The following is a 55,614-nucleotide window of genomic DNA, read 5'->3' as shown; positions in this document are numbered from 1 at the left end:
GGGACCGGGCCGTCGACTCCGTCGGTCGATGGCGGCCCCTTCGTGAGGCCCGTCGCCGTCGGGCGGCGGGCCTCAGTGTTCCGGAGCGGGAGCCGCGGGAGCACTAGGACGGGTCCTGGTCCTCCGCCGCCCGCTCCTTCGCCCAGGCCAGGTCCTCCTCGGTCGGGGCATCGTCCTGGGTGAGGCGCTCCCGCCAGTAGCCGCTGAACTCCACGGCCCCCTTGGGCAGTCCGCGCTCCTCGACCAGGTGACGGCGCAGGGCCCGTACCGCGCCGGCCTCACCGGCCAGCCATGCCGCACCGGATCCGGCGGGCAGCACGGCGCCCCTCACCGCGTCCACCAGGTGCTCGCCGCGGTCCCGGTGCACCCAGTGGACGGTCACCTCGCCGGGCGATGCGAGCACCTGCTCCTCCGCCGCGTCGGCGACCTCGACGTACGCCACCGCCCGTGCCCCGGCCGGGAGGAATTCCAGGAGTGTCCCGATCGCCGGGAGCGCCGTCTCGTCCCCGGCCAGCAGCAGCCAGTCGGCGGCGGGCAGCGACCGGGCGTACGCCGACGACGGACCGACCATGCCGAGGACGTCCCCCGGGCGCGCGTCCCGGCCCCAGCGGGCGGCGGGTCCGTCGTCCCCGTGGAGCACGAAGTCGACGCTCATCAGGCCGCTCCGGCGGTCGTACGCGCGGACGGTGAAGCTCCGCATCAGTGGACGCTCCGGTTCGGGGATCGCGAGGTACGCCTCGTACCACCGCATGCCGTAGATGTCGTCGGCGTCCGGCTCCGGAAGACGGGGCGCCCCCTGCCCCGCCCTCGGGAAACAGAGCTTCATCTGCTGGTCGGGCCGGTCCTCCAGGAGTTCCGCCAGCGCGTCCCCGGTGAAGGCGACGCGCGCCGTCCGCGGGGTGATCCGCTCCACCCCCACGACCCGTACGTACGACACGGGCAAGGCCTGACCCATCGCGGCACCCACTCTCTGCGACTGATACTTTACGGCATAAGGAATTGGCTTGGTGAAGTTACTTTATGGCGTAAGGAGTCGCAAGTGGTGGTCTTTGCCGGACAGGGCGATGCCCGCCGTTCGATGTTCCTGCTGTGGCGCGCCGAACAGCCTGCGCGACCACGCCGCGGTCCCGCGCCCGGTCCCAGACCCGGGCTCAGCGTCGACGCGATCGTGACCGCCGCGATCGCCGTCGCCGACGAGGACGGCATGGCCGCGCTCTCGATGCGCGCGGTGGGCGAGCGGCTGGGGCGAACCGCGATGGCGCTCTACACGTACGTCCCCGGCAAGAGCGAGCTGCTGGACCTGATGTACGACGCGGTCCACGCCGAACTGCCCACGGAGTATGCCGATGCCGCCGACTGGCGTGCGGCGCTGACCGATTGGGCGCACGACACGCTCGCGTTCCACCTCCGCCACCCCTGGGTCCTCCAGGTCTCCCAGGCCCGCCCGGTCCTCGGTCCGCACGAGTACACCGCCCTGGACACTCTCGTACGCCTCCTGAACCGCACCGGGCTCGACGCCGCCCTGCTGCGGCGGCTGATCGGCACGCTGACCCACTTCCTCCGCGGCTGCGCCGGGACGGTCGCCGAGGCACGGCAGGCAGCGGCGGAGACGGGCGAGTCGGACGAGGAGTGGTGGTACGCCCGCTCGGCGCTGCTGGGCGAGGTGGCACCCGACTTCGCGGACCGCTATCCGGGCCTGAGCGCCATGGAGAGGGCCTCCGCCCCGCAGCCGCCCCCAGCCGCTCCCGGCGACGAGGCGATGCCGTACCTGGAACGCGAGGCGCGGGAGACGTTCACCGTCGGACTCGGCGTGCTGCTCGACGGGATCGATGCGGCGATCCGGGCGCGACCCGTCAGCCGCACCCGCGGGCGTTGAGCCGGGCGGCCTGGCGCGTCAGGTGGTCGCGCTCGGCGAGGTTGGGTGCCTTCCGGGCCGCCTCGGCGTACAGCCGTGCCGCCGTCGTCAGGTCGCCGTCGCGCTCGTGGAGGTACGCCGCCACCGCGGTGTGGCGGGGCAGTGAGTCGTTCAGCGCCGCGAGCGCCGCCAGGCCGGCGCGCGGTCCGTCGGCCTCGCCGACGGCAACCGCGCGGTTGAGCCGGACGACCGGGCTGTCGGTGAGGCGCGCGAGCTCGTCGTACCACTCGACGATCTGCACCCAGTCGGTCTCCTCGGCGGTGGGCGCGTCGGCGTGGAGTGCCGCGATGGCGGCCTGGGCCTGGAACTCGCCCAGCCGGTCGCGGGCGAGGGCCGCCTGCAGGATCTCGACGCCCTCGGCGATCGACCCGGTGTCCCACCGTCCGCGGTCCTGCTCGGCGAGCGGCACCAGGCTGCCGTCGGGCGCGGTCCGGGCGGCGCGCCGGGCGTGGTGCAGCAGCATGAGGGCGAGCAGACCCGCCACCTCGGGGTGGTCGATCGCGGCCGCGAGCTGCCGGGTGAGCCGGATGGCCTCGGCGGCGAGGTCGATGTCGCCGGAGTAGCCCTCGTTGAAGACCAGGTAGAGGACGCGCAGCACGGTGGCGACGTCGCCGGGCCGGTCGAGCGGCACGCCGGAGACGGTGCGCTTGGCCCGGCTGATGCGCTGCGCCATGGTCGCCTCCGGCACCAGGTAGGCCCGTGCGATCTGGCGGGTGGTCAGTCCGCCGACGGCGCGCAGCGTGAGCGCGACCGCGGACGACGGGGTCAGCGACGGGTGGGCGCACAGGAAGTAGAGCTGGAGCGTGTCGTCCACCGCGGGCGCGGGCCCGGGCGCCGGCTCCTCGTCGACGAGGTCCTCACGCCGGCGGCGGGCGGCCTCCGAGCGGGTCGCGTCGAGGAACCGGCGCCAGGCCACGGTGACCAGCCAGCCCTTCGGGTCCCGCGGGGGGTCGGCCGGCCAGACGCGGACCGCCTCGACCAGCGCGTCCTGCACGGCGTCCTCGGCCGCCACGAAGTCGGCTCCGCGGCGGACGAGGATCCCGAGCACGCTCGGCGTGAGGCTCCGGAGCAGGGCCTCGTTCATCTGGGAGGTCACTCCGTGATGGTGGGCGGCGCGGCCATGAAGGGGCGCACCTCGAGCCACTCGTGGATCGGCTTCCCGCCCGCCCCGGGGGCGGCCGACAGCTCTCCGGCCAGTTCGAGGGCGCGCTCGTAGCTGTCGACGTCGATCACCATCCAGCCGGCGATGAGGTCCTTGGTCTCGGCGAACGGACCGTCGGTGACCGGCGGGCGCCCCTCACCGTCGTACCGGACCCACGTCCCCTCGGGAGCGAGCCCCTGTGCGTCGACGAACTCGCCGGTCTCCTCCAGCCGGGCCGCGAAGTCGTGCATGTACTGCACGTGCGCCGAGATCTCCTTCGGCGTCCACTGGTCCATGCACACGTCGTTGGCCGGAGCCGGTGCGCCGCGGTAGTGCTTGAGCAGCAGGTACTTGGCCATCGTGTTTCTCCTCGGTGCTGGTGCGACCCGTCTTGGCCGCGTTCACTGCTGGGACGGAGCCGGGCACGGGTTCTCGACATCGCCGTCCGAAGTTTTTTTCTGACTCTCGTGGACGAGCCCGGGTGAGCCGTCTCGCGGTCCGGGTCCACGGAGCCGGACGGCACTCGTCACTCGGCACTCCCGGCACATACGCACCCGCCATTTTCTCCACACCGTCCGAATCCGGCCACATGACCCTCATCGGAATCCGCTGTCCGATCACACGAACAAGTTTGGATCCGGTCATTCCGGACAGTAGCCTTGATTTCGCCCTTCTCCCGACGGGACGGATGGGAAGTGATCGCTGTGGCCGCGAAACACAAAAAGGCCGGCGCAAAGGCCGACCAGGTCAGGGGCAAGGTCAAGGAGACCCTCGGACGCGCGGTGGGCAATGAGAGCCTGACCGCTGAGGGACGCGCGAAGAAGGCCAAGGGCGACGTGCGCCAGGCCAAGGAGAAGGCGAAGGACGCCTTCAAGCGCTGATCCCGGCCCGCGGGGTCGTCGGCGCGGACGACGGGCCGGGGGCCGGCCCGGGAAACCGGGATCCCGACCACAACGACGCGCGAAATCCGTTTTTGCTCCGCTTTCTCGGCGACCGAAGAAAATCAGGTGTCGCTTCGGCGCCGCGGAGAGGCCACGGAAGAGCCCGCCGGGCTCCGGCGGGCTTTTCCGTGCGCGGTGCGTCGATCCGATTCTCCGTCGTACGGGCGAGCCACCGCCGTCGATGCCCGAACGGCGGCGACGGCGGCGACGACGACTACAACTACAACTACAACTACAACTACGGGATCACACACTCACGGCTTGGGCAGAGCACACCCCGGACGGCTGAGGTCGAACTTGTTGCCGGTGCCGATGCACGGCACGATGCCGTAGGTCTCCTGGGCGTAGTTGATGCCCTGGCGCACCGTCACATTGCCGCTCTCGTCGACCTCGCACGGATTGTTGTCCGTGCACCGCTGGCCGTCCTCGTTGCCGGTGTTGTTGACGGCGACGACCTTGCCGGTGGCGTTGTCGATCACCGGGGAGCCGGACGTACCGCCGATGGTCTGGCAGGCGGAGGTGTAGCGGACCGAGTCCTTCCAGGTCCACGAACCTTCCTTGAGACGGTAGACGAATCCGTCCACGTTGCAGGCGTACGTGCGCTTCCAGTAGCCGGAGACGACGGTGATCGCGGTGCCCTGGACGGGGTGCGCGGTGTTCAGCTCCAGCGCCTTGATGCCGTAGCTGCTCTCGATCTGCGCGTAGGTGCGGGTGAGTTGATACACCGATATGTCGGTGTCGGTCATCGTCCCGTACGCGATCTTGCTCGCCCGCAGGGTGCCGACACCGCTGCCGGCGGCGTTCAGCAGGGTGAAGCTACGGGTGGACGGCTGGTCGAACACCACCTCGCCCGGCCCCGGGAAACCCGACTCCATGCAGTGCCCGTTGGAGAGCACGAGCGCGGGGTCGTTGGGCTGGGAGTCGGGCGTACGGACGACCGAGCCGGAACAGTTGCTGAGCGCGACGGTCCCGGCGAAGTTGACCGCCTTCGGCTTGATCTGTTCCTTGGGCTGGATCCGTGCCTTGACCGTGCCGGTCGCTGCCGCGTCGTGGCTGGTGGCCGCGGTCGCGGGTGCGATTCCCGTCCCGAGGAGCAGAACGGTGAAAAGCGCGCCGACGAGAGGCTTCTTCATGTGGGGGTCCCCTCTAGTGACCTGTGCAGGGCCCGAACGGCCCCTGCGACCGAAGTTCCTTCGGTTTGACATGCGCATGTTGGCGTACGCGAGGGGCCCCCACAAGGGGCGGTTTCCAGCCGCCCGGCTCCGGACCGCCCGATACCGGGCCGTCCGGATTCGGGCCGTCCGTTCTCAGGCCTTGGTGCGCTCCACCGGGATCCAGAGTTCCGCTTCGGCCTCTCCGCCGTCCTGCGACAGCCTGGCGCGCAGGATCTCGGGACCGGGCCTGCTCCGGTACGGATTGGAGGGGAACCACTGGGTGAACACGTCCCGCCACAAGTACTGGAGCGCCTGGGGGAACGGTCCGGAGTTCCCGAAGACGGCCCAGGTGCCCGCCGGGACCACCAGTGCGTCCAGGCCCTCGGGCACGGCCACACCGGTCACCACGGCGTGGTAGTAGTCGAGTTCGGTCCCCTCCGCACGACTTTCGTCGAGGTTGTCGCTCACCGCGACGATTCCCTCCGGTTCCTGGTCCGACAGGCTCGCGACGCGTCGCATCGTCTCCTGGTCGATGCCCCGGACGAACTCGGCGATGGCCGGGTTCACCCCCTCGTGCACACGCCGCCTGCGCCGGATGTACTCCGACAGCGGCATCCCGGCCAACGCCGAGAACATGCGCCGGAAGTGGTACTCCGACGTCATGGCGATCCGGGCCGCCAGCTCGGCCGCCTCGATCCTCTGATCGAGACAGCCCTCGATGTGCTCCATGGCCTCGTTCAGCCGCTCCAGCACCCCGGACTCCTTCCCTTACGAGCACTCACGTTAGGAAGCGCGTGCCCTGTCGGACCCGACCATCCGTGCCCGCATCGGTCGGATCGGCCGGCGGCGCAGTGTGCCGGAGCGCGGTCCACCGCCGCACTCGGATTGCGATCGGCCGCTGGCGACGGGAGCACGGTCCGGCCCGCCCGGCGCCGGATATCGCCCGGACGGTCACCGTCGGCGATGGCAGAATGCCCGCCATGACTGATGCCGTGAAGGGCCCCGCGAGCTATTTCCCGTCGATCGAGAAGAAGTACGGCCGCCCGATCGCGGAGTGGAAGGACCTGATCCGTTCCTCCCCGCTGAGCAAGCACATGGAGATCGTCAACTGGCTCAAGTCCGAACACGGTTTGGGGCACGGACACGCCAACGCCCTGGTCGCGCACACGCTCGCCGAGGACAAGGGCGCGTAACCGCGGGCGCCCGTCAGGGCTGTGGCCGCTCGGCGTCCACGAGGATGTTCTCTCTTCCCCAGGCGCCGAGCGGCGCCAGTGCCTCGTTGAGCCCGGAGCCCAGCGGGGTCAGTGAGTACTCGACGCGCGGCGGCACCTCCGCATGCACCTCCCGGTGCACGATGCCGTCCTCCTCAAGCTCCCGCAGATGCGACGTGAGCACCTTCTCCGTCACCCCCGGCACCATCCTGCGCAGCTCGCCGAAGCGGCACACCCGCTCGTTGAGCGCCCAGAGGATCAGCACCTTCCACTTGCCGCCGATCACGTCCATCGCGGCGTCGATCCCGCAGACGTACGCCCCCGGCCTCCGTACGGCCCCCATGGCCCAGCCCTCCCACCTGCTCGCTCACCCGGCGGTAACCACCCACTTCGAAGTGCGTACTTGATCACTTCCGGGCCTGCGACAAGCCTAATCGGCATGACCGACAACGCATTCGAGAAGTCGCCGCTCACTCTCCTCGGGCTCGGTGCCATGGGCACCGCGCTCGCCCGCTCCTGGCTCGCCGCCGGGCATCCGCTCACCGTCTGGAACCGCGGGCCGGGCCGGGCCGAACCGCTCGCCGCAGAAGGGGCCCTCGTCGCCCCGACCGCCGCCGAGGCGGTGGCGGCGAGCGGGCTGGTCGTCGTGTGCCTGCTCGACGACGCCTCGGTCGACGCGACCCTGACCGGCGTCGACCTGGCCGGAAAGGATCTGGTCGACCTCACCACATCCACCCCCGCCCAGGCCCGCGCCCGCGCCGCCTGGGCCCGCGAGCGCGGGGCCCGCTTCCTGGACGGCGGGATCATGGCCGTCCCGCCGATGATCGGCGCCCCGGGCTCCGGCGCGTACGTCTTCTACAGTGGCTCCCGCGCCCTCTTCGACGCCCACCACGACGTCCTGGCCGTACCGGCCGGCACCTCCTACGTCGGCGAGGACGCCGGTTTCGCCGCTCTGCACGACGTGGCGCTGCTGAGTGCGATGTACGGGATGTTCGCCGGGATCTCCCACGCGTTCGCCCTGGTCCGCAAGGAGAACATCGATCCGACGACTCTCGCCCCGCTGCTCGCCGACTGGCTCGTCGCCATGACGCCCTCCGTGCACGCGTCCGCCGCCCAGCTGGCCGACGGCGACTACGCACGGGGGGTCGTGTCCAACCTCGCCATGCAGGTCGCGGGCAGTGCCACGCTGCTGCGCACGGCGGAGGAACAGGGGGTCAGCAGCGAGCTGCTGACCCCGTATCTGGCCCTGATGGAACGCCTGCTCGCGGACGGGCGGGGTAACGAGAGCACGACGGGTGTGGTGGACCTGCTGGTCCGCTGACGCACCCGTTTGCGTACGGTCGGCGCATGACATCCGACCACGCGGCCGATCACGGCCGCCGCCCCGGCCCCGGCCTCGATCTCGACGCCTATCTCGCCCGCATCGGCTGGACCGGGGAACGCCGGCCGACCGCGGAGGTCCTGCGCTCCGTGCACCGTGCCCACGCGCTGGGCATCCCGTTCGAGAACCTGGACCCGGTCCTGGGCAAGGCGCCCTCGCTCGCGCTCGCGGATCTGGAGGCGAAGCTCGTACGGGGCGGGCGCGGCGGGTACTGCTACGAGCAGAACACCCTGCTGGCCGCCGCGCTGACCGCGCTCGGGTTCGAGATCACCCTGCTCTGCGCACGAGTGGTGCTGGGTGCCGGGCCCGGGGACGTACGGCCGCGGACCCACATGCTGATGCTGGCACGGGTGCCGGGCGGGCCGACCCCATATCTGGCCGATGTCGGCTTCGGCGCCACCGGCTCGCTGCTGGAGCCGATCCCCCTGGTCGCGGACGCGGAGCTGCACGACGCCCCGCGCCGCCACCGGCTCGTGAACACCCCGCACGACGGGCCGCTGGAGCAGTGGGAGCTCCAGGCGCACACCGCGGACGGGGGGTGGCAGGGCCAGTACGCCTTCACCCTGGAGCCCTTCGAGGCACCGGACTACGAGGTCATCAACTGGCACATCGCGACCAACCCGCGCTCCCCGTTCCGGCATCAGGTGTACGTCCAGCGCACCACCCCGGACGCCCATCTGTCGCTGACCGGCCGCACGCTCACGGTCACAGCGCACGACGGCACCCGCGAGGAACGGCAGTCGGCGGACGGCGACGAGGTGCTCCACGTGCTGGCGGCCGACTTCGGCATCCAGCTGCCCCGGGGCACACGACTGCCGGAGTGACGCCACGGTGCGCACGACTGCCCGAGTGACGCGAAGATCCGGGGGTGTACCCCTTCGGGGCGCGGGGCGCGCCACCCTCACGGGCGGGGGCGCACAGGCAGGGGCGCACGGGCCGGGGCGCGCCCTCAGCCCGGTGTTCACCCCTCGAACACTTCCGCTCACGTGGCGCATCTCACCCGTCCGTCTCCGTCACGTCCCCGTTCCTGCCCTTTCCAAGCCCCGCCCCGCCCCCCACCGGCGTTCTCACGGTCCGGGGACGGCGGACGCATGGCTATGGAAGTCGGGCGGCGGCGCGTCACGCACCCGGGTGGGGCAACCGGGGGCGGAAGGCCGGGCGGCGCGCGAAACACGGTCGTAAGCTCCCAGACATGCAGGTCATCCAGTCCACGAAGCTCGCCAATGTCTGTTACGAAATCCGGGGCCCCGTGCTGGAGGAGGCGATGCGGCTGGAAGCCGCCGGTCACCGCATCCTCAAGCTGAACACCGGCAACCCTGCCGCGTTCGGGTTCGAGTGCCCGCCCGAGATCCTCGAAGACATACTGCGCAACCTCGCCGGGGCGCACGGTTACGGCGACGCGAAGGGGCTGCTGTCCGCGCGGCGGGCGGTGATGCAGCACTACCAGACCAAGGGGATCGACCTCGACGTCGAGGACATCTATCTGGGCAACGGCGTCTCCGAGCTGATCCAGATGTCGATGCAGGCGCTGCTCGACGACGGCGACGAGGTCCTCGTACCGGCTCCGGACTATCCGCTGTGGACCGCGTCGGTGTCGCTGGCCGGCGGTACGGCCGTGCACTACCGGTGCGACGAGCAGGCCGACTGGATGCCGGACCTCGCCGACATCGAGCGGAGGATCACCGACCGCACCAAGGCGATCGTGATCATCAATCCGAACAATCCGACGGGTGCGGTCTACGACGACGAGATGCTGCGCGGGCTGACGGAGATCGCCCGGCGCCACAACCTGGTCGTCTGCTCCGACGAGATCTACGACCGGATCCTGTACGACGGAGCGACCCACACCCCGACCGCGACGATCGCCCCCGATCTGATGGTGCTCACCTTCAACGGGCTCTCCAAGAACTACCGGGTTGCCGGGTACCGGTCCGGCTGGCTGGCGGTCTGCGGCCCCAAGGCGCACGCCTCCTCGTACATCGAGGGGCTGACGATCCTCGCCAACATGCGGCTCTGCGCCAATATGCCGTCGCAGCACGCCGTGGCCACCGCCCTCGGCGGCCGGCAGTCGATCGACGAGCTGGTGCTGCCGGGGGGCCGCATCCTGGAGCAGCGCGATGCCGCGTACGACCTGCTGACCTCCATTCCGGGTGTGACCTGTGTGAAGCCGAAAGGGGCGCTGTATCTCTTCCCGCGCCTCGACCCCAAGGTCTACAAGATCAAGGACGACCGGCAGATGGTCCTCGACCTGCTGCGGGCCGAGAAGATCATGGTCGTGCACGGCACCGGGTTCAACTGGCCGGAGCCCGATCACTTCCGCGTCGTGACGCTGCCCTCGACCGAGGAGCTGACGGACGCGGTGACCCGGATCGCGCACTTCCTGGACGGGTACGGGCAGCCGTGACGGGTGGCCGGCCGTTCCCTGAGCCATCTCGGAATCGATTACGGACAACTTTAGACTGAATCCAAGCTAGGATGGCTCCACAGCAACACCAGGAGGCCATCCATGTACGAACCGATCCGCACCAAATCGGTCCACACACCGGCCGACCACGCCGACGACTTCCCGCACCGTTCCCGCGAGGAAGAGCTGGACATCCAGCTCGCCGGACACCTGGCCGCACTTCTCGCGGTCACCGACGAGCTGGACCTCGGCGTGGCGGGCGACCGCATCGCCGAGCAGGTCGCCAGGCTGCGCGGCGCGCCGCCCGCCCGGCACGCCGGTCGAACCGATGCACCCGCGCTCACGCTCCACCGCCGTGCGCACGCCCTCGCGGGCCGGGCACTGGTGGTGGCCGCGTCCCGCGCCGACACGGCCGTCGCGATCCTCGCGGCGGAACGCATGGACGCGCACACGGCGGCGGTCGACGCCGCCACCGCCGCCCCGTCGCGACTGGTCGGCGCCCTCTGACGGCCCCGGTCCACGGGCCGTCGAGGCGCGTGGACCGGGTGCCACCCATCCGTACCCCGGAGGCAGGACACCGGAGCGACCCGCTCGCGTCCCGCCTCCGTTGCGTACTGGGATGCTTACTTCACCTCCTGTCCACCCAACTCCGCCTGGAATGTGGGTTTCCGCGAGCAGGCTTCGCGTGTGAGACGCATCGTGGGAATCGTCCTGGCGGTGCTGCTGATCGGCGGAGTGGCAGTAGCCGTCGCAGTGGGCCGCGACACCGGGGACACGAGCACGGCAACGAAGACCGTGCGTGGAGTGATCGGATCGGAGAAGGCCGAGTTCTTCGCCGATCCCGACGTGGTGAAGGCCCTCGCCGCCAAGGGGTTCACCGTCAAGGCGGAGACATCCGGCTCCTGGGCCATGGACCAACTCCCCCTCAAGGGGTATGACTTCGCCTTCCCCGGCTCGCAGGCCCCGGCCGACGAGCTGCGGCGCAGGTTCTTTGTCAAGGGCGGACCGCTCAGGCCGTTCTACTCGCCGTTGGTCGTCGTCGCGCACCGCGGCGCCGCTCAGGTGCTGGCGGACAACGGACTCGCGACGCTGAACGGAAAGGCCGGCGGGAAGCTGCTCATGGGCCCGTACCTCAAGGCCGCGCGGGCGGACCGTTCCTGGCAGCAGCTCAAGGGTTCTGGAAAACATGCCGAGTTGACCGGTACGGTCTTCATCACCAGCACCGATCCCGTCTCGTCCAACTCCGGCGCGCTCTACCTCGCCGCGGCCTCGTACGTCGCCGACGGCGGCCGGGTCGCCGCGGACGAGGCCGCGATCGACCGCACCGCGCCGCTGCTGAAGAAGCTGATCCGGGTGCAGGGCGCGCAGCAGACCAGCAGCGACGCCCCGTTCAGGGACTTCATCAGCGGCGTCGGCAATCCACTGGTCCTGGTGTACGAGTCGCAGGTCGCCTCGCTGCTGATGCAGCAGCAGGACGCCGGGGACCTGGTTCTCCTCTACCCCGACACGACCGTCTCCAGCGACCACACCCTCGTCCCGCTGACCGGCACCGGCCGGCGGCTGGGCGAGCTGCTCTCCACCGACCCGGAGCTGCGCAGGCTCGCCGTGCGGCACGGGTTCCGGCCCCAGGGTGCCGCGGCCGAGTTCACCGCCGCCACCAAGGGCCACACCGACTACATCGACCAACAGCTGACCGGGGTCCGTCAGGCGCCCGTGCCCACCGCCACGGTGCTGCGCGCGATGGCCCGGCGGACCCGCGGCTGATGATCCACGCCTCCCGGGAGATCCCACCCATGACCCAAGAGCCCCAGCCGCCCGCCCTCACCCCGCCCGACGGGGCCGCCCCGCCGCTCGTCCTCACCCCGCCGGAGCCGGTCGCCCCGGTCCGCGCCGAGCAGGCCGCCGGTCTCGTACCGGTCGACGATTCGGTACGGGCGGAGATGACCCGCCGCGCCACCGAGTACATCGGCGGCCTCGCCGGGCTCGACGCCCGGTCGCCCGAGTTCTCCACCCGGATCGGAGAGATCACCTCCCTCGGGCAGGCCGACATCCGCGGTGCCGCCCAGCAGTCCAACCGGATGCTGGACCGCACCGTCCGCTCGCTGTCCGGTTCCGGAGAGGGGGACGCGCAGACCCGGGTCGGCGCCTCCCTCGTCGAGCTGCGCCGCACGGTCGAGGACCTCGACCCGCGCGACACTCCGGGCCGCGGCGCCCGTCGGCTCCTGGCCAGGCTCCCGGGCGGCAACAAGCTCCGCGACCACGTCGCCAAGTACGCGTCCGCCCAGTCCACCCTGAACAGGATCGTGGGCTCGCTGCGCGGTGGGCAGGACGAGCTGCGCCGCGACAACGCCGCCCTGCACACCGAGCGCACCCGGCTCTGGGAGACCATGGGCAAGCTCCAGGAGTACGTGGTGCTCACCGAGACACTGGACGGCGCCGTCGAGCAGCGCATCGCGGCGACCGCCGCCACCGACCCGGTGCAGGCGGACGCGCTGCGGGCCGATGTGCTCTTCCCGGTGCGGCAGAAGCACCAGGATCTGCTGACCCAGCTCGCGGTCTGCGCGCAGGGGTACCTCGCGATGGATGTCGTGCGCCGGAACAACGACGAACTCATCAGGGGCGTCGACCGGGCCGCGACCACCACCGTCTCCGCCCTGCGGATCGCCGTGATGCTGGCGTCGGCACTGGAGAACCAGCGCAAGGTGACCGAACAGGTGCAGGTGCTGCGCTCCACGACCGAGGACCTGATCCGCGGGAACGCGGAGATGCTCGCCGGCCAGAGCGGCGAGATCCAGCGCATCGCCGCCGATCCGGCGGTGGGCGCGGAGACGCTGCGTACGGCGTTCCAGCAGATCTACCGGACGCTCGACGCCATCGACACGTACAAGGTGCAGGCGACCGAGTCGATGGCGGCGACCGTGGAGTCGTTGACCTCGGAACTCCAGCAGGCCGGCGCCCACTTGGAGCGCCGCCGGTCCGCGGGTGCCCTTGAGGGCGGGGGGCTCGGATGACAGGCCGTCCCCGACGGCGGCTGAGACGGCTGCGGCGCCGGGTCACGCGCTCGCTCGCCTCGCTGCTGGCCGTCGCCGCGCTCGGCCCGCTCGCCGCCTGCTCCGCGTCGGACGGCGGACCGTCCGGCGGCCCGGCGAAGGACGACGGCGCCGCGCGTCCCGGTACGCTGCGCGTCCTCGCCTCCAGTGAACTCAGCGACATGACACCGCTGTTGGATCAGGCCCGGAAGGCGACCGGGATCACCGTGCGGCCCACCTGGACCGGCACGCTCGACGCCGTCGAACTGCTCGGGTCCGGCAAGGCCGACGGCGCCTACGACGCGGTGTGGCTGTCGTCGAACGACTATCTGCGACTGCACCCGGACGCGGCCCGGCGCATCACGTCGGAGACCCCGCTGATGGCTTCGCCGGTCGCCCTCGGGGTTCGCCCGGCCGCCGTGAAACGGCTGGGCTGGAAGCCTTCGGACGTCACCTGGTCGCAGGTGCACCGGGCGGTCGCCGAGGGCCGGCTGACCTATGGAATGACCGACCCTGCCCGTTCCAACTCCGGCTTCTCCGCGCTGGTTTCGGTCGCCTCCGGGCTCTCGGGCGCACAGTCCGCCCTGACCGACGCCGATGTGCGCGGGGCGAGCGGGAAGCTGAAGGAGTTCTTCGCGGGGCAGCGGCTGACCTCCGGCTCCTCGGGCTGGCTGGCCACCGCGTACGCCCGGCGCGGCACGGTCGACGCACTGATCAACTACGAGTCGGTGCTGCTCTCGCTCAACCGCGACCGTCGCACCGGGCTGACCGTGATCCGTCCCCGCGACGGGGTGGTGACCGCCGACTACCCGCTCAGCGCGCTGTCCACCGCCGCACCGGAGGCGAAGGACTCGGTGCGCGCGCTGACGGCCTACTTCCGCACCCCGGCCGTTCAGCGGCAGTTGACCCGGCAGACGTTCCGCCGCCCGGTCGTGCCCTCGGTACGGCCCGCCGCACCGCTCGCCGCCGAGACACGGCGTGAACTCCCGTTCCCCGGCTCGCGGTCGGTCGCCGACGGGCTGCTCCACTCGTACGAGAACAAGCTCCGCCGGCCCTCGCGCACCGTGTACGTCCTGGACACCTCCGGCTCGATGGAGGGGGAGCGGCTGCGCCAGCTGAAGGCGGCGCTGACCGGGCTGACCGGGGACTTCCGGGAGCGGGAGGAGGTCACGCTGCTGCCGTTCGGCTCGTCCGTGAAGCAGGTCCGTACGCATACGGTCGACCCGGCCGATCCGCAGCGGGGCCTGGCGGCGATCAAGGCGGACACCGCCGCGCTGACGGCGAGCGGGGAGACGGCGATCTATTCGAGTCTGCAGTCCGCCTACGAGCATCTCGGCGACGGCACGAAGTCCGCGTTCACCTCGGTGGTGCTGATGACGGACGGCGAGAACACGGCGGGCGCCACGGCCGACGGCTTCGCCTCCTACTACCGGTCGCTGCCCGCGGCGCGGCAGGCCACTCCGGTCTTCCCGGTCGTCTTCGGCGACTCGGACCGCGGCGAGCTGGACCGGATCGCCACGCTGACCGGCGGCCGGCTCTTCGACGCGACCAAGGACCAGGGGCCGGGCTCCCTGGACGGGGCGTTCGAGGAGATCCGTGGCTACCAGTAGGCCGGACGGCGAGGCGCGGGGCAGATCCGCGAACAGGGTCCTGGCCTACGTCGAATCACGGAAGAACCTGACCGGGAGCGCCTGCGGGATCGTCGGACTCGCCCTGACCTTCACCGGGCTCGCGGGGGCGTACTGGCCGGTGGTGGTGGTCGGGCTGTACGGCGCGGGCGCGCTGATCGCACCCCCCGAGCGCCCGCCCGCCCCGGACTTCCCCGATCCTTCGTCCCAGCTGGACGCGTTGCGGGACGACTTCGGGACCCTGCGGGCGTATCTGGACGAGGTGGAGCTGCCGCCCGCCGCGGCCGGCCGGCTGACCGAACTGACGGAGCTGCTGGCGGGGTTGCTCGCCCCCGGCTGGGTGTCCCAGGCGCTGGCCACCGATCCGGAGGGCGTCCACGCCCTGTCGCGTGCCGTGCACCAGGACATCCCGGAGTCGGTCGACACGTTCGTACGGACCCGCTGGTGGACGCGGATCGCGCCCGGCACGGAACCGCCGGAGCGTCATCTGGAGCGGCAGCTGGCGCTGTTGCACCGGGAGGCGGAGGCCTTGGCGACGGCGCTGCGGGAGGCGGAGACGCGACGGCAGCAGACCCACACCCGGTATCTGGAGGACCGGGGCCACAACGGGTAGGTCGTTGATCGCGACCGGAGGCGATGTGAGGAGACATCGAAGCGTTGTGGAGACATTGGGCGCAAGGATACGGCGATGCCTGGACGTTCTTTATAAAAGGGGCGGGAAAAGGCGGCCCCCGGAACCGTGAGGGGATTCCGGGGGCCTACCGCGGCGGGTCGTCGACCCCACAGGTCAGGGCGGATGTCCAAAGACCCGGCCGCGGGGTGCGTGGGGGCGCACCCGCGCGGGGTGCGCCCGGGGGCGTCAGCCCAGGCGCCGGACCAGCGCGCGGTACTCGTCCCACAACTCCTTCGGCGCGTGGTCACCGAAGGTGTTGAGGTGCTCGGGGATCAGCGCCGCCTCCTCGCGCCAGACCTCCTTGTCGACGTTGAGCAGGAAGTCCAGGTCCGCATCGGAGAGGTCCAGGCCCTTGGTGTCCAGGGCTCCCTTGGCGGGCAGGACACCGATCGGGGTCTCGACGCCCTCGGCCCTGCCGTTCAGGCGCTCGACGATCCACTTCAGGACGCGGCTGTTCTCGCCGAAGCCGGGCCACACGAACTTGCCCGCCTCGTTCTTGCGGAACCAGTTCACGTAGTAGATCTTCGGGAGCTTCGACTGGTCCGCCTTGTCCGCGCCGACCTTGATCCAGTGGGCCATGTAGTCGCCCATGTTGTAGCCGCAGAACGGCAGCATGGCGAACGGGTCGCGGCGCAGCTCGCCGACCTTGCCCTCGGCGGCGGCGGTCTTCTCGGAGGCCACGTTGGCGCCGAGGAAGACGCCGTGCTGCCAGTTGAAGGACTCGGTGACCAGCGGTACGGCCGAGGCGCGGCGACCGCCGAAGAGGATGGCCGAGATCGGCACGCCCTTCGGGTCCTCCCACTCGGGCGCGATGATCGGGCACTGGCCGGCCGGGACGGTGAAGCGGGCGTTGGGGTGGGCGGCCGGGGTCTCGGACGCCGGCGTCCAGTCGTTGCCCTTCCAGTCGGTGAGGTGGGCCGGAGCGGTCTCCGTCATGCCCTCCCACCAGACGTCGCCGTCGTCGGTGAGTGCGACGTTGGTGAAGACGGAGTTGCCCCACATGGTCTTCATGGCGTTGGCGTTGGTGTGCTCGCCGGTGCCGGGCGCGACGCCGAAGAATCCGGCCTCGGGGTTGATCGCGTAGAGGCGGCCGTCCTCGCCGAACCGCATCCAGGCGATGTCGTCACCGATGGTCTCGACGGTCCAGCCGGGGATCGTGGGCTCCAGCATGGCGAGGTTGGTCTTGCCGCAGGCGCTCGGGAACGCGGCGGCGATGTACGTCGGGGCGGCGGCCTCGTCCTTCGGCGGCGTGAGCTTGAGAATCAGCATGTGCTCGGCGAGCCAGCCCTCGTCGCGCGCCATGACGGAGGCGATGCGCAGCGCGTAGCACTTCTTGCCGAGCAGGGCGTTGCCGCCGTAGCCGGAGCCGTACGACCAGATCTCGCGGTCCTCGGGGAAGTGCGAGATGTACTTGGTGCTGTTGCACGGCCACGGAACGTCTTCCTGGCCCTCTTCCAGGGGTGCGCCCAGCGTGTGCACGGCCTTGACGAAGAAACCGTCGGTGCCCAGCTCGTCGAGGACGGCCTGTCCCATGCGCGTCATGGTGCGCATCGAGACGGCGACGTAGGCGGAGTCGGTGATCTCGACGCCGATCGCGGAGAGCGGGGAGCCGACGGGGCCCATGCAGAACGGCACGACGTACATCGTGCGACCGCGCATGGAGCCGCGGAAGACGCCCTGCTCACCCGTGAAGCTGTTTCCTTCTTCCCCGGTGAAGATGGCCCGCATCTCGGCGGGGGCCTTCCAGTGGTTCGTCGGACCCGCGTCCTCCTCCTTCTCGGAGCAGATGAACGTGCGGTCCTCGACGCGGGCGACATCGCTCGGGTCGGACGCGGCGTAGTACGAGTTCGGGCGCTTCGTCCCGTCCAGTTTCGTGAACGTGCCCTTGGCCACGAGCTCCCCGCACAGGCGCTCGTACTCGGCCTCGGAGCCGTCGCACCAGACCACCCGGTCCGGCTGGGTGATGGCTGCGATCTCGTTCACCCAGGAAACGAGTTCCTGGTGGTTGGTGGGGGCAGTGAGGGGAGCCGCGATGTCGCGCGCCACGATCGCTCCTTGGTGAGGGTGTCTGTTGGGTAGTTGCCCCGTGGGGGCTGCGACCCGGATGCTTCGACCCCTTCGAATCCCGCTGGCGCTCATCCGGTGCCGACCGCACTCATTTGATCATCCGACCGTTTCGCCCATATGTCCAGGGGGCCGCCCACGTGAGCATCACCACTCGGGACCGTTACCTACGGTCCCGTAGGTACGATGCGGGAATGACTGCCGCCGCCGCCGCGCCCGAGCCAGCCGGGATGGAATCAGCCGAGTCCGACACCGCCCCGCCGAAACCACGGATGCGTGGCTGGCTGCACGCCGGGATGTTCCCCGCCGTGATCGTCGCCGGGATCGCGCTGATCGCGCTGACGGACAGCGTCCGCGGCCGGATCGCCTGCGGCATCTACGTCCTGACCGCATGCCTGCTGTTCGGCGTGAGCGCCCTCTACCACCGCGGCACCTGGGGCCCGCGCGGCGAGGCGGTGCTCCGCCGGCTCGACCACGCCAACATCTTCCTGATCATCGCGGGCACCTATACCCCACTGACCCTTCTCCTGCTCCCCGAGGCGACCGGGACGCCGCTCCTGTGGGCGGTCTGGGCGGCGGCGGCCGCGGGCATCGCCTTCCGGGTGTTCTGGGTCGGCGCTCCGCGCTGGCTCTACACGCCCTGCTACATAGCGATGGGCTGGGCCGCGGTCTTCTTCCTGCCGGACTTCATGCGGACCGGCGGGATCACGGTGCTGGTGCTGGTCGTCGTCGGCGGACTGCTCTACAGCGCGGGCGGCGTCATCTACGGCATCAAGCGGCCCAATCCGTCACCGCGATGGTTCGGCTTCCACGAGGTCTTCCACTCCCTGACCCTGGCGGCCTTCGTCGTGCACTACGTCGGCATCTCACTGGTGGCCTACAACCACAGCTGAGCACCCCCTTCCCCCTCCCCCTGCAATGGCCGTGGCTCGGCAGCCGCGGCCATTCGCCATGTCAGGACCCCGACGCGGGCGGCACATGGACACCAACAATCTTTTGAGAGTCACTTTCACTTGACGCTGACTCTCGAAGGAGCATTCCCCTGAACCGACGCCGTGGCAGCGCGCTCGGGATCGCGTTGCTCGGCAGCCTGCTCGCCGGTGCCTACAGCGGCCGGCTCGACACCACCGGCGTGCCCGCCACCGCGGCGGACACGGCCGGGGACTCGGTGGTCGCCGCCCATGCCGTCGCGGCGAAGCTCGGCGCGCGGCGGCCGGCCGACTCCGCGGACGCGGCGTATCTGCACGGCACGAGCGTGGTGCACCTCGTCGTCGCTGTCACGTCCCTGGTGTCGTCGCTGCCGGTCGGGGCGTTCCTGACGAACCTTCCCACCGAGTCCCGGGAGAGCACGGACGTGGCCCCCGCGCCCGTCGATGCCTGACAATGGCGACCATGGCCGCCACCTCTCGTACCTCTTCCGTTTCCGCCCCCGGGACGCCTCCCGCGATGGGGCTGCGCGAGCGGAAGAAGCTCAGGACCAGGATCGCGATCCGCCGGGCGACGTACCGGCTGATCTCCGAGCAGGGGTACGACGCGACGACGATCGAGCAGATCGCCGAGGCGGCCGAGGTGTCGCCGAGCACCGTCTTCCGGTACTTCGCGACCAAGGAGGACATCGTCCTCACCGACGAGTACGACCCGATCATGGAGGCCGAGCTGCGCAACCGGCCTGCCGACGAACCCCCGCTGGAGTCGCTGCGGTTCATCACGGCCGAGGCGCTGACGGCGTTCCTCGGGAGCGAGGAGGAGGAACTGCGGCAGCGCACCCGGCTGATGGTGGAGGTCCCCGCCATCCGGGCGCGGATGACGGAGACCATGTCGGACACGGCGAAGGTGCTGGCCCGGGCGCTCGCCGACCGCAGCGGCCGCGACCCCGACGACCTGGAGGTCAGGGTGTTCATCGCGGCGGTGCTGGGGGCGCTGCGCGAGGCGACGCTGTACTGGGGCGAACACGGTCAGGAGGGCGACCTGAGCGCGCTGATCAACCAGGCACTGGACGCGCTCGAAGGCGGGCTGACGCTGTAGCCGGGGCTTCGCCCCCAGTCTCCGGTCGGCCCCGCTCCTCATTCCTCCGCCGGGCTCGCTCCGAGGCTCCGCGCCAGCTCTCGCGGGTCCGTCGTCGGGGCGTCGCAGACGAAGTGCCTGCACACATACGCCGTCGGCGCCCCGCCCACCAGCGGCCGGTCCGCCAGCAGCGGGAACTCCGCCCCTGCCGTCTCCCCCGCCGCCACCACCGCGCCGGGCGCCCGCCCCAGCAGTGCCGTACGGTGCAGTTCGCCGCCGACCGGCCCGGCGACCGCGACCTCGCGCGGCCCGTCGAGCAGCGCCTCGGCGACCGCGAGCCCCCAGCCGATGAAACGGGGAACGCGCGGACCGAGCGCCTTCACCACGCCCAACGCCCCTTCCGCGGCGGTGCGGTGGGCCTGAGAGCCGGTGTGCGCGGCGTACGAGAGCAGCGCACCGGCCGCCGCCGTCCAGCCCGCCGGGGTCGCGCTGTCGGTGGGGTCCTGCGGGCGGCGGATCAACTGCTCGGCGTCGTCCGCCGTGTCGTAGAGCTGCCCGCCCTCGCCGGTGAAGTGCTGGAGCACGATGTCCAGCAGGAACCCGGCGAACTCCAGCCAGACGCCCTCGCCGGTGACCGCGGCCAGGGCGAGAAAGCCCTCCGCGACATCGCCGTAGTCCTCCAGGACCCCGGCGTGCCCGCCGGACCGCCCGTCCCTCGATGTGCGGGACAGCCGGGCGACGTCGCCCATGTGGACCCGGACCAGCAGATCCGCCGCCTCGGTGGCGCGTTCGATCAGATCGGGGCGGTCGAAGTACGCCCCCGTCTCGGCGAGCGCGGCGATCGCCAGACCGTTCCAGGCTGCGACCACCTTGTCGTCCCGCCCGGGGCGAGGACGCAGTTCACGGGCAGCGAGCAGCTTGGCCCGTACATCCGCGGCCCGGTCCGCGTCGACCGCGGCGCCGGTCCGTGCGAGCCGGAGGACCGAGGCGCCCTCCTCGAACGTGCCCTCCTGCGTGACACCGAAGTACTCGGCGGCGAAGGCCGCGTCCTGTTCGCCCAGGACCTCCCTCAACTGCTCGGGCGTCCACACGTAGTACGCGCCCTCGACGTGCCGGCCGGCTCCGTCCTCGCTGTCGGCGTCGAGCGCGGAGGCGAAACCGCCCTCCGCCGTGCGCAGTTCGCGCACCATGAAGTCGGCGGTCTCCAGGGCGATCCGGCGGGCGAGTTCCGAGCCCGTCGACCGCCACAGGTGTGCGTAGACGCGGCAGAGCAGAGCATTGTCGTAGAGCATCTTCTCGAAGTGCGGAACGACCCATTCCCGGTCCACCGAGTAGCGGGCGAAGCCGCCGCCGAGCTGGTCGTACATCCCTCCCATGGCCATCGCCGCGCAGGTGTCGGCGGCCATGTCGAGGGCGCCCGCCGCCCCGGTGCGGGCATGGTGGCGCAGCAGGAACTCGATGATCATGGACGGCGGGAACTTGGGCGCACCGCCGAACCCGCCGTGCTTCTCGTCGTACTCCCGGGTGAGCCCGAGGAGCGCCTGCGCCAGCTCCGGTTCGCCCGGCAGCCCTTCGCCACCATGAACGAGGGAACGCTGGGTCAGGTCGTGGACGATGCGTCCGGCGACCTCGGCCACCTCGTCGGGGCGCTCGGTCCAGGCCGTGGCGACGCCTTCGAGCACCTGGTGGAAGGAGGGCAGGCCGTGGCGCGGCTCGGGCGGGAAGTACGTACCGAAGTAGAAGGGTTCCGCGTCGGCGGTCAGGAAGACGGTCATCGGCCAGCCGCCCTGCCCGGTCGCCGCCTGCACGGCCTCCATGTACACCGCGTCGACGTCGGGCCGCTCCTCGCGGTCGACCTTCACCGGCACGAAGTGTTCATTCAGATAGGCCGCGACCCGGTCGTCCTCGAACGATTCGTGCGCCATCACATGACACCAATGACACGCCGCATAACCGACCGATAGCAGAACGGGTACATTGCGCCGTCGCGCTTCCTCGAAAGCCTCAGGCGTCCAAGGCCACCAGTCGACCGGATTGTCAGCGTGCTGAAGCAGATAAGGCGAGGTCACACCAGCCAGCCGGTTCATGCGCCCAGCCTCTCACAATGCCCCGACCCCGGCCGTGGAACCCGCGCGCCTCCGTCCGCTCGGCCGATTGACCCTCATGCGCCATCACGTGGTGGACGAAGATCGTCCACCCGATCGTCGTCGAGCGGGAGATCACCGCCCAGGCCGGTAGGCGCGGCGTACCGGCCGGCGCGGGTGGGTGCGGATCGCGTGATCCGCACCCACCCGCGGGCCTCAGGTCGACACCGTGAAGTAGTCGGCCGCGTTGAGGGCGTTGAGCGCGATCCACCGCTGCGAGGCCGTCACCGCGGTGGGCGCCCTGGCAGTGTCCGAGGAGGCGCGGAAGAAGCCCTGGACATCGAGGGCGACCCGAGGGTCGTCATCGATGTACCGGGCCATCTCGTAGTGGACGGCCAGCACATGGACGCAGCGCGGGGTGTCCGCCGAGCAGGAGCAGTCGACGCCGACGAGTTTCGGTGCGGGCCTGTGGCCCGCCTCGACGATCGCGCGGTACAGCTCCTCGGTGAGGGCGGGCTGAGCCCCGGACAGCCGCTGGGAGATCCCGGCCACCGTCTCCTGGGACATCGGCGCGACCTCCAGGTTGGCCACCGAGGTGGTGCGGCCGTGTTGGATGACGGCGTGCACGGTCCGGCCGTCCAGCGTGACCTGCACCCGCCCGTCACGGGCGAGCCTGCGGGCGCGGGGCAGCTGCGGATCGGGGCGGGTCTGACTCAACGGCTCGGCGAGCCTGACCCAGTCCTTCCCCCACACCGTGCAGCCGAAGTCGTTGTCGGGCATGGATCAGCTGTCTCGCTTCCGGCGCAGGATCGCAATGAGGCTGTCGTCGTCCAGGCGGGTCAGTTCGGCGACACCGGACACGTTGGCGATGTCGGAGAGCGCGGATTTGCGCGAGTGCATGGCCGCGATGTGCTCCTCGACGGTGGTCCCCGTGGTCAGCGTGGTGACGGTGACCGTGCGGGTCTGACCGATCCGGTGAACCCGGTCGGAGGCCTGCGCCTCGACCGCCGGGTTCCACCACCGGTCGAAGTGGATGACGTCGGCCGCGCGGGTGAGGGTGAGCCCGGTGCCGCCGGCCTTCAGGCTGAGCACCAGCACCTGCGGGCCGTCGTCGGCCTGGAACCGGCTGACGATCTCGCCCCGCTGCTTCTGGTTCAGGCCGCCGTGGAAGAACGGTGCGCTGATGCCGAACTGCTCGTCGAAGTGGCGCACCAGCAGCTCTGCGGTCCGCCGGTACTGGGTGAAGATCAGCGTCGGAGAGCCGGCTTCGAGGTTGTTGGCCACGATGTCGGTGCAGAGGTCGAGCTTTCCCGACCTGCCGGACAGCTCATCGAGGTCATCGGTGATCAGACCCGGGTGGTTGCAGACCTGCTTGAGCCCGGTCAGGGCCGCCAGCACCCTGGCCTGGCGCTGCGCGCCGCTGCCGAAGCCGTCGTCGATCGCCCGCTCCAGCAGCCGGTCGTACACCTTCTGCTGCTCCTCGGTGAGGTCGCAGATCAGATCAGCGTGGATCTTGGGCGGGAGCGAGCTCGCGACCTGGGACTTCTTACGCATCAGCACCACCGGCTCGATCGCGCCGCGCAGGCGGGCGGCGGCCGCCACCGAGCCGTCCGCGATCGGCCGGGCGAAGCGGCGGCGGAACTGCGCCTTGTGCCCGAACAGGTGCGGCGTGACCAGGTTGAGCACCGCCCAGAGTTCCTCCAGGCGGTTCTCGACGGGCGTGCCGGTCAGCGCGATCCGCACGTCGGCCGCGATGGTCCGCGCGGCCTTCGAGATCTGGGTGCGGGGGTTCTTGAGCACCTGCGCCTCGTCGAAGACCACGGTGCTCCAGTGATGCTCCGTCAGGACCGGGCTGTGCAGGCGCAACGTCGGGTAGCCGGTGATCACCACCGTCCCGCTCTCCGGCTTCGGCAGCGGACCGCCGCGCCAGCCGACCGTCCGCAGGCCGGGTGCGAAGCGGGCGATCTCATGCGCCCAGTTTCCGACCAGCGAGGTGGGGCAGACCACCAGCTGCGGGCCCTCCTCGGCCCGCCCGGCGAAGTAGCCGATGGCCTGCAGGGTCTTGCCGAGCCCCATCTCGTCGGCGAGCACCGCGCCGCCGTGCGCGCCGACGGTCTCCCGCAGCCAGCCGACGCCGCGGACCTGGTACGGCCGCAGCTCGGCGGTCAGCGCCGTGCGCAGTTCGGTCGCCACGGTCTCGGTATGACGGAAGACGGCCGTGGCGTGCTCCGACGAGGTCACGGCGACACCGGTCGAGTCGGGCACGGCATGCGCCGCGATCGGCAGGGCCGACCCGCCTCCGGCGATCCACTCCCGCCAGACGTCCACCGACCGGCCGGGCGAGTCGAGGGACGCGCCGACGAGCCCGTCCGGTTCGATCAGCGCGCACTCGACGTCGGACACCTCGAAGCCTCCGAGGTCCGTGGTGGGGACGACCAGGGCGACGGTCTCGACGGCACCGACCTGCGGAGCGGCCCCCACGGCCCGGCCGGACCAGGTCCACAGGGCGAACATGTGACGGTCGGGCAGGTAGGTGGCCTGATTCTCGAGCACGGGACCAGGGAATTCCTGTTCGATTGTCATCGTGTTGTTCAGTGGCCGCGGGGGGTCCCGGTCACCGGTTCGCTCCCTTCCGGATCGTGCTCAGGCCCCGGCTCCGGCGCCGCGGACTTCGCGGGCTCCTCGGCGGGACGCAGGGAGAGCGCCAGCACGGCTGCGCCGAGGAGTCCGATGACCATGATCCAGACCGCGCCGACGTGCATCGCGTGGATGAACGCGTCGTTGGCGGCGTGCACGAGAGCGGGCTGGTGGGTCGCAGCGGCGAGATGCCGGGCCTGCTCGGCGGAGACCCGCGCCTGGTCCTTCGCCGGACCGTGCAGATCGCGCAGGGAGGGTTCGATCGCGCCTCGGTACACGATCGACATGATCGTGCCGCCGACCGCGATCCCGAGCACGCTGCCCGTCTGCCGCACGGTGTTGGTGACGGCCGAGCCTGCACCGGCCCGGTCCAGCGGCAGGGAGCTGATCAGCGCTGCCGTCACCGGACCGATCACCATGCCGATGGTGAGGCCCTGCACCAGCAGCAGGAGCTCGATCCGGACGAGAGGGGTCCGCAGCCCGAAGAACCCGTACGCACCCATGGTCAGCGCTGCCACGGCGAGGGCCGGTACGGTGACCGGGCGCAGCGGCCAGCGGCGGACCAGGCGTGCGCCGAGCGGTGCCCCCAGGATCGCGCCGACCGCGGTCGGGAGGCCGGCCAGGCCCGCCTGGATCGGTGTGTAGCCGCGGGAGCCCTGCAGGTAGAACGCGTTGTAGAAGGTGATGGCGGCCACCGTGAAGAGAAGCAGACCGAGCGCCGCGTTGCCGCCACCGAACACGCGCTGCGCGAGCAGGCGGGGATCGAAGCTGGGGACCCTGGTCCGCAGTTCGACGAGCACGAAGGCGGCCAGCAGCGCGACCCCGAGGACCATCGGCGCCCAGGCGTCCGTACGACCCCAGGAGGCCACCTGCCCCGCACGGATCAGGCCGTAGGCCAGGGCGGCGAGCCCGCTGATCGACAGCAGCATTCCGGCCGGGTCCAGCGGCCGCCGGACGGGGCTGCGGAAATTCGGGACCAGCATGATGATCCCGGCCAGCGCCAGCACCACGAGCGGGACGTTGACCAGGAAGACCGAGCCCCACCAGAAATGCTCGAGGAGCAGCCCCGCCATCACCGGGCCGACGGCCATTCCGACGCCGGCGGACGTCGAGGAAACGGCGATCGCGGTGGTCCGTGCCGGACCGGTGAAGGTCCACATCAGGATGGCCAGGTTGGCGGGCATGATCAGCGCGCTGCCGACGCCCATCGCGGCGCGGGCGGCGATCAGCTGGTTCGCATCTCCCGCGTACGCCGCCCACACCGAGGACCCGGCGAAGACCACCAGTCCGATCACGAGCACGGTCCGGTGACCGAAGCGGTCACCCAGCGCGCCCGCGGTGAACATCAGGGTGGCGAAGGCCAGGGTGTACGAGCCGGTGGCCCACTGGAGCTGGGACGGGCCGGCGTTCAGTCCGCGGACCGGGTCCGCGAGGGTCTCCAGGGTGGTGCTCAGGACGGTGTTGTCCAGCCAGATCAGCAGCAAGCACACCATGAGAACGGCGAGGATCAACTGCTGCCGGGATTTGGGCAGCGTTGGGAATGTCGTCATGAATACCCTCGGGAGAAATCGGCAGAGACCTGACGAGGGGACCGTAGAGAATGGTCACGATATTTTCAATCCCCATTCGATGAATGGTGTGGGGCATGCCGTCCGAGTATTGTCAATTTCGCTCGCGGGCATATCGAAATGGCCGTGTCAACTGCGCCCGGAGTCATGCTGCCACCCATTTGTCAATTTCCGTCCGGGGCATATTTCCGCGAGCCCTGTCAATTGAATGGCCGTGAAAAGGAGGTGGTCTCGGTGAATTGCCAGGGCCCGGCAGGAGGGGGACGCGGGTCGGGCACCGTGCCGGTGCGCAGGGGCTGACTTCGTGCACCAGGAACCCGTCACCCATCCCCGGCACTCGGCGTCGACCCGGCTGCGCTTCGTCCAGGGGGCGGCGGAGCGGCTGCCGTTCGCGCGCGCTCTTCTCGGGTGCCCCGGCATCACGGGACAGTACGCTGAGCCCACCAGCGCTGGAACTGTCAAGGCTCCTCGAAGGAGGTACACCATGACCGCCGAGATGGTGGCGCCCGCGTGGATGCATACGCAGATCAGCGCGGAGCAGTACGACTCCTGGTCCGAGGAACAGTGTGCAGGCATTGAGATCGTGGACGGGATGGTCGTCGTGAGCCCCAGCGCCTGCGAACGGCACAACCGGCCGGCCCGGATCCTGGCCAATGCCCTGGACGCCGCCGCAGGCCCGGACTGGAACGCCGACACGGACTTCGACGTCCGCCTGCAGGACGTTCCGCTCACCAACCGCGTCCCGGACGTCATCGTCTACCGGGCGGAGACCATCGACCTCACGCCCACCCGCCCCGAACACGTACTCCTGGTCGTCGAGGTCGTATCGCCCGGCTCGGAGACCACCGACCGAATCGTGAAGGTGGACCAGTACGCCAAGGCCGGCATCCCCTTCTACTGGCGCATCGAACAGGCCGCAACCGGTGTCCCCATCATCTACACCTACGTTCTCGACCCCGCCACCAAGGCCTACAGGGACGGCGAGATGTTCACCGGCGTGATCAAGGCTGCCGTGCCCTTCTCCGTCACCGTGGACCTGGGAGCCACCTGACGACCGACATTCGCTCGGGCAGCGTCATCAACGGCCGGCACAGGCCGACGGAGACCGGTCACTCACTCGGGCGACCAGGGCCACCGGTCGACGGGATGATCGGCATGCTGAAGGAGGTACGGGGAAGTCTCACGATCCAGGCGATCCGGCATACCCACATCCACTCTCAGGCCCGATGGATCGCCTCGCTCTCTCGCGCTGACGCGCCGTACGCAGGAGACTGGGCGGCGCTGCCGGCCGAGGCAGTTGCAATCGTCGTATCCGGAGGGGGACGCACATGCGGGACAGCCATCGGGCGGAAGCCGAACGGCTGTTGGTACGCGCCGTTGAGGAAGAGGTACGGCGATCGGGCGGGCGGGCCGACGCCGCAACGCTGATGTCGCGCGGACGGTCCGCGCTCGATTCCCTGGCGGCGGGCGCGGACGACGAGTACGCCGCGTATCTACGGGCGCTGGACGCGGCGGAGGCCGGACAGCAGCCGTTGTCACGGCGGTTCAGCCGGGCGGCCCTGGGAACTCCTCTGCTGGTCACCGGAGTTGCCGCGGTCGCCGCCGTCGGCGCGGACGTCGCGTTCGGTACGGCGACGGGGCCGGCCCTCGGCGCGGGCGCCGTCGTCGCGGTCGCGGGGGCCACGGCGACGGTAGCCAAGGTCACCGCCTCGCACTGGCCCGCCGCCCATCGGCGGGCGGGTGCGCTCGGGCAGCCCGGTGGCGCCGAACAGTTGCGGCTGCAGTGGCTGGCGGCGCTGGAGGTGCGGGGCATCCGCCCGTTCCTCGACCAGCAGCGGATGCTCAACCCCTCGTCCCGCACACCGGCGAAGAAGGTCCCCGCGCAGTCGCGGACCGCTCCGCAGCTGCGGGGCGGGGACCGCAGCGCCGCGGCCCGCATGCGCGCGCTCCTGGAGCAGTCGTTCGGCCATCTGCCCGCAGCACAGGGGCCGTTCGCCGGGCGGCGGACCGAGCTGGCGCAGATCGCGCAGTGGGTGCGCGAGGCCCGCGCGTCGACGGAGACCAAACCGACGATCGTGGTCCTGCACGGTGCGCCCGGCGCCGGACGCACCACGCTCGCGGTACGGGCGGCGCACAGCCTGAAGGACCAGTTCCGGGGCGCCTGCGTGGTGGACCTGCGCGGCGACGTGGCCGGGGAGGCGCCGCTGCCCACCCGGGACGCGCTGCTCCATCTGCTGAACCGGCTGGGCGCGCCCCGCGAGCAGCTGCTGTTCCGTGAGAGGGCCTCCGCCGAACAGCAGGTGCGGCGGCTGAGCGAGCTGTACCACCAGCACCTGACCGGCACCCCGGTGACGATCGTCCTCGACGATGCCGGCGACGCGGCCCAGGTCCGCACCCTGGTCCCCGAGCGTTCCGACAGCCTCGTCCTCGTCACCTCGCGCGAACCCCTGGAGCTGCCCGCCGACATCCCGGCCCGGGTCCATCAGCTGCCGGTCGGCGCGCTGGACGCGGCGGGCGCGGAGGAGCTGCTGCGCGAGGCGGCCGAGGCGGAGGAGGCGGGCCCGTACGACTCCCGGTCGACGGACGCCGTCGCCGAACTGTGCGGCGGGCTGCCGCTGGCGCTGCGCACAGCGGGCTCCTCGCTCGGGCAGCGCACCCGCAGCGCTCTCGCCGCCGATCTCGCCGCGTACGGGCCGGTCGCGCCGGTCGAGCGCGCGCTGTGGCTGCGCTACACCGACCAGTCCGAACAGGCGCGGCGGCTGCTGCGCCGGCTCGCGCTGGCCGGGCGGGCGAGCCTCGGCGCCGCGGCGGCGGCCGCGCTGCTCTCGACCGACGAGCAGGAGGCCGAGCGGCTGCTGACGGACCTGGCCGGAGCCGGTCTCCTGGACCATGTACGGGGCTCGCGCTACCGGCTGCACGATCTCGTACGGGGCTTCGCCCTGGCCCGGCTGCGGGACGAGGAGGCGGCGGCGGACCGGACGGCGGCCCAGGAGCGGCTGATCCGGAACTACGCGGACCTGGCCGGTGCGGTGATCCGCATGGTGGACGGCAAGATGTCGACCCGGGCCGGACAGTTCGGCTCGCACGGGTTCGGTTCGCTGGACTCGGCGCTGCGCTGGCTGGACGACGAGTCGAGCTTCATCACCTCGGCGCTGCGGCACGCGGAGGGCGTCGACCAGGCGGCCGTACTGGATCTGCTGGGCGCGCTCTGCGACTACTGCCTGCTGCGCGGCGACCTCTACCGGCTGGGCGAGATCAGCGAGCTGACGCAGGCCGTGGACAAGGGGCTGCTGGAGCGGTCCGTGCAGTGGCGCACCGGCATCGCGGCCCGTCAGCTCGGCGAGCTGGACAAGGCGCGCACCACGCTGTCGTCGGTGGTCGGGCTGTACCGCGAGGCGCAGAACGAGGCGGGCACGGCGCTGGCGCTCTGCTCGCTCGGCATCACCCTGCACCACCAGGGCAATCTGACCGAGGCGGCGGCCCGGCTGCGGGAGGCGATCGAGCTCCAGTCCTCCGACGAACAGGCCGAGGACCGGGCCTGGTCGCTGCATGCCCTGGCCGCCGTCGAACGTGACCGGGCCCATCTGGCCCAGGCGCTGACCCTCCTGGACTCCGCGCTGGTCCTGCACCGGGAGGGCGAGTCGCTGCACGGCGAGGCCTGGACGCAGTTCCAGCTGGGCCAGACCCTGCTGCGGATGGGCGACGTGGACCGGGCGAAGGACGCCCTGCGCACGGCCCTGGATCTGTACAGCCGCACCCGTGACGAGCGCGGCGAGGCCTGGGCGCTGACCCAGCTGGCCCGAGCCCGGCTGCTCGACGGCGACCCGGCCACGGCGGCCGAGGAGCTCCACCTGGCCCTGGCCCGCCACCGCGACAACGAGGACGCGCGCGGCGAGGCGTGGACGCTGTACTACCTGGGCCAGGCCCTGGAGGAGAACGGCGACACCGACCAGGCGGTGCGGCAGCTGGAGCGGGCGCGCACCATGTTCTCCCGGATGCGGGATGTGTACGGGCTGGCGTGCGCCCGGCACCACTCGGGCCGGGTCACCCGCGACCAGCGCGCCGCCCAGACCGGGAATCTGCGCAACTCCGGCTTCGCCCGCCAGCTCCTGATGGACGCCCGCGCGGACTTCCGGCGCATCGGGGTCGCCCACGGCGAGGCCTGGACCTGTCTGGAGCTGGCCCTGATCGACGCGGGCAACAACCGCGCCCCGCAGGCGCTGGAGCTGTGCGGCGAGGCGGCGGAGCTGTTCGACTCCTACGGCGACACGCGGGGCGCGGACTGGGCCCGCTTCCTGCGCTGCACGCTGCTGCCCTACGCGTCACCGGGGGGCAGCGAGGTGGGCACGGTGGTGGCCCAGCAGGAACTGGCCGACCTGCTCCGGGCCGGTCACCCGACGCGGGACGGGAAGCTGGAGGACTGCGCGGAGGCGTTCACCGTGGTGCTGAACCGCGGCGTGGACCTGGAGGACGGCTGGCAGGCGTGGCGCCTGGGCATGACGCCGACGCGCCATGCCCGGGAGGTCATGGGTGTGGCGGTCCCGCCGAGGGCGTGACGGCACACCGGACGCCTCGTTCTCAGCCCCTGCGGTGATCGTTCGGGAACCAGGCGCCCCCGGGGGCCCGGCGACCGCCCCGAGGAAGGGCGGCCACCGGGCCCCGCGGGCACCGGTCACCTACTTCCGCTTCGCGGAACCCGCTCCCACGGCGGCGTCGGGCACCGCCTCCGGATCCGGGGCCTCCACGAAGTCGACCTTGCCCATGTGCCGGTTCATGGACTTCATCAGCAGCCACACGCCACCGGCGAGCGCCGCGAAGACGATGAAGCCGAGAACGCCGGGAGTCACCTTGTTGTCGTCGACCTCCTTGGCGAGAGGGACGAGATGGGTCAGTGCCTGGGTCGCGTACATATCAGGCATTGTCGCGGATGCCCGCGAAGAGGTCGCTCTCGGGGAGGGAGGTATCGACGAGAGACTTCGCCAGCTCGTACTCCTCGGTCGGCCAGACCTCCTTCTGGATCTCCATCGGAACGCGGAACCAGCCGCCGTCGGGGTCGATCTGCGTCGCGTGCGCGATCAGCGCCTTGTCGCGGATCTCGAAGAAATCCGCACACGGAACGTGCGTGGTCAGCGTGCGCTCGTCGCGCTCGAACTCCTTCCAGCGCTTCAGCCACTCGCCGTACGGGGACTCCAGGCCACGCGCGAGCAGTGCCTCGTGGAGCGCCACCGTGCGCGGCCGGTTGAAGCCCTGGTTGTAGTAGAGCTTCTGCGGCTGCCAGGCCGGGCCGAACTCCGACTCGGGGAAGGTCTCGGTGTCCGCCGCACCGTCGAACGCGATCATCGTGATCTTGTGGGTCATGATGTGGTCGGGGTGCGGGTACCCGCCGTTCTCGTCGTACGTCGTGACGACCTGCGGCCGGAACGCGCGGATGCTGCGGACGAGACGGCCGGCGGCCTTCTCCTCGTCCTCCAGCGCGAAGCAGCCCTCCGGCAGCGGCGGCAGCGGGTCGCCCTCGGGCAGACCCGAGTCGACGAAGCCGAGCCACTCCTGGCCGACGCCCAGGATCTCCCGGGCCTCGTCCATCTCCTTCTTGCGCACCTCGTGGATGTTCTCCTCGATGTACGCGTCGCCCTGGAGCTTGGGGTTGAGGATGGAGCCGCGCTCGCCGCCCGTGCAGGTCACGACCAGCACGTCCACCCCCTCGGACACATACTTGGCCATCGTGGCCGCGCCCTTGCTCGACTCGTCGTCGGGGTGGGCGTGAACGGCCATCAGTCGCAGCTGCTCAGTCAAGACTCGATCCTCAGTGATTGGTCGCCATTGAGTGGTGCGTCGCGAAGGGACGCCGGTTGGGGTGGCGGTCGATAGGCGGGAGGCAGGCTTCTATAGTGACCGAACCGGGGGGCGGAAAATTCCTCGATCCCGGTACGGAAGGAACGATCATGACCGCGGTGCGAGAAGCGCTTCCGGAGAACCGCTACGGCCGCTCCGCCGATCAGCGCGCGGACCGCAAGCTCAAGATCATCGGCTCGGTGCTGGGCGTCGCTCTCCTCGGCGTGATCGGCTGGATCGGTTACGACTACGTCGGCGGCCAGGGTCTCAGCGCCGAGGTGATCAAGTTCAAGGTCGTCTCGGACCAGCGGGTCGATGTGCACCTGGAGGTGCGCAAGGGCAAGGACACCAAGGGCTACTGCACCCTCCGTTCGCAGCACGAGGACGGCAGCGAAGTGGCCCGCAAGGACTTCCGCTTCGACGACCCCACGGATCGTATCGACCGCGTCCTGTCGCTGCGTACGACATCCAGGGCGACCAACGTCGAGCTGCTGGGCTGCACCGACGACGGCGGGGCCGCGCACTGACGGCGGCGGGCCGCGCACTGACGGCGGCGGGGCGGCGCACTGACCGCCGCACGCCGCACGCCGCACGCCGCACGCCGCACGCCGCAACCGAATCGCTGTTGATGCCGCTGACCTGCGCAAACGCAGTACCGGCGGTTAACCTTCTCCCCCTTTTCCTGGGGAATTGTTAGGCTCGTGGTTTCGCCCACCCGTAGGGGCACATGCTTACGGGTAGGGCGATGCTTTGTATTCCCAGTACCGACGAGGAGCACCCTGTGACCCAGACCAGCGAAAACGTCACCTGGCTCACGCAGGAGGCGTACAACCAGCTCAAGGCCGAGCTGGAGTACCTGTCTGGTCCCGCGCGCACGGAAATCTCCGTAAAGATCGCGGCGGCCCGTGAGGAGGGTGACCTCCGGGAGAATGGCGGGTACCACGCGGCCAAGGAGGAGCAGGGCAAGATGGAGTTGCGGGTGCGCCAGCTCACCCAGCTCCTGGAGCACGCGAAGGTCGGCGAGGCGCCTGCCGACGACGGCGTGGTCGAGCCCGGCATGGTTGTGACGATCGCCTTCGACGACGACCCGGACGACACGATGACCTTCCTGCTCGCCTCCCGCGAGTACGCGAGCTCGAACATCGAGACGTTCTCCCCGCAGTCGCCGCTCGGCACCGGCGTGAACGGCAAGAAGATGGGCGAGAACGCCGAGTACGAGCTGCCGAACGGCAAGACCGCCACCGTGAAGATCCTGGCGGCGAAGCCCTACACGGGCTGATCCCGCACCCCACTGACGCGGGGGAGCCCCCGGCCCGACGGCGAATTCGACGGGCCGGGGGCTCCCCCGCGTGTGCGGAATCCCACACACACATATGTAGCGCACACACGCGACGGCCGGGCAGCGCCTTCGCCCCGACGCGGTGGACGAGCTCAGCTCATCACGAGATAACCCGCGTCCCGCAGCGCCGCCGAGACCTCCTCGCAGTGCTCCGGCCCCTTCGTCTCCAGCTGCAGCTCCACCTCCACCTCGGTGAGCCCGAGCCGGGGATCGGTCCGCACATGGCCGATGTCGAGCACATTGGCGTCGACCACCGAGAGCACGCCCAGCAGGGTGGCCAGCGAGCCCGGACGGTCGGTCAACCGCAGCCGCAGGCTCAGATAGCGGCCGGCCGCGACCATGCCGTGGGTCAGGATGCGCTGCATCAGCAACGGATCCACATTGCCGCCCGACAGGAGCGCGACCACCGGCCCGCGGAATGACTTCGGGTCGCTCAGCAGCGCCGCCACCGGGCTCGCGCCGGCCGGTTCCACCACCAGCTTCGCCCGCTCCAGACAGAGCAGCAGCGCACTCGACAACTCGTCCTCGGAGACCGTACGGACCTCGTCGACCAGCTCCCGGACCAGCTCGAACGGCACATCGCCCGGACGCCCCACCTTGATGCCGTCCGCCATCGTCTGCAGAGGGCCGATCGACACCGGGTGTCCCGCGGCGAGCGACGGCGGATAGCAGGCCGCACCAGCCGCCTGCACGCCGACGATCCGCACGTCCGGCCGGATCGCCTTGACCGCCACCGCGATCCCCGCGGCGAGACCCCCGCCGCCGATCCCGACGACGACGGTGCGCACCTCGGGACACTGTTCGAGGATCTCCAGGCCGACCGTGCCCTGCCCGGCGATGATGTCGGGGTGGTCGAAGGGATGGATGAAGACCGCGCCGGTCTCGTGCGCGTACTCCTGGGCGGCGGCCAGCGTCTCGTCGACGACATGGCCGTGCAGCCGGACCTGCGCCCCGTACTGACGGGTGGCGGCCACCTTCGGCAGCGGTGCCCCGACCGGCATGAAGACCGTCGACCGCACGCCGAGCAGCGCGGAGGCCAGCGCGACCCCCTGCGCATGGTTTCCGGCGCTCGCGGCGACGACCCCGGCCGCCCGCTCCACCGGTGACAGACCGGCGATCCGCACGTACGCGCCACGCAGTTTGAACGAACCGGTGCGTTGCAGGTTCTCGCACTTGAGGTGGACCGGCGCGCCCACGAGCTCCGTGAGATGGCGGCTGCCTTCCATGGCGGTCACCCGGGCCACACCGGAAAGCATCTTCTGCGCCCCGAGGATGTCGTCGAGGATCAGTGGAGGAAAGTGGCCGGACGCGCGGAAGTTCATACCGTAAGTCTTGCAGCTCGGCAGGGCGCCGAACGCCTCGTACGGTCCCGTCCTGCGCCGTTGTCCACAGGTTTGTGCAGCGCTGGTACGCGTTGCCCCGTGGCCGCGTACTCTGTCCCCCACCCATCCGAAACCGCACGAAGAGAGCCCCCGGCCATGCCCCCTCAGGACATGACGACAGCTGCGTCTCCTTCCGGGGGCGCCACCCCCGCATCCACGGATTCCGACCACGTGCTCGACGCGCTGCAGCACCAGGTCGCGGTATTCGCCCGCCGTGCCGAACAGACCCGCCTCGGCGGCGTCGGCCAGGTGCGCAATTCGATGGACCGGGCCGCCTATCTGCTGCTCAACCGGCTGGACCGGGAGGGCCCGATGGGCGTCAAGGCACTGGCCGCGGGCATGGGGATCGATTCCTCGACCGTGACCCGGCAGGTCGCACCCCTCGTCGACACCGGCCTGGTCAAGCGGACCTCGCACCCGGAGGACGGACGGGCCGTCGTGCTCCAGCTGTCACCGCGCGGCCAGGCCCGGCTGGACGAGGTCCGCGACTCCCGGCGCGAGCTCATGACACAGGTGACGGACGACTGGACGGCCGAGGAGCGCGAGACGTTCTGCGCGCTGCTCACCCGGTTCAACGCCGCGCTGGCCGCCCGGCAGGCCACGCACCAGGCGCCCCCGGCCGGTTAGAGTCCTATGTTCGGATCAGGCCGGATCAGCGAGTGGGGTCCGGCTCGATCCGGACAAGAGGCCCTGGTTCCCGCCCGCCGGACACCGCGACACCCGAGGCCGCACGGGCCACTGGACGCACGCCTCTTGACCGCAAGCCCCCGCAACGGCTCGGATGAGCACTGTGCGAGAGCGCCAGGCGGGCCGGGAGCGGCGCCGCGCCCAGGAGTTCGAGGCCTTCGTGGCGGGCGCGGCCGGCCGACTGCTGCACACGGCCACGCTGCTCACCGCCGAGCCCCTGCTGCCGCCCGGCGCGAACCCGCGGGCCCAGCGGATGCTCATGGCCGCACTGGCCCGCACCTACGCGCAGTGGGGGCGGCTGCGGGGCGAGGACCCCTACGACCGCACCCGGCGGGAGCTGGCCGTGCGGTTCGCCCACGAGGTCTGGCGGCACCACCGGCCGCGCGGCGGACCACTGGACCGGCTGACGCCGCAGGAGCGCCTCGTTCTCGTGCTGCGGCTGTACGAGGGGGTCGCGGAGGAGCAGGCCGCGGCGCTGCTGGGGCTTCCGGTGGAACGGATCCGGGCGATCTGCAACCGTTCGGTGGCCACGATGCTCGGCACCCGCCGGCCCACGGCGCGGTGGGGGCCGCAACGCCCGCTGGAGGCGTCGCCGTGAGCCGGGGCGGCAACCGGGAGGACGAGGTCCGGCGCATGCTGGACGGCCCGCATCCACAGGTGCCCGCCGACCTGGCACGGCGGGCCGCCGAGCGCGGCGGCCGAGTGCTGCGCCGACGGCGCCTGGCCCGCAGGCTGGCGCTGCTGATCGCGTTCGCCGCGGTGGTGGCCTTCACGGTGTGGGCGGTGCGGGTGCAGCCGTGGCAGGTGCCGCCCGCCGAGACGACGCCGCTGGACGGCTGGTGAGGGCCGGACCGGGGCGAACTATCCTGGAACGGGGCGACAGGGCAACCGGCCGAGGAGGCTGCGATGACCAGGAAAGTCGCCGACTGCCGCAAGTATCCGAGCGTCACGAACTGCTCGCTCACCATTTCGGGCGAGGAGGAGGAAGTCGTACGGGCCGCGGCCGAGCACGCGGTCTCCGTCCACGAGCACACCGACGGCCCAGAACTGCGCGAACAGATCCGGGCATCGCTGGACGACGAGAAGGTCGACGCCTGAGTGGGGCGGGCGGGCCCGATTGAGTGGGGCGGGCGGGCCCGATTCCTCGAACCCGCCCGGTCGTCCGCTCCCGCCCCGCCACCGGGCGGGACCCGGGACTCGGCGTCGCGCCGGGGGCGCGAACCCGGCCTGATCCGAACGAAAGCCCCGTTCCGACAACGCGGCGAGGTGCCGTAGCTGTCGTCGCGCGCCCGCCAGGGAACGGGACAGCCCTTACGACCTCGCCCACGATTGTCAGCGGCGTCGCGGTGTCCGGGACCTCCGCCTCCGGCGTTGTCGTCAGTCGCCGACGCTCCTTCCCCAAGCTCTCAGCTGCGTTCGAGCAGGGGAGACCCCATCCGACTCCCTCCTCCGCCTTGGATTCGAAGGCCCCGGACACCGCTCCTTCTCCCACTGCCAATCGTGGGCGAGGTCGTTAGCCGAGCGCCTGGATCAGATCCGCGATCAGGTCATCGGCGGACTCGATGCCGACGGACAGCCGGACGAGGTCGGCCGGCACCTCCAGCGGGGAACCGGCCGCCGAGGCGTGCGTCATGCGGCCCGGGTGCTCCACGAGGGACTCGACACCGCCCAGCGACTCACCGAGGGTGAACAGCTTGGCCCGGTTGCAGACGTGGACGGCGGCCTCCTCGCCGCCCACGACACGGAAGGACACCATGCCGCCGAAGGCCTTCATCTGCTTGGCGGCGACCTCGTGGCCGGGGTGCTCGGGGAGTCCCGGGTAGAGGACCTGGGTGACCTTGGGGTGCCGGGTCAACAGATCGGCGATCTTGGTGGCGTTCTCGCTGTGCCGGTCCATGCGGACCGCGAGGGTCTTGATGCCGCGCAGCACCAGCCATGCGTCGAACGGTCCGGCGACCGCGCCCATCGCGTTCTGGTGGTACGCCAACTCCTCAGCCAGTTCGGGGTCGTTGACGATCAGCGCGCCGCCGACGACGTCCGAGTGACCGCCCATGTACTTCGTGGTGGAATGGACCACCACATCGGCGCCCAGGGCGAGCGGCTGCTGGAGGTAGGGGCTGGCGAAGGTGTTGTCGACGACCAGTCGCGCGCCCGCCGCGCGGGCCACACCGGCGATCGCGGCGATGTCGGTGATGCCGAGCAGCGGGTTGGACGGGGTCTCCACCCAGATCGCCTTGGTGCGCGGGGTGATCGCCGCCTGTACCGCCGCCACGTCCGACGTGTCGGCGACCGAGAACTCCACGCCCCACCGCGAGACGACCTTCGCGAACAGCCGGAACGTTCCGCCGTAGGCGTCGTTCGGGATGACCACGTGGTCGCCGGGGGTGAGCAGCGTACGGAGCAGGCAGTCCTCGGCGGCGAGGCCGGAGGCGAAGGCGAGTCCGCGGCGGCCGCCCTCCAGGGCCGCGAGATTGTCCTCCAGGGCGGTACGGGTCGGATTGGCGCTGCGGCTGTACTCGTAGCCGCCGCGCAGTCCGCCCACGCCGTCCTGCTTGTACGTGGACACCTGGTAGATGGGCGGAACAACGGCGCCGGTGAGGGGATCGGCGGTGTTTCCCGCGTGGATCGCGAGAGTCTCGAAGCTGTGCTGGTCGCTCATGGGGCCCGAGCGTAGTTCGTCGCGAGGGCGCTCACCGGGCTACCGGGCCGTCCGGTGACAATGGGGGCATGGAGATTCTCTGGTTCCTGATCGCGCTGTGCATGCTCGCCGCGGTCATCGGCCCGTTCGTGTTGCGCCGCCGCGGCGGTATCCGGCAGGTCGCGCCCGGTTCGCCGGACGCCGCCGACCCGGACACCTACGGCTTCGCGCGCGAGGAGGAACTGGACGTCCGGCTGCCGGGCCCGGACCAGGATCTCCTCGATGTGCTCGACGTCGTGCAGCGCTCCCAGGACTGGCAGGCGGCTTCGCAGCTGCTGGCCGGCACGCCCAAGGAGGACGAGGTGCGCTGGCAGCGGGTGCAGGCGTTCGCCGGCGCCGCCTCGCTGGAACTGGCGCAGCAGCCCGGTGCGGGCGGCGCGTGGCTGCGGAAGTGGCGAGCCGAGGCACCGAAGGACGCGGGCGGCGCGGCGGTGCACGCCGAGTTCCTGGTGCAGCAGGCATGGCGGTCTTCGACCGCGGGAACGGACGACTTCCGGATCATCCTGGAGGAGGCCCGTACGGTCTGCGGCGAGGCGGCACTGCTGGCGCCCGGCGACCCGGTCCCGTACCTCGTCGAACTGGCCGTCGGCCGCGGACTCGGGTACTCCCACGAGGAGTTCGACCGGCTCTGGGCGAAGATCATCGACCGGGCCCCGGCCCACATGGGCGCCCACATCGCCGCGCTGCACTACTGGTGCGAGAAGTGGCACGGATCGCGCGAGGAGGCCGACCGCTTCGCCACCACGGCCGCCGCCCGCGCCCCGCAGGGCTCACTGCTGGCCGCGCTGCCGCTGTTCGCGGTGTACGAGCATCTGCCCGAGGTCAATCTCGTGCAGGGTTTCTACCGCAGCGCGGTGGTGACCAAGGCGGTCGAAGGCGCCCTGTTCGCGGTGCACGCGGCCCGTCCGGACGACCCGATGCTCGCCCATGTCCGGCACCTGCTGGTCCTCTTCCTCGTCCGGATGGAGCGCTGGTCGGAGGCGATGAACCAGCTCGTCCACGTCGACGGTCACGTGGGCGCGCTGCCGTGGACCCAGAACCCCGACCCGGCCGCCGCGTACGCGGTCTACCGGGCGCTGGCGGTGGCCGGCTACGAGGCGAACGGCGGCAGCCCGGCAACGCTGCCCCGGTAGCCGCGCGGCCGGCCCGGGGGCGGCGGGGCGAGACGGCAGTGCCGCCGTGGCCGCGCGCCGCAGCGGCGCCGCCCGGGTATGCGCGGGGCCCGGCATCCGACTCCCGTACTAGGCACGAGCGATGGCCCGGGGCGGCGCGAGCCCGCCCCGGGTCCGGGCCGCCCGCATATCGCATTGCCGCGCCCGGCCGCGGGACGACATACTCCGATTCCCCACACGCACCACGACCACCACCGTCGCCCGCCAACTACCTTTCCCGTGGGGGGAATCCGTCCGATGACCCCGACTCTCCGCGCCGTCCGCGCCGTTGCCCTGCTCGCCGGTTTCCACCTGCTGGGCGTCCTCCTGCTCGCCGTCCTCTGCGTCGCCGACTGGGCCGTGTTCCGCTGGGCGTGGCTTCCCGTCGCCGTGCTGTTCCTCGCCCGCACCTCGGTGCCCGCGCTGTCGATCGTGCGCAGCATGTTCCTGCCGCGCACGACGGAACACGACGACGTACGCGGGCTGCGCGTCGACGACTCCCGGCAGCCCCGGCTCTGGGCCATGGTCCGCGACCTCGCCGACCGGGCCGGCACCCGCGCTCCCGACGACCTCGTGCTCACCGCCGAGGTGAGCGCCTCGGCCGTCGAGCGCACCAAGCTCCTCGGCCTGGTCGCCGGCCGCCGCCGACTCCTCGTCGGTGTACCGCTGTTGGCCGGAATGTCCGAGGCCCAGCTGCGTTTCGTACTCGCGTACGAGATGAGCCGCTACGCCCATTCCGACACCCGCCTCGCCGCGGTCGTCACACGCGGCCGGGACCGAACCGCCCGCGCCGTCGCCCACTTCCGGGAACAGGCGGAGAAGGCCGTCGCCAGGGAGCGGGAACGCCAGGAGCAGAAGGCCGCGAAGGCACGCGCCAAGGGCGGGAAGCCCAGAAAGATCGACCCGGGCCACGCCGGCGCCTCGTACCGCTTGCTGGCGGCGCGGTACCGGAGGTACCAACGTTTCTGCACGCGCGTCACGATGTCCGACATCGACCGTGCGGAGGCCGCGGCCGACGTCGCCGCCGCGCGGATCGCGGGCCGCGACGTGAGCGCGTGCGCGCTGCGCGAGTTCCAGGTCCTCCGCCGCGCGCACGAGGAGTACATGGACTCCTACGCCCTGCTCGGCGTGAAGGCCGGGCTGCTGCCCCCGCCCGGCCAGGTCCTCGGCGGCCTCCGGCAGGTGCTGGCCGCGCGCAGGGACGTGCTGGACGAGTCGCGCGACTCCCTGCCGCCCGGAGCGAGCGCCTCTCGCGCGCATGGGGGGTTCACGGAACGCATCGCCCGGATCGAGGCGCTGCCGGACGACGGGCGCGCGCCGGCGCCCGTGGCACCGGCTCTGGACCTGCTCGTCGACACCGAGCGCACGCTGGCCGCTGTCGAGGAGCAGGTGCTGGCACCGGAGCTGCTGCGACTGCGCCGGGTCGACTGGCCGGACCTGGTGCACGAGTCGGTAGTGGTGCACGAGGAGTCGACGGCGCGGTACATGGTCAGGGCGGTCGCCACGGTGACCGGCGGCGACGGCTCGGCGGCCGAGGCGCTCGACGCCGTGGACGCGGGCACACAGTGGCAGATCGCCGACTGTCTCCACCAGTCCGCCAAGGCCCGGCAGGCGACCGGCCGCGTGGCCCGCGAGTTCGCCAGGCACGCATTCCGCTCCGGGCTGCGGAAACTGGCCGAGGCCGAGTACGTACGGCAGGAACGCGCCCGCTGGCGGCTTCCCTGGACCGACGACGAGGCATCCCTGGAGCTGCCGCCGGGCCACGCGGAGCTGCTCCCGGCGGCGCTGGACGCGTCGGTGGCGGATGTCCCGGACACAAAGCCGCTGCGCGCCCTGCTCGACCCCGACCTCCGCCCCCTTCCCCGCACCGGACTTCCCCGCATCGAACCGGAGCCCTCCACGACGACACCCCGGCTGCTCCCGTCGGCCACCGCTCTGCGCGAGTCCCTCCAGACGCCCGAGTACCTCTGGGCGAAGGTCCGTAAGAAGGTACGGAGGACGCCGCCGTGGACCGCCCCGGGGAGCACCTCCGACCCGCACGACGAGAAGATCCCCGACAAGAAGCTCCCCGACGAGGGAATCCCCGACGAGGAAAGCCGCGACGAGGAGATCCGCACTGCCCTCCGCTCCGGCGACTGGCGGGCGGGTGCCGCCTTCCTCCGCAAGGCGGGCCGGAACCGGCAGGAGCGTTACCGGCGCGCCGCCGTCCTCCAGGACGAGGCCGCGGCCGACGACGCCTGGCTGCTGGCCTGGCGCGCCGCACGCCCCAAGGACGCGGGTGCGGCCCTCGTGCACGCCGGCGCGTTGATCGAAGTCGCCGCGCAGGTCCACGGTACGAAGCCGACACAGCACCCCACGTGGGAGCAGTCCTCCGTCTTCCGCCAGGTGATGACCAGGGCCCGCGAGGCGTGCCACGAGGCCCAGGCACTGGCGGGCGACGACCCGTGTCCGTACGTCGCCGAGATCCCCTGCGCCCTCGCCCTCGACTACGACCGGGCAGCGTGCCGTGCCCTGTGGGCGAAGATCGTCGTGCGCGGCGGGCCTCACCTCGCGGCCCACGACACGGCGCTCCGGTACTGGTGCCACCGCTGGGCCGGCTCGTACCGGCAGGCCGGGTACCTCGCACAGGAAGCGGCGAGGCGGAGCAGCCCCGGCCGGCTGCTCTCGCTGCTCCCGCTGTACGCCGCGTTCAAGGAGGAACGGAGCAGCTCGGGAACGGACCCGGACGAGTACTACAAGAGCCCGGAACTGATCGCCGCGGCCGACGCCTGCCTGGCCGACGTGGCTGCCGCCGCCGCGGCCGACCCCGAGGACCGACGGCTGGTCCGGGCCCGTCACATGCTGGCCTGGACGCTGTACTGGCAGGACCGGTACGAGGAGGCGATGGAGCAGTTCCGCCTGATCGACTGCCCCGCCGCCGACAACGTCCCGTCGCCGTACGCCCCGTGGTCGTACTACACCTCTCCGAAACGTTTCTTCACCACATGCCACGAGTACAGCGCCCTGAAGGTCGCAAAGGACGACGACTGACCGCGACCGACCGCCACGGACGCGTCGGGACGGCGGGGGCGGCGGGGCGCCGGAATCTCCGGCGCCCGCACCGCGTTGTACGGACCGTAAACCGCAGCCCCCGGAGGAGCCCCCGCATGTTCCTGCACCGCCGTACCCCGCAGCTCCCCACCCCCGAGGAGGCCCTGAAGGGCCGCCCCACCCCCGAGTTCACCGTCCCGTCCCGCCACACGGTCCTCGGCAACCCACTGCTGGGCCCGTACCCGGAGGGTCTGGAGGTCGCGGACTTCGCGCTGGGCTGCTTCTGGGGCGCCGAGCGCAAGTTCTGGCAGACGGACGGCGTCTGGACGACGCTCGTCGGCTACCAGGGCGGCTACACCGAGAACCCCGCGTACGAAGAGGTCTGCTCGGGCCTGACCGGCCACACGGAGGCGGTCCGGGTCGTCTTCGACCCGAAGACCGTCTCGTACGCCGAACTGCTGAAGCTGTTCTGGGAGTCCCACGACCCGACCCAGGGCTTCCGCCAGGGCAATGACGTGGGTACGCAGTACCGCTCGGCGATCTACACCCACTCCCCCGAGCAGGCGGCAGCGGTGGCGGCCTCCCGCGAGGCGTACCAGAAGGTCCTCACGGGCTCCGGCTTCGGCGAGATCACCACGGAGATCCTCCCGGCCGAGGGCCGCCCGTTCTGGCCCGCCGAGGCATATCACCAGCAGTACCTCGACCGCAACATCAACGGCTACTGCGGCATCGGCGGCACGGGCGTGGCCTGCCCGATCGGCGTCGCCGAGGCTCCTGGCGAGGACTAACCTTCAGGCCCAGTGCAGCCCTCAATGAGCTCCGCTGTACTGGGCCATGAAGGACTCGTACACCTCACGGCAGTCGGCAGCCATCTGTCGTTCTTCGGCTTCGGTGAGTGGCTGGATCGCGATGTCTTCGGGAATGCGCTTCTTGCTCAGGTGCATGACGTGCTTGCTTGCCAGATCCCACCATGACGGGCCGACCAAGCCGAGATCCTTGGCCGACTTGATCGCGCGACTTACGCCCTGCTTCGGCTGAGGCTGGCCGTCCATTCGGGTGAGGATCGCCGCGAGTTCCCCGGAGGTCAACTCGGCGTGGCCCAACTGGTTTACCTTCCCGAGGGCGGCGAAGTGAACGCGGAACGCGAGGTCGAAGCGGGTGTCACGGGCCATGCGCCGGTACTCCGGGCGCGAGATGGCGGCCCACTCCTTGAGCTTGATGGGCAAGCGAGAGTCCTCCTTGTGAGGCGCGTGAGCGCCCTCCATCCCCGTCGAGCGGGGGTCATGTGCCCCTCCCCGCACGGGGTGAACGGGCCAGCCAGGGGCGCGACCCTCATCACAGGAGTGCCCGGCTACATCGTGCCGGGCCGAACACGGTCTATCGGATGTACCCACGCTGCTCTTCGGCAGATCCGATGCGAAACATCACGGCGGGACCCTCAAATCCCTTGCAGAATTACGGGATTCCATATTTAGAATACGCGCGCACGAAGCTAGAATTGAACGTTGCTCCCGCCGCGCAACATGTAACCCAGGGAAAGGACTTCCGTTTGACCGACACCACTGCTCGCGAGTGGGGCCGCATTCAGGCTGCCAAGGCTCCGGCATGGAGCGAAGAACGATGGCAGCGCGTTTCCACCTTACTCGGCTTGGAGTTCGAGCATCAGAACTCGACCAAGGCCACGCGCAAGCAGCGGTAGTCCAGACCCGCAGCACGAACGAAGGGGCACCAGCCGGATGGCTGTGCCCCTTTCCGTTTCAGCTCGCTGTCAGTCGCGCCACTTCGGGACCAGAAGGTCAGGGTTGAAGGGGCGTCGGCCTCCGCCGCCTACCGGCAGGACGATCACCGCATGCAGTGCCTCCCTAATCAGGGCGCGCTTCTGCGCCAAGTCCAGCCTGCCGGAGTTCCAGCGCTCACGTACGTCGCCGGTGACCTCGGCTGCACGCTGCTGGTTGAGGACGTGGCGCGTACGGTCCGCACGCAGTTCCTTGACCCGGGATTCCATCCTCTGATTCTCAGGGAAGAACAACTCATCCGAGATCTGGTCCTCCTGCCAAGCCTGGAGCAGCTTGCGCTGCTTCCGCGTCAAGCGGTCCAGCTCGTCCTCCCCTGCCCACTTCCCGTCCATATGCGCCGTCCTAGCTGCCCGCTCCTCCAGCTTCGCCAGAACTGCTTCCGTGACGGATTCGTCAATCTTGGCACCATTGCGTCCCGTTCCACCGCAGCCGCCCATTTCCTTACTGGGGCACTGATAGAGATAGCCGCCGGAGAGATCTGGCCGCACGGTCGCGCGGAGGGGCGAGTTGCAGATCTGGCCGTCCGCGCCGGGCTTTCCGCATCGGAGGATTCCGGTCAGCAGATACGAGGGTGTTCGGTAGTCCGTGACCGTGCCGTCAGACTTCACATTGGGACCGACGCGGGCCGAGAAGACGGCGTCGATGGCCATCCACTCCTTCGGGGTGATAATCGGTTCCCAGCGGCCCACGACCGGCACACCGTTGGCATCACGGACCAGTTCTCCGTTGTGCTTCCGCCACCCGCACAGCCGCGGGTTCCAGAGTGCGAGCTTCAGCGAGCGGCTCGCCCACTCCTTGTCGTTGATCGTGCGGACGCCTGCCTCCCGCCACTCTCGGAGGATCGAGTGCATGGACTTGCCCGCGATCACCTCACGGGCGCCCTTCGCCAGCCAGGCCGCTTCCTCGGGCTCCAGCGTGAGCTTGTCGTCCTGCCAGCCGAACGGGCGCTTCCCACCCACTGGGATGCCCAGTTCCGCGCGGGCGCGGTGCGAGCGGCGCGCACGCCGCTGCATCTTGCGCACCTCCATCTTGGAGATGACGACGCCGAAGAGGCCCATGGACTCCACGTCCTCGCTGTAGAGGTTCTTCGACCCTTTGGCGTCGGCGTAGAGCCGTCCTTCCTCGTACGTGAGTGCGTCCACGAACCGCTCGTAGTCCCCGGCCCTGCGCGTGAGCCGGTCGTCCGCGACGACGATGACGCCGTGCACCGGCTGCCCGTCCGGCATGTGGACCGACTTGAGCGCCTTCACCATGGCCTCGAAGTCCGGGCGGACCACACCCGCCTTCGCCGCCGACAGGTCGTTTATAGCCGCCGACCAGCAACGTGACCGTCACCACCCAGGCAACGAACCCAGCAGCGGCCACCGTCGTGCGTGTACTCACTCGGCACCGAGCCGACGCACGACCGCCACGTCCGTCCACTCCCGGGCGAACAAGACGTGATCACTGTTTCGGCCGGTGTGTGTCATGCACGCCTGATTGGCCGCGTCGATGTCGGCAGTCACCGCCAGCGTCCAACCGCATCCGGGTTTCAAACAGCCGGCGGACATGGTCACTTCGCTCTGAGATGCCGTCTCGATCTTGTGCATGACGTACTGCAACACTGACCTCATTGCTTCCCCTGTGGCTTCTTGTGCGGGTGTCGCCGCAGCTCGACGCTGCAGTCCGTCACCCGCGACATGTCCCGCGCCTGCCACGCCACTTCCCGCTGGCGGGCCAGCGCGCCGCAGACGTCACAACCCTTGACCGGTGAGGGGGCATCGGGTGTCATCGGGCCGAACATGACACCCCCACGGCATTCCGATCCCTGCCTGCGCACCGGTCGCACTCGCAGGCCGGGTAAGCCGATGATCGGGGTGGTTCCTTGAGCGGGGTGACCGCAGCTTTCGGGCGAACGATGCATGTCAGCCCGTCGCGAGTCACCTCGTACACCTTGATCGTCATCGTCACGACGACACCCTTTCCACTACTCTGCGTCATGCGACCATCACTGCCCCTACGACGGTACGGAGCAGGGGCCGCCGCTTGAACCGACCGGGGGTACGGGTGCCCGGCTGTGGTCGACAGGCAAGTCGACAGGCAAGGGGGATGCCATGGACACCGGCTCACACACCACCCTGACCGGCGGTCAGGGAACACAGAGGAGCCGTAGCGGCCTGGTATCCGGGTACGTCTTCCGCCTGGTTCGCGAGCAGTTGGGCCACACGCAGGAAGCCTTCGCGGAGCGGTTCCGGGTCTCGCCCGACACCATTGCAGGATGGGAATCGGGGCGCCGCCCCCTGACGGCTGTACTTGCTGGGCAGATGCTCATGTACCGCCACCAGCTCTTGCAGTTGGGCAGTGCACCGGCCCTGCTCTTGGCCCTGGAGCGGGCCATGGAGGCAGATGTACTGCTGACCGGTGCCCTCGCCCACGACGTTCCCGTCGACAACAGCCCGATTGGTGCATGGGTCCTGCAGCGCGACCTGGTCGAGGTGCTGTCCTGGCCGCTCAACGGCGTGACCCCGACACCGCTGCGAGCGTTACCCGACCCACCGCGACCGCGCCGGGGCCCCGTGCCGCGCGGGCCGGAACTCCCCGCCGCCGACCGCAGGCGCTTCTTCTCCCGCATGCGCCAGGCCGCCGAGCAGGCTCGCGGCAGGGAACGCTTCCTGCTGCGCCGCCAAGCCCTCTATCTGGCCGGGTACGACAACGCGCCCGACACCTCCGAGTGGCTGGCCCAGCAGCAGCGGACCGAGCGCCCGGACGGCTGGCTGGCAACCTGGCTCAACTCTCGCTCGGTCGCGGCCGTCGCCGCCAGGCAAGGCGACCGGGACCGGATGGGGCACTTCATCACCACAACGCTCGACGACGACGATGCCGGCGAGGCAGCGAACCTCAACTACTGGGCGTACTGGATCGGCGAGACACCGCACATCCAGATGACCGACGACTTCATCGCCGCCGCGAAGCCAGGCCCGTGGCCCGGCGACAAGCTGATGTGCCATCTCGTGCGAGGCATGAACCCGAGCCGTGGCTTCTTCGACCTGAACGTCCACACCTTGTGGGCCTTGCTCGCCGCCCGGCCGAACCTGCTGCGTCCCGGAACTCCGAGCGGGAACGAGCTACGCGCATCCCTCCCCGTGATGTTGGATAGCCGGGAGCTGTCGGCGCGAGCGCGCCGGGAGCTGGAGACCATCCGGTACGCGATCCGCCTTGCCGAGGCGTGAGAGGAGAAAGGCGTGGCTGACGACCTGTCCGCAGTGGGCCGTTTCCTGTACGAGGCAGGCACGCTCAAGCAGACGCGACGCACCGGCTGGTGGATGGCCGGGGTTCGCGACCCCGAGAGCGTCGCCGAGCACTCATGGCGCACGTCCCTGATCGCCACGATCATCGCAAAGCTGGAGGGTGCCGACCCGGCCCGAGCGGCCTACCTCGCGGTGTGGCACGACACGCAGGAGAGCCGGACCGGGGACGTGAACCACCTCGGGAAGAAGTACGCGCCCGCTGCCGATCCGCAGGAAGTCACCACCGACCAGACGGCGGGCATGCCCGAGGTCCTGGCCTCGGCGGTCCGTGAACTGGTTGCGGAGTACGAGGCCAAGGAAACACCGGAAGCGATCTGCGCCCGCGACGCGGACAAGCTGGAGTGCCTGCTCCAAGGCATCGAGTACAAGGCGCAGGGCTATGGGAACGCTCAGCGGTGGATCGACAACAGCCGGGGGCGGCTCGTCACCGAGACCGCGAACCGGCTGGCCGATGAGCTGCTGTCGCAGGGGTCCATTCACTGGCTGCGCACCGCCCTGGGTGAAAGCAAGCAGTAAGCCGGACGCACGCAACCGCCCCCGTCCGGGCCTGACCAGAACCCCGATGCGGTCCTGGAGCTCTTCGAAGCGGGGGCTCAGGGCCGCCAGCAGCTCATCGGGGAGGTCGTAGCCCGGATACTCGGCCAGTCGGACAGACCGTGCAGGGGCGAGGCACGAAGTCGTCTTCGTACTCACCCTCGCGGGGCGCGGGAACATCGTGCGGCAATCCCGTTGCGACTGTCTCGGCTGCGTTGCGCCAGTGCAGCTTCGGCAGTACCACCCCGGCCGGATCACCGTCATGGACGAGAGCTGCGTTGAGACATGTCGTTGTGAAGAGTCGTACGAGCCCGACGCAGGCCGCCCGACTCCGCACGGGCCGTCCGTTGCCGGGCCGGCCGACCGTGGATGATGTTCAGCCTTTGCTGGCCGCGGCTGCGACAGCCACCACAAGGAGAACGCCCGCGCCGCTTGATCACCGACGTCAACTCACCTCACAGCGTGGACAGTCGGTAGGCTTCACACGTGATCACTAACGGCGCCTTCCGCTTCGTCGCCGCAACTCTGTTGGTTTTGACGGGCACCGCAGGATGCGCCGACTCCACGAGCCGCACACCTGCCGAAGCGTCGGCAGCAGCCTCCGCGCCCGGCTCGGGATCCGCAGCCGCCGCGACGAGTGCACCCACCGTTGCGGAGCCGGCAACCACCGCGCGGGACGGAGCACGACAATTCGCACAGGCTCTGGCACGAGGCGACACGGCATTGGCCTGTGGGCTGGCCGATGCCCGGCTGCGTTCCTATGCGAGCACCATCGGAGGGTCGTGCTCCGAGGCGCTCGCCGAGCTTGCAACAGATGACCGATACGTCTTCAGCCAGACCGCCTGCGTGAACTCGCCGAACAGCTACAAGGCTGGTGGCGACCCCCAGGACACCCCGGATTCCGTCCGTGTCGACATCGATTGCACCGAGGGATACACCTGGCTCCGCGTCGACCGGGTGGGTTCCATCTGGCGGGTCACGGAGTTCAATGCCCCCTGACGGCTGTCGGGCACAGTAGCCCGATCCGCGGTCGTGGTCGCATCCGCGGTCCGCATGGAGTGTGACGGCGCCACGGCGCGGGCGGCCAACTCGGCGGGGTACTACGGGATCGGCGGGACGGGCGTCTCCTGCCCGATCGGGGTCGCCGCCGCACCGGCGGCCGAGGACTGACGCGACGTCCGAGTTCGTGTGCGGGGTCGTGCCTCTACCCACGCCCTGACGACCGGCATCGAGCGTCACCCGGGCCGGGACGCTCCCTGAACCCGGGTGGAATCGGATGAAGGCCAGCCACCGCCTCCGGCCGATCACCGCTTTCCGGCGGCGATCGGGCACCGAACGAAGAGGGGTTCTCCACCAATGACCGGGCCTGGCGGAGACCCTTCGGCGCCGCGCACTGCCGGCCGCCTGACACCGCTCGGCCCGGCCGTGGAGGACGGCCGGGCCGAGCGGTCGTTCGAGGGACCGACGGATCAGATGAGCCCCTGTGCGAGCATCGCGTCCGCCACCAGTTCGAAGCCGGCGATGTTGGCGCCGACCACGTAGTTGCCGGGGCTGCCGTAGCGCTCCGCCGTGGTGTAGCAGGAGTCGTGGATGTGGCGCATGATCTCCGCGAGGCGCTCCTCGGTGTGGGAGAACGTCCAGGAGTCGCGTGAGGCGTTCTGCTGCATCTCCAGGGCGCTGGTGGCGACGCCGCCCGCGTTGGCCGCCTTGCCGGGGGCGAAGGCGACGCCCGCTTCCTGGAGGACGCGTACGGCCTCCGGTGTGGTGGGCATGTTGGCGCCCTCGGCGACGGCCTTCACACCGTTGTGCACGAGGGCCAGCGCGTCGGCCTCGTGGAGTTCGTTCTGGGTGGCGCAGGGCAGGGCCACGTCGCAGGGGACGTTCCAGACGCCGGTGCCGGCGACGTACCTGACGTGTTCGCCGCGCCGCTCCGCGTACTCGGAGATCCGGCCGCGGCCGGCCTCCTTGATCTCCTTGAGCAGGGCGAGGTCGATGCCCTTCTCGTCCACGACGTAGCCGTTGGAGTCGGAGCAGGTCACCACCGTCGCGCCGAGCTGCTGGGCCTTCTCGATCGCGTAGATCGCGACATTGCCCGAGCCCGAGACGGCGATGCGCTGCCCGTCGAGGGACTCGCCCCGGCTGCGGAGCATCTCGGCGGTGAAGAGGACGCAGCCGTACCCGGTCGCCTCGGTGCGCGCCTGGGCGCCGCCCCAGCCCAGGCCCTTCCCGGTGAGGACTCCGGACTCGTAACGGTTGGTGATCCGCTTGTACTGGCCGAACAGGTAGCCGATCTCCCGGCCGCCGACGCCGATGTCACCGGCGGGGACGTCGGTGTACTCCCCGAGGTGCCGGTGCAGCTCGGTCATGAACGACTGGCAGAACCGCATGATCTCGGCGTCGGAACGGCCCTTCGGGTCGAAGTCGGCGCCGCCCTTGCCGCCGCCGATGGGCATGCCGGTGAGCGCGTTCTTGAAGATCTGCTCGAAGCCGAGGAACTTCACGATGCCGAGGTTGACCGAGGGGTGGAAGCGCAGTCCGCCCTTGTACGGACCGAGCGAGCTGCTGAACTCGACACGGAAGCCGCGGTTCACATGGATGTCGCCGGAGTCGTCGGACCACGGCACGCGGAAGATGAGCTGGCGCTCCGGCTCGCAGACGCGCTCGATGATCCGGGCGTCCACGAACTCGGGCCGCTGTGCGAGGACCGGGCCGAGGGTCTCCAGAACCTCTCGTACCGCCTGGTGGAATTCCTTCTCGCCCTGGTTCCGGCGGAGTATCTCCGCGTACAGCGGCTCGATGATGCGGCTCTCGGTGGTGTGCGAGGTCGCGGAGTCAGGGGTGACCGGCATCTGATCAAGACCTTCCGTGGGTCGGCAGTGCGCGCGAGGGTGCCCTCGTCCCGAGGGGCACCAGCGGTCCCCCTCCCCATTGAGGGCGTCGCCGGGTATCGCGCGCTCTGCGGCTCACGAAAGCGACGTACAGAACCGTTGTGGCATACCGATTGTCCCAGTGACCCGGAAAGATGCGCCAGGGTATCCGCATAGTGGGCCCCGGGCCGTGTCCGAGCTCATGCGTCGGCCGGGCGGCGCAGCATCCACAGGCCCGCTCCGGACGCGAGGACGACCACGCCGGAGACGACGCTCAGCGCGATCTGCAGGGCGCCTTCGCCCACGAGGAAGTTCAGGCAGACGTTCGCGGCGATCGCCGCGCAGAGCACGATCCAGAGCAGTGCTTTCATGGTGATCCTCCGTGGTCGGGGTGGTGTCTCGTGATGGCTCCATCCTTCCGGCGCTCGCCCGTCGCCACGAGGGACCCGCCTCCCGGAACCATGGTGTAGCCAGCTGCACCATAGGGTGCGGAGACCCGGAGCCCGCTGCCCGGACCGACCGCCTGCGTCGGCAGCGACGCTCCCGGCCGCCTTCCGCGAGCGCGGGCGGTCCGCACACCCACCTCAGCGGCCGGCGCCGGCAGCGGGTGCCGTGTGCCGGCTCAGCACTTTCCCTGCGAGGGAAGTCCGTACGAGGAGCCGATCCGGTACTCACCGGCCGCCCGCACCTTCAGCCGGGTCCACTCGCCCGCCCGCTCCACGCAGCCGGTGTCGGCCCGGAGCCAGGGGGAGTAGGCGACGCGCAGGATCACCGATCCGGGCGCGCGGGTCCGTACGACGAGTCCGGCGCCGTCGCCGCAGACGACGGACGAGCCGGCGCCCGACACCACGGGCGTCGCGTCCTCGACCCGGTAGACGCGCCAATGGGTGTCCCGCCACACGGGCCTCAGCCAGCCCGGCTCGTCGCGCACGAGCGCGGCCTCGTCCTTCGCTGCCCAGTCCGGGGTGCCCTCCGGCAGCACGACGTAGCCCACCGCCCAGCGGTGAAGCCAGCCGCGGTACTTCTCGGCGGAGAAGGAGCCTTCGTAGAAGAGCGCCCCGCGCTCCACGTCGAGCTGGCGATTCCAGCCACGGGCCAGGTTGACGTGGGGGCCGAGGGCGCTCGTCTCCCGGTGATCGACGGCCGGCACCACCTCGACGCGTGTGCGATCGGCCCCGAGGCGGTCGAGGGCGGCCACCACGCCCTCGGTCTCCGTGGCCCAGGCCGGCACGGGAGTCGACATCTCCAGCACATGGACGGCATGCTGCGTGACCCATTGGAGGGACAGTGCCAGGGCCGCACCGAGGGCGGCCCTCCGCCAGAACCGCACCCCGTGGGCCGACAGCGCGGCGAGCAGGACCGGCGGTCCGAACAGTTCGGCGAGGCGGATGACGTTGGAGCCGACCGGCGACGCAATGAGAACGGTCAGCACGACGCCGACCGCGTAGATCCCCGCGCCGAACCGCAGCACGCGCCACTCCCGCGGCGCCAGTGCGAGGAGCAGCACGCCGAAGAGGACCGGCTTCCAGACATCGCTCGTCGCCATCGGCATCTCGCCGCTGAACGGAAACAGCAGGGTGGTCAGTCCGACCACGGCCGCGGGCGGGGCGCACAGCACGGCGGCCCGTCGCCAGTCCCGGTCCAGCAGCCAGCCCGCGCCCGCGACCAGCAGGAAGAGTCCGGCGACCGGACTGGCCATGGTGGCCAGCGCACCGAAGACACCGGAGAGGACCAGGGCGTCCCGAGGGAGGCAGGCACTGTCGATTCCGTCCAGTAGTTGACCAGAAACGGCAGTGAACACGCTATCTTTCACAGGTGAGTTGACATGACTGATTGGGTCAACGTCCATTGGGATCCGTGCCGACACCCAGCGCAAACCGTCAACGACAACACCCCCCGCCGACACCGGCCGGATGCTATGCCACGCAGTCGTACTGTTCGGTGAGGTTGCCGAGGGCCTCCAAGAGGATGGTGCGGCTCTTGGAGGTCAGGGCCGCCGTGTCCCAGTTCTCCTTGACCAGGACACCTGGGGCGACCTTCAGAGTCACGGTGACGTGAGGTGCGCTGGTTCCCATGGGCTTGGCGCAGGGTGCGGGGAGCTGGACTTCGCTCTGGCGCGGCCCGATCCAGCCGGAGTACCCGCCGCCGACCGGGGCGGCGTCCTTGGCGGGCTTGTCGAGTGTGTCGGCCGGCCGCACGTCGAGGGTGTACTGGGTGCGGGGAGTCGTGTCCTTGCCCGTCTCGCGACCGACGAAGCAGACGGTGGAGAACACCGGATCCGCTCCTTCGCCCTTGTCCTCGTCCACGACCAGCTTGCCCCCCTCGTGGTCGTCGAGCAGGCCCACCGTCTCCTTCGCGAGCATCCCCAGGCACAGATTCTTCGCACGGAGATCCTTCAGCGGGCTGGGCCAGAGCTGAACCACGGCGACGACGGCCGCCGCGGCCACGAGCACGGCCGGCAGGATCAGGTACTTCTTGTTCATGAACATCCCTCTGTGCGCGCGAGGTTGGCGGCACTCTCACGTGCCACTACCGCGCTGTTGCGGATCGCCGTGTCGCGGTCGACGGTGCCGTGCTCCTCCCCTTACGAGGGCGCGCTCAGCGCCACGGTGAGGTAGGGCGTCGTCGACCCCGTGCGCCGGTCGCATCCGGCCGGGAGCTGGGCGACTGCCTCCGTGGCGGTCGCCCGGTCAGCCATTCCGCCGCCGAGTGGCACGGAACCCTTCCGTGGCCCTGGCACGCTCCGGATGTCGTCCGCGCGGGCCGCTCGTCCTCGTCGTCGGGCCACAGCACCAGCGCCGTTCCGACCGCCGCGGCGATCGGAACGGCGGGCAGGAAGAGCCACTTCGTGTTCACTACGGCTGGCCCATCTTCATGTCGGCGTCCTTGATACCGGACTGGTACCACTGCCGGGCCAGCGGCTGAAGGCCGTCCTCGTACTCACCGGGGCTCGCGTCCAGCTCCGTCTTGTCGAGCCCCTTGTCCAACGCCATCTTCCGCAGCATGGCGTACATCTGGCGCTCTCCGTTGTCGTAATGGTTGATCATGTCGTTACGGGTCTGGGCATCGACCCTGGTGTTCAGATCGGTCATGTACTTCGCCGTACCGACGTCGACCGCGCGCTGGACGGCGTCACCGACGACGGGGATGGCCGTCAGGGGCGCGCCGATGACGTGGTAGTTCATCATCTTGTTCCAGCCGTTCACGTCCTTCTCCGCTTGGCCGAGGTCGTAGATGACGTCGCCGCGTACACCGTCGAGGTGGCCGAGCACCTCCGAGGACTGCCTGATCCAGGCACGCATCTCGGGGTCCTCCTTGCGGTACGAGTCCACGGGGAAGCGGTCCAGCCCGTCGGCGATGACCGTGCTCTGCGCCTTGTGGATGACGCCGAAGGCATTCGGGTCCTCGGCCGTGGACCGGATGATCCGGGTGAGGTCACCTCGGTCGATGCCCGGGTGCCAACGGGATGCAGGGGGCTGCCCGGCGCGCGGCCGGTCGCCGCCGCCTCCAGCGCGCCACCGAACTCGGCGCGGGCCGAGGTGTACTGGGCCTCGGAAGGCATCTTGCCTTCGACGTCCCCGCCGGGCCAATGCCGGTCCTCCATGAAGTACTTCAGGTTGTCCGTGGTGTTCGGATCGAAGTAGTGGGTGGCCGCGGACGGGTTGCGACTCATCGGGTTCAGCAGACCCTTCATCGGGTCTTCCTGCGTGCCCTGCCAGTTCTTCATGACGCCGTCGTACGCGTCCTTGTCGTGGGTCTCCCAGTCGCGGATGGAGTCTCCGACCTCGGTCAGGAAGGCTTCGCTGTAGACCGGGTTCGCCCTCGTCCTTGCTCCAGAGGGAGGACCCCTTGACGTTCGGGTCGTACGGCTTCTCGTCCACGTCGGCGGCCATCAGGTGAGTGAGGGCGTTCCAGCCCGCGGCCCCTCCCTTTCCGCGGCCTTCTCCGCGCCCCACTCGTCTTCGAACGACATCGTCGACACCCCCGTGTCCCTGATCGGAAAACCGCCCCGCACGCCACGCTACGCACGTGATCAACCATCCGCTACCGGCGATCGATCACACGTACGATGTTGCGGGCACGAGCGTCATTGTGCCTTGCCTGCGCGAAAGCCCATGTCGGTGGTAGGGGAAAGGGCTTCGGCGGACGGTCCGCGTCGCCCATGGTGGCAGCGACAGCAACGCCGGCCGGGTGAGCACGACCGCCGGGACCGAAGCGGACGCGGGCACCCCGCAGGGCCGGCAGACAAAGCCGGGCGACGGCCTCCGTGGCGGTGGCCCAGCCGGTCGTTCCACCGCCGAACGGAGCGGCCGACACCGCCGCACGTCCCCCCTCAGGCCGCCGCGTTCTCCGTGACGGTGACCTCGCCCTTGCGGATGGTCGCCAGCCGTGGCGCCCGCCGGGCGATGGCGCTGTCGTGCGTGACCATGATGAAGGTCAGTCCGTGCTCCTTCCACATGGTCTCCAGCACCTCCATGACCTCGTCGCGCATCGACTCGTCGAGGTTGCCGGTGGGTTCGTCGGCGAGCAGCACCTTCGGCCTCTTCACCAGCGCTCGGGCGATCGCCACCCGCTGCTGCTGGCCCCCGGACATCTCACCGGGCAGATGTCCGAGCCGTTCACCGAGTCCGACGGAGTCCAGTGCCTCGGCGGCCCGCCTGCGCCGCTCGGACGCTTTGCCGCCCAGCGGTACGAGCGCGGTCTCGACGTTCTCCTGGGCGGTGAGCGTCGGGATGAGGTTGAAGCTCTGGAAGACGAAGCCGATGTTCTGCGCGCGCACCTTGGTGAGCTTGGCCTCCCCGAGCTTCGCGAGGTCCACACCGTCGAGTTCGACGCTGCCGCTCGTGGGGCGGTCGAGACCGCCGAGCATCTGCAGCAGAGTGGACTTGCCGCCGCCGGTGGGGCCCTGGATGACGAGCCGTCCGCCGTCCTCGATGGTCAGGTCCACACCGGCGAGCGCGTGGACGGTGGTCTTGCCGCGCGTATAGCGCTTGGTGACGTCTCTGAGCGTGTACATGGGTCAACTCCTGCTGGAACAAGGGGGGTTGGGCGCCGGGCGGGCTATTCGACGCGGCGCAGGGCGTCGGCGGGGCGCAGCCGGGAGGCCCGCCAGCCGCCGAACGCACCGGCGATCAGCCCGCCCGCCACGGCCAGGGCGACGGCGATCAGGATGATGG

At 70.5% G+C, this 55,614-nt stretch carries 55 protein-coding genes and 2 pseudogenes (1 of these 57 cut by a window edge); 30 read left to right on the top strand and 27 right to left on the bottom strand.

Annotated features, from left to right (window positions below; genetic code table 11):
- Positions 1 to 103: 103 nt before the first annotated feature.
- Positions 104 to 955: a siderophore-interacting protein gene (locus ACF1B9_RS05070; RefSeq protein ID WP_391739138.1), complete on the bottom strand. Its 852-nt coding sequence runs from the start codon at positions 953 to 955 to the stop codon at positions 104 to 106.
- 84 nt (positions 956 to 1,039) lie between these two features.
- Here ACF1B9_RS05070 and ACF1B9_RS05065 point away from each other — a divergent pair, with 84 nt between their 5' ends.
- Positions 1,040 to 1,876, top strand: a complete 837-nt coding sequence (locus ACF1B9_RS05065; RefSeq protein ID WP_391739137.1) for a TetR/AcrR family transcriptional regulator C-terminal domain-containing protein — start codon at positions 1,040 to 1,042, stop codon at positions 1,874 to 1,876.
- On the opposite strand, the gene ACF1B9_RS05060 is transcribed toward ACF1B9_RS05065, so the two are convergent.
- Both ACF1B9_RS05060 and ACF1B9_RS05055 read right to left on the bottom strand, forming a co-directional pair.
- The gene (locus ACF1B9_RS05060) at positions 1,854 to 2,999 is read right to left on the bottom strand and encodes an RNA polymerase sigma factor (protein ID WP_391739333.1); all 1,146 of its coding nucleotides are present in this window, start codon (positions 2,997 to 2,999) and stop codon (positions 1,854 to 1,856) included. The two genes, ACF1B9_RS05065 and ACF1B9_RS05060, sit on opposite strands and share 23 nt — an antisense overlap.
- Positions 3,000 to 3,007: 8 nt before the next feature.
- Positions 3,008 to 3,415 carry a YciI family protein gene (locus tag ACF1B9_RS05055; protein ID WP_391739135.1) on the bottom strand — a complete coding sequence of 136 codons (408 nt, stop codon included), beginning with the start codon at positions 3,413 to 3,415 and terminating at the stop codon, positions 3,008 to 3,010.
- A 345-nt stretch (positions 3,416 to 3,760) separates the two neighbouring features.
- Here ACF1B9_RS05055 and ACF1B9_RS05050 point away from each other — a divergent pair, with 345 nt between their 5' ends.
- The gene (locus ACF1B9_RS05050; RefSeq protein WP_391739133.1) at positions 3,761 to 3,937 is read left to right on the top strand and encodes a CsbD family protein; all 177 of its coding nucleotides are present in this window, start codon (positions 3,761 to 3,763) and stop codon (positions 3,935 to 3,937) included.
- Between the two features lie 314 nt (positions 3,938 to 4,251).
- Here the strand turns inward: ACF1B9_RS05050 and ACF1B9_RS05045 are convergent, their stop codons facing one another.
- Both ACF1B9_RS05045 and ACF1B9_RS05040 read right to left on the bottom strand, forming a co-directional pair.
- Positions 4,252 to 5,130 (bottom strand): serine protease, encoded by an 879-nt coding sequence (locus ACF1B9_RS05045; RefSeq protein WP_391739131.1) that lies wholly within the window; start codon positions 5,128 to 5,130, stop codon positions 4,252 to 4,254.
- A 174-nt stretch (positions 5,131 to 5,304) separates the two neighbouring features.
- Positions 5,305 to 5,904 (bottom strand): GyrI-like domain-containing protein, encoded by a 600-nt coding sequence (locus ACF1B9_RS05040; RefSeq protein WP_391739129.1) that lies wholly within the window; start codon positions 5,902 to 5,904, stop codon positions 5,305 to 5,307.
- 227 nt (positions 5,905 to 6,131) lie between these two features.
- Here ACF1B9_RS05040 and ACF1B9_RS05035 point away from each other — a divergent pair, with 227 nt between their 5' ends.
- A complete protein-coding gene (locus ACF1B9_RS05035) occupies positions 6,132 to 6,344 on the top strand; it encodes a DUF4287 domain-containing protein (RefSeq protein ID WP_391739127.1) in 213 nt (70 codons plus the stop codon).
- Positions 6,345 to 6,357: 13 nt separating this feature from the next.
- Here the strand turns inward: ACF1B9_RS05035 and ACF1B9_RS05030 are convergent, their stop codons facing one another.
- Entirely contained in the window at positions 6,358 to 6,705 is a 348-nt protein-coding gene (locus tag ACF1B9_RS05030) for a winged helix-turn-helix transcriptional regulator (protein WP_391739125.1), read from the bottom strand.
- A 96-nt stretch (positions 6,706 to 6,801) separates the two neighbouring features.
- Between ACF1B9_RS05030 and ACF1B9_RS05025 the strand changes: the two genes are divergently transcribed.
- The 8 genes from ACF1B9_RS05025 (at position 6,802) to ACF1B9_RS04990 (ending at position 15,417) form a co-directional block, all read left to right on the top strand.
- The gene (locus tag ACF1B9_RS05025) at positions 6,802 to 7,683 is read left to right on the top strand and encodes an NAD(P)-dependent oxidoreductase (protein ID WP_391739124.1); all 882 of its coding nucleotides are present in this window, start codon (positions 6,802 to 6,804) and stop codon (positions 7,681 to 7,683) included.
- Positions 7,684 to 7,709: 26 nt separating this feature from the next.
- Positions 7,710 to 8,567, top strand: coding sequence for an arylamine N-acetyltransferase (locus tag ACF1B9_RS05020; protein ID WP_391739123.1), 858 nt, complete (start codon positions 7,710 to 7,712; stop codon positions 8,565 to 8,567).
- 368 nt (positions 8,568 to 8,935) lie between these two features.
- Positions 8,936 to 10,147, top strand: coding sequence for a pyridoxal phosphate-dependent aminotransferase (locus tag ACF1B9_RS05015; RefSeq protein WP_391739122.1), 1,212 nt, complete (start codon positions 8,936 to 8,938; stop codon positions 10,145 to 10,147).
- Positions 10,148 to 10,249: 102 nt separating this feature from the next.
- The gene (locus ACF1B9_RS05010) at positions 10,250 to 10,654 is read left to right on the top strand and encodes a hypothetical protein (RefSeq protein ID WP_351080353.1); all 405 of its coding nucleotides are present in this window, start codon (positions 10,250 to 10,252) and stop codon (positions 10,652 to 10,654) included.
- Between the two features lie 153 nt (positions 10,655 to 10,807).
- A complete protein-coding gene (locus ACF1B9_RS05005; protein ID WP_391739121.1) occupies positions 10,808 to 11,911 on the top strand; it encodes a hypothetical protein in 1,104 nt (367 codons plus the stop codon).
- Positions 11,912 to 11,940: 29 nt separating this feature from the next.
- Positions 11,941 to 13,158, top strand: coding sequence for a toxic anion resistance protein (locus tag ACF1B9_RS05000; protein ID WP_391739119.1), 1,218 nt, complete (start codon positions 11,941 to 11,943; stop codon positions 13,156 to 13,158).
- Positions 13,155 to 14,786 carry a substrate-binding domain-containing protein gene (locus ACF1B9_RS04995; protein WP_391739118.1) on the top strand — a complete coding sequence of 544 codons (1,632 nt, stop codon included), beginning with the start codon at positions 13,155 to 13,157 and terminating at the stop codon, positions 14,784 to 14,786. Before ACF1B9_RS05000 ends, ACF1B9_RS04995 begins: the two co-directional genes overlap by 4 nt.
- Positions 14,773 to 15,417, top strand: coding sequence for a hypothetical protein (locus ACF1B9_RS04990; RefSeq protein ID WP_391739117.1), 645 nt, complete (start codon positions 14,773 to 14,775; stop codon positions 15,415 to 15,417). Before ACF1B9_RS04995 ends, ACF1B9_RS04990 begins: the two co-directional genes overlap by 14 nt.
- Before the next feature lie 246 nt (positions 15,418 to 15,663).
- Here ACF1B9_RS04990 and ACF1B9_RS04985 read toward each other — a convergent pair whose 3' ends face one another.
- On the bottom strand, positions 15,664 to 17,523 hold the full coding sequence (locus tag ACF1B9_RS04985; RefSeq protein ID WP_391739115.1) for a phosphoenolpyruvate carboxykinase (GTP): 1,860 nt from the start codon (positions 17,521 to 17,523) through the stop codon (positions 15,664 to 15,666).
- Positions 17,524 to 17,735: 212 nt separating this feature from the next.
- Between ACF1B9_RS04985 and ACF1B9_RS04980 the strand changes: the two genes are divergently transcribed.
- From ACF1B9_RS04980 to ACF1B9_RS04970, 3 genes are all read left to right on the top strand, one after another.
- Positions 17,736 to 18,434: a hemolysin III family protein gene (locus ACF1B9_RS04980; protein WP_391739113.1), complete on the top strand. Its 699-nt coding sequence runs from the start codon at positions 17,736 to 17,738 to the stop codon at positions 18,432 to 18,434.
- A 185-nt stretch (positions 18,435 to 18,619) separates the two neighbouring features.
- Positions 18,620 to 18,922, top strand: coding sequence for a hypothetical protein (locus ACF1B9_RS04975; RefSeq protein WP_391739111.1), 303 nt, complete (start codon positions 18,620 to 18,622; stop codon positions 18,920 to 18,922).
- 11 nt (positions 18,923 to 18,933) lie between these two features.
- Entirely contained in the window at positions 18,934 to 19,566 is a 633-nt protein-coding gene (locus ACF1B9_RS04970; protein WP_391739110.1) for a TetR/AcrR family transcriptional regulator, read from the top strand.
- 38 nt (positions 19,567 to 19,604) lie between these two features.
- On the opposite strand, the gene ACF1B9_RS04965 is transcribed toward ACF1B9_RS04970, so the two are convergent.
- The 4 genes from ACF1B9_RS04965 to ACF1B9_RS04950 form a co-directional block, all read right to left on the bottom strand.
- Entirely contained in the window at positions 19,605 to 21,632 is a 2,028-nt protein-coding gene (locus ACF1B9_RS04965; RefSeq protein ID WP_391739109.1) for a thioredoxin domain-containing protein, read from the bottom strand.
- A gap of 213 nt (positions 21,633 to 21,845) precedes the next feature.
- Positions 21,846 to 22,409: a hypothetical protein gene (locus ACF1B9_RS04960; protein ID WP_391739108.1), complete on the bottom strand. Its 564-nt coding sequence runs from the start codon at positions 22,407 to 22,409 to the stop codon at positions 21,846 to 21,848.
- Between the two features lie 3 nt (positions 22,410 to 22,412).
- Positions 22,413 to 24,182, bottom strand: coding sequence for a DEAD/DEAH box helicase (locus tag ACF1B9_RS04955; protein WP_391739107.1), 1,770 nt, complete (start codon positions 24,180 to 24,182; stop codon positions 22,413 to 22,415).
- Positions 24,183 to 24,220: 38 nt separating this feature from the next.
- Positions 24,221 to 25,816 carry an MFS transporter gene (locus ACF1B9_RS04950; RefSeq protein ID WP_391739105.1) on the bottom strand — a complete coding sequence of 532 codons (1,596 nt, stop codon included), beginning with the start codon at positions 25,814 to 25,816 and terminating at the stop codon, positions 24,221 to 24,223.
- A 502-nt stretch (positions 25,817 to 26,318) separates the two neighbouring features.
- Here ACF1B9_RS04950 and ACF1B9_RS04945 point away from each other — a divergent pair.
- Positions 26,319 to 26,885 (top strand): Uma2 family endonuclease, encoded by a 567-nt coding sequence (locus tag ACF1B9_RS04945; RefSeq protein WP_391739103.1) that lies wholly within the window; start codon positions 26,319 to 26,321, stop codon positions 26,883 to 26,885.
- Positions 26,886 to 26,950: 65 nt separating this feature from the next.
- Here the strand turns inward: ACF1B9_RS04945 and ACF1B9_RS04940 are convergent.
- Positions 26,951 to 27,037, bottom strand: a pseudogene (locus ACF1B9_RS04940) (DUF255 domain-containing protein); the annotation flags it as partial.
- A 125-nt stretch (positions 27,038 to 27,162) separates the two neighbouring features.
- Here ACF1B9_RS04940 and ACF1B9_RS04935 point away from each other — a divergent pair.
- Complete coding sequence (locus ACF1B9_RS04935; protein ID WP_391739101.1) at positions 27,163 to 30,390, top strand: tetratricopeptide repeat protein; 3,228 nt, start codon at positions 27,163 to 27,165, stop codon at positions 30,388 to 30,390.
- A 120-nt stretch (positions 30,391 to 30,510) separates the two neighbouring features.
- Here the strand turns inward: ACF1B9_RS04935 and ACF1B9_RS04930 are convergent, their stop codons facing one another.
- On the bottom strand, positions 30,511 to 30,744 hold the full coding sequence (locus ACF1B9_RS04930) for a hypothetical protein (protein WP_351080374.1): 234 nt from the start codon (positions 30,742 to 30,744) through the stop codon (positions 30,511 to 30,513).
- Between the two features lies 1 nt (position 30,745).
- A complete protein-coding gene (gene mca, locus ACF1B9_RS04925; RefSeq protein WP_391739099.1) occupies positions 30,746 to 31,627 on the bottom strand; it encodes a mycothiol conjugate amidase Mca in 882 nt (293 codons plus the stop codon).
- Between the two features lie 149 nt (positions 31,628 to 31,776).
- Between mca and ACF1B9_RS04920 the strand changes: the two genes are divergently transcribed.
- Complete coding sequence (locus tag ACF1B9_RS04920; RefSeq protein WP_376218627.1) at positions 31,777 to 32,193, top strand: DUF4307 domain-containing protein; 417 nt, start codon at positions 31,777 to 31,779, stop codon at positions 32,191 to 32,193.
- Positions 32,194 to 32,447: 254 nt separating this feature from the next.
- A complete protein-coding gene (gene greA, locus ACF1B9_RS04915; protein ID WP_351080379.1) occupies positions 32,448 to 32,945 on the top strand; it encodes a transcription elongation factor GreA in 498 nt (165 codons plus the stop codon).
- Positions 32,946 to 33,097: 152 nt separating this feature from the next.
- Here the strand turns inward: greA and ilvA are convergent, their stop codons facing one another.
- Complete coding sequence (gene ilvA / locus ACF1B9_RS04910; protein WP_391739097.1) at positions 33,098 to 34,327, bottom strand: threonine ammonia-lyase; 1,230 nt, start codon at positions 34,325 to 34,327, stop codon at positions 33,098 to 33,100.
- Positions 34,328 to 34,483: 156 nt separating this feature from the next.
- On the opposite strand from ilvA, the gene ACF1B9_RS04905 reads away from it, so the two are divergent.
- The 4 genes from ACF1B9_RS04905 to ACF1B9_RS04890 all read left to right on the top strand — a co-directional run bounded on the left by ACF1B9_RS04905 (position 34,484) and on the right by ACF1B9_RS04890 (position 36,172).
- Positions 34,484 to 35,014 (top strand): MarR family winged helix-turn-helix transcriptional regulator, encoded by a 531-nt coding sequence (locus tag ACF1B9_RS04905; RefSeq protein ID WP_391739095.1) that lies wholly within the window; start codon positions 34,484 to 34,486, stop codon positions 35,012 to 35,014.
- Between the two features lie 163 nt (positions 35,015 to 35,177).
- Complete coding sequence (locus ACF1B9_RS04900) at positions 35,178 to 35,672, top strand: sigma factor-like helix-turn-helix DNA-binding protein (protein WP_391739332.1); 495 nt, start codon at positions 35,178 to 35,180, stop codon at positions 35,670 to 35,672.
- Positions 35,669 to 35,917 carry a hypothetical protein gene (locus tag ACF1B9_RS04895; RefSeq protein WP_391739094.1) on the top strand — a complete coding sequence of 83 codons (249 nt, stop codon included), beginning with the start codon at positions 35,669 to 35,671 and terminating at the stop codon, positions 35,915 to 35,917. Before ACF1B9_RS04900 ends, ACF1B9_RS04895 begins: the two co-directional genes overlap by 4 nt.
- A gap of 63 nt (positions 35,918 to 35,980) precedes the next feature.
- Positions 35,981 to 36,172 carry a DUF1059 domain-containing protein gene (locus ACF1B9_RS04890; RefSeq protein ID WP_351080386.1) on the top strand — a complete coding sequence of 64 codons (192 nt, stop codon included), beginning with the start codon at positions 35,981 to 35,983 and terminating at the stop codon, positions 36,170 to 36,172.
- Between the two features lie 415 nt (positions 36,173 to 36,587).
- Here ACF1B9_RS04890 and ACF1B9_RS04885 read toward each other — a convergent pair whose 3' ends face one another.
- Positions 36,588 to 37,733, bottom strand: a complete 1,146-nt coding sequence (locus ACF1B9_RS04885) for a cystathionine gamma-synthase (protein WP_391739093.1) — start codon at positions 37,731 to 37,733, stop codon at positions 36,588 to 36,590.
- Between the two features lie 68 nt (positions 37,734 to 37,801).
- On the opposite strand from ACF1B9_RS04885, the gene ACF1B9_RS04880 reads away from it, so the two are divergent.
- The 3 genes from ACF1B9_RS04880 to msrA all read left to right on the top strand — a co-directional run bounded on the left by ACF1B9_RS04880 (position 37,802) and on the right by msrA (position 42,741).
- Positions 37,802 to 38,905 (top strand): hypothetical protein, encoded by a 1,104-nt coding sequence (locus tag ACF1B9_RS04880; RefSeq protein ID WP_391739092.1) that lies wholly within the window; start codon positions 37,802 to 37,804, stop codon positions 38,903 to 38,905.
- Positions 38,906 to 39,181: 276 nt separating this feature from the next.
- Positions 39,182 to 41,953, top strand: coding sequence for a hypothetical protein (locus tag ACF1B9_RS04875; protein ID WP_391739091.1), 2,772 nt, complete (start codon positions 39,182 to 39,184; stop codon positions 41,951 to 41,953).
- A 116-nt stretch (positions 41,954 to 42,069) separates the two neighbouring features.
- Positions 42,070 to 42,741 (top strand): peptide-methionine (S)-S-oxide reductase MsrA, encoded by a 672-nt coding sequence (msrA, locus tag ACF1B9_RS04870; protein ID WP_391739089.1) that lies wholly within the window; start codon positions 42,070 to 42,072, stop codon positions 42,739 to 42,741.
- 21 nt (positions 42,742 to 42,762) lie between these two features.
- On the opposite strand, the gene ACF1B9_RS04865 is transcribed toward msrA, so the two are convergent.
- Positions 42,763 to 43,179, bottom strand: a complete 417-nt coding sequence (locus tag ACF1B9_RS04865; protein ID WP_391739088.1) for a hypothetical protein — start codon at positions 43,177 to 43,179, stop codon at positions 42,763 to 42,765.
- 323 nt (positions 43,180 to 43,502) lie between these two features.
- On the opposite strand from ACF1B9_RS04865, the gene ACF1B9_RS04860 reads away from it, so the two are divergent.
- Positions 43,503 to 43,652, top strand: coding sequence for a hypothetical protein (locus ACF1B9_RS04860; protein WP_391739086.1), 150 nt, complete (start codon positions 43,503 to 43,505; stop codon positions 43,650 to 43,652).
- Between the two features lie 69 nt (positions 43,653 to 43,721).
- Here the strand turns inward: ACF1B9_RS04860 and ACF1B9_RS04855 are convergent, their stop codons facing one another.
- The 3 genes from ACF1B9_RS04855 to ACF1B9_RS04845 form a co-directional block, all read right to left on the bottom strand.
- Positions 43,722 to 45,026 (bottom strand): recombinase family protein, encoded by a 1,305-nt coding sequence (locus tag ACF1B9_RS04855; protein ID WP_391739084.1) that lies wholly within the window; start codon positions 45,024 to 45,026, stop codon positions 43,722 to 43,724.
- Positions 45,027 to 45,128: 102 nt separating this feature from the next.
- Positions 45,129 to 45,353 carry a hypothetical protein gene (locus ACF1B9_RS04850; RefSeq protein WP_391739083.1) on the bottom strand — a complete coding sequence of 75 codons (225 nt, stop codon included), beginning with the start codon at positions 45,351 to 45,353 and terminating at the stop codon, positions 45,129 to 45,131.
- A 5-nt stretch (positions 45,354 to 45,358) separates the two neighbouring features.
- A complete protein-coding gene (locus ACF1B9_RS04845; protein WP_391739081.1) occupies positions 45,359 to 45,520 on the bottom strand; it encodes a hypothetical protein in 162 nt (53 codons plus the stop codon).
- A 322-nt stretch (positions 45,521 to 45,842) separates the two neighbouring features.
- On the opposite strand from ACF1B9_RS04845, the gene ACF1B9_RS04840 reads away from it, so the two are divergent.
- The 4 genes from ACF1B9_RS04840 (at position 45,843) to ACF1B9_RS04825 (ending at position 48,740) form a co-directional block, all read left to right on the top strand.
- Positions 45,843 to 46,958: a helix-turn-helix domain-containing protein gene (locus ACF1B9_RS04840; protein ID WP_391739079.1), complete on the top strand. Its 1,116-nt coding sequence runs from the start codon at positions 45,843 to 45,845 to the stop codon at positions 46,956 to 46,958.
- Positions 46,959 to 46,970: 12 nt separating this feature from the next.
- Positions 46,971 to 47,552 (top strand): HD family hydrolase, encoded by a 582-nt coding sequence (locus ACF1B9_RS04835; protein ID WP_391739077.1) that lies wholly within the window; start codon positions 46,971 to 46,973, stop codon positions 47,550 to 47,552.
- A gap of 504 nt (positions 47,553 to 48,056) precedes the next feature.
- Positions 48,057 to 48,569 carry a hypothetical protein gene (locus ACF1B9_RS04830; RefSeq protein WP_391739076.1) on the top strand — a complete coding sequence of 171 codons (513 nt, stop codon included), beginning with the start codon at positions 48,057 to 48,059 and terminating at the stop codon, positions 48,567 to 48,569.
- 33 nt (positions 48,570 to 48,602) lie between these two features.
- The gene (locus tag ACF1B9_RS04825) at positions 48,603 to 48,740 is read left to right on the top strand and encodes a hypothetical protein (protein ID WP_391739075.1); all 138 of its coding nucleotides are present in this window, start codon (positions 48,603 to 48,605) and stop codon (positions 48,738 to 48,740) included.
- A gap of 299 nt (positions 48,741 to 49,039) precedes the next feature.
- Here the strand turns inward: ACF1B9_RS04825 and gdhA are convergent, their stop codons facing one another.
- The 7 genes and pseudogenes from gdhA to ACF1B9_RS04790 all read right to left on the bottom strand — a co-directional run.
- Positions 49,040 to 50,419: an NADP-specific glutamate dehydrogenase gene (gene gdhA / locus ACF1B9_RS04820; protein WP_391739074.1), complete on the bottom strand. Its 1,380-nt coding sequence runs from the start codon at positions 50,417 to 50,419 to the stop codon at positions 49,040 to 49,042.
- A 218-nt stretch (positions 50,420 to 50,637) separates the two neighbouring features.
- Positions 50,638 to 50,808 (bottom strand): hypothetical protein, encoded by a 171-nt coding sequence (locus ACF1B9_RS04815; RefSeq protein WP_391739073.1) that lies wholly within the window; start codon positions 50,806 to 50,808, stop codon positions 50,638 to 50,640.
- 251 nt (positions 50,809 to 51,059) lie between these two features.
- Positions 51,060 to 52,178 (bottom strand): annotated as a pseudogene (locus ACF1B9_RS04810) (hypothetical protein); the annotation flags it as partial.
- Positions 52,179 to 52,353: 175 nt separating this feature from the next.
- Entirely contained in the window at positions 52,354 to 52,920 is a 567-nt protein-coding gene (locus ACF1B9_RS04805; RefSeq protein WP_391739072.1) for a hypothetical protein, read from the bottom strand.
- Positions 52,921 to 53,292: 372 nt separating this feature from the next.
- Positions 53,293 to 53,769: a hypothetical protein gene (locus tag ACF1B9_RS04800; RefSeq protein WP_391739071.1), complete on the bottom strand. Its 477-nt coding sequence runs from the start codon at positions 53,767 to 53,769 to the stop codon at positions 53,293 to 53,295.
- A 1,001-nt stretch (positions 53,770 to 54,770) separates the two neighbouring features.
- Positions 54,771 to 55,454, bottom strand: a complete 684-nt coding sequence (locus ACF1B9_RS04795; protein ID WP_391739070.1) for an ABC transporter ATP-binding protein — start codon at positions 55,452 to 55,454, stop codon at positions 54,771 to 54,773.
- Between the two features lie 44 nt (positions 55,455 to 55,498).
- Positions 55,499 to 55,614 carry the final stretch of an ABC transporter permease gene (locus tag ACF1B9_RS04790; protein ID WP_391739069.1) on the bottom strand. Its footprint extends 1,348 nt past the window's final position, so only the last 116 of its 1,464 coding nucleotides appear in the window; its start codon lies beyond the right edge, outside the window — the gene reads right to left on this strand; the stop codon is at positions 55,499 to 55,501.

Origin of the sequence: Streptomyces sp. NPDC014727 (assembly GCF_043083485.1) — a bacterium.
Classification (GTDB): Bacteria; Actinomycetota; Actinomycetes; order Streptomycetales; family Streptomycetaceae; genus Streptomyces.
This window is presented reverse-complemented; position numbering and strand designations above follow the sequence as displayed.

Bases quoted from the DNA above. Each gene is read 5' to 3' on its own strand.
- ACF1B9_RS05070 (WP_391739138.1), bottom strand. From the start codon at position 955: ATGGGTCAGGCCTTGCCCGTGTCGTACGTACGGGTCGTGGGGGTGGAG.
- ACF1B9_RS05060 (WP_391739333.1), bottom strand. From the start codon at position 2,999: ATGAACGAGGCCCTGCTCCGGAGCCTCACGCCGAGCGTGCTCGGGATC.
- ACF1B9_RS05055 (WP_391739135.1), bottom strand. From the start codon at position 3,415: ATGGCCAAGTACCTGCTGCTCAAGCACTACCGCGGCGCACCGGCTCCG.
- ACF1B9_RS05045 (WP_391739131.1), bottom strand. From the start codon at position 5,130: ATGAAGAAGCCTCTCGTCGGCGCGCTTTTCACCGTTCTGCTCCTCGGG.
- ACF1B9_RS05035 (WP_391739127.1), top strand. From the start codon at position 6,132: ATGACTGATGCCGTGAAGGGCCCCGCGAGCTATTTCCCGTCGATCGAG.
- ACF1B9_RS05030 (WP_391739125.1), bottom strand. From the start codon at position 6,705: ATGGGGGCCGTACGGAGGCCGGGGGCGTACGTCTGCGGGATCGACGCC.
- ACF1B9_RS05025 (WP_391739124.1), top strand. From the start codon at position 6,802: ATGACCGACAACGCATTCGAGAAGTCGCCGCTCACTCTCCTCGGGCTC.
- ACF1B9_RS05020 (WP_391739123.1), top strand. From the start codon at position 7,710: ATGACATCCGACCACGCGGCCGATCACGGCCGCCGCCCCGGCCCCGGC.
- ACF1B9_RS05015 (WP_391739122.1), top strand. From the start codon at position 8,936: ATGCAGGTCATCCAGTCCACGAAGCTCGCCAATGTCTGTTACGAAATC.
- ACF1B9_RS05010 (WP_351080353.1), top strand. From the start codon at position 10,250: ATGTACGAACCGATCCGCACCAAATCGGTCCACACACCGGCCGACCAC.
- ACF1B9_RS05000 (WP_391739119.1), top strand. From the start codon at position 11,941: ATGACCCAAGAGCCCCAGCCGCCCGCCCTCACCCCGCCCGACGGGGCC.
- ACF1B9_RS04995 (WP_391739118.1), top strand. From the start codon at position 13,155: ATGACAGGCCGTCCCCGACGGCGGCTGAGACGGCTGCGGCGCCGGGTC.
- ACF1B9_RS04980 (WP_391739113.1), top strand. From the start codon at position 17,736: ATGACTGCCGCCGCCGCCGCGCCCGAGCCAGCCGGGATGGAATCAGCC.
- ACF1B9_RS04970 (WP_391739110.1), top strand. From the start codon at position 18,934: ATGGCCGCCACCTCTCGTACCTCTTCCGTTTCCGCCCCCGGGACGCCT.
- ACF1B9_RS04965 (WP_391739109.1), bottom strand. From the start codon at position 21,632: ATGAACCGGCTGGCTGGTGTGACCTCGCCTTATCTGCTTCAGCACGCT.
- ACF1B9_RS04960 (WP_391739108.1), bottom strand. From the start codon at position 22,409: ATGCCCGACAACGACTTCGGCTGCACGGTGTGGGGGAAGGACTGGGTC.
- ACF1B9_RS04950 (WP_391739105.1), bottom strand. From the start codon at position 25,816: ATGACGACATTCCCAACGCTGCCCAAATCCCGGCAGCAGTTGATCCTC.
- ACF1B9_RS04945 (WP_391739103.1), top strand. From the start codon at position 26,319: ATGACCGCCGAGATGGTGGCGCCCGCGTGGATGCATACGCAGATCAGC.
- ACF1B9_RS04935 (WP_391739101.1), top strand. From the start codon at position 27,163: ATGCGGGACAGCCATCGGGCGGAAGCCGAACGGCTGTTGGTACGCGCC.
- ACF1B9_RS04930 (WP_351080374.1), bottom strand. From the start codon at position 30,744: ATGTACGCGACCCAGGCACTGACCCATCTCGTCCCTCTCGCCAAGGAG.
- ACF1B9_RS04920 (WP_376218627.1), top strand. From the start codon at position 31,777: ATGACCGCGGTGCGAGAAGCGCTTCCGGAGAACCGCTACGGCCGCTCC.
- ilvA (WP_391739097.1), bottom strand. From the start codon at position 34,327: ATGAACTTCCGCGCGTCCGGCCACTTTCCTCCACTGATCCTCGACGAC.
- ACF1B9_RS04905 (WP_391739095.1), top strand. From the start codon at position 34,484: ATGCCCCCTCAGGACATGACGACAGCTGCGTCTCCTTCCGGGGGCGCC.
- ACF1B9_RS04890 (WP_351080386.1), top strand. From the start codon at position 35,981: ATGACCAGGAAAGTCGCCGACTGCCGCAAGTATCCGAGCGTCACGAAC.
- ACF1B9_RS04885 (WP_391739093.1), bottom strand. From the start codon at position 37,733: ATGAGCGACCAGCACAGCTTCGAGACTCTCGCGATCCACGCGGGAAAC.
- ACF1B9_RS04880 (WP_391739092.1), top strand. From the start codon at position 37,802: ATGGAGATTCTCTGGTTCCTGATCGCGCTGTGCATGCTCGCCGCGGTC.
- ACF1B9_RS04875 (WP_391739091.1), top strand. From the start codon at position 39,182: ATGACCCCGACTCTCCGCGCCGTCCGCGCCGTTGCCCTGCTCGCCGGT.
- msrA (WP_391739089.1), top strand. From the start codon at position 42,070: ATGTTCCTGCACCGCCGTACCCCGCAGCTCCCCACCCCCGAGGAGGCC.
- ACF1B9_RS04845 (WP_391739081.1), bottom strand. From the start codon at position 45,520: ATGACACCCGATGCCCCCTCACCGGTCAAGGGTTGTGACGTCTGCGGC.
- ACF1B9_RS04840 (WP_391739079.1), top strand. From the start codon at position 45,843: ATGGACACCGGCTCACACACCACCCTGACCGGCGGTCAGGGAACACAG.
- gdhA (WP_391739074.1), bottom strand. From the start codon at position 50,419: ATGCCGGTCACCCCTGACTCCGCGACCTCGCACACCACCGAGAGCCGC.
- ACF1B9_RS04815 (WP_391739073.1), bottom strand. From the start codon at position 50,808: ATGAAAGCACTGCTCTGGATCGTGCTCTGCGCGGCGATCGCCGCGAAC.
- ACF1B9_RS04805 (WP_391739072.1), bottom strand. From the start codon at position 52,920: ATGAACAAGAAGTACCTGATCCTGCCGGCCGTGCTCGTGGCCGCGGCG.
- ACF1B9_RS04795 (WP_391739070.1), bottom strand. From the start codon at position 55,454: ATGTACACGCTCAGAGACGTCACCAAGCGCTATACGCGCGGCAAGACC.